This is a genomic window from Methylobacterium sp. J-092 (assembly GCF_022829325.1).
GTDB lineage: Bacteria > Pseudomonadota > Alphaproteobacteria > Rhizobiales > Beijerinckiaceae > Methylobacterium.
The window spans coordinates 1-43,002 of record NZ_JAKSXU010000154.1; the positions used below are offsets into that span (position 1 = coordinate 1).

The 43,002-nt window shown below is 72.3% G+C and carries 33 protein-coding genes; 13 read left to right on the forward strand and 20 right to left on the reverse strand.

The window, feature by feature from the left end; genetic code table 11:
* From MKK60_RS18795 to MKK60_RS18805, 3 genes are all read right to left on the reverse strand, one after another.
* Positions 1–3,276, reverse strand: a 3,276-nt coding sequence (locus MKK60_RS18795; protein WP_409567424.1) for a helicase-related protein, incomplete at its 3' end; no start/stop codon positions are given.
* Between the two features lie 139 nt (positions 3,277–3,415).
* Entirely contained in the window at positions 3,416–3,751 is a 336-nt protein-coding gene (locus tag MKK60_RS18800; RefSeq protein ID WP_243988148.1) for a hypothetical protein, read from the reverse strand.
* A gap of 2 nt (positions 3,752–3,753) precedes the next feature.
* Positions 3,754–4,632, reverse strand: coding sequence for a DUF3108 domain-containing protein (locus MKK60_RS18805; RefSeq protein ID WP_243988149.1), 879 nt, complete (start codon positions 4,630–4,632; stop codon positions 3,754–3,756).
* A 468-nt stretch (positions 4,633–5,100) separates the two neighbouring features.
* Here MKK60_RS18805 and rpmB point away from each other — a divergent pair, with 468 nt between their 5' ends.
* Together rpmB and MKK60_RS18815 are read left to right on the forward strand one after the other, a co-directional pair.
* Positions 5,101–5,412: a 50S ribosomal protein L28 gene (gene rpmB / locus MKK60_RS18810; protein WP_147728548.1), complete on the forward strand. Its 312-nt coding sequence runs from the start codon at positions 5,101–5,103 to the stop codon at positions 5,410–5,412.
* Between the two features lie 28 nt (positions 5,413–5,440).
* Positions 5,441–6,202, forward strand: a complete 762-nt coding sequence (locus MKK60_RS18815) for a TraX family protein (RefSeq protein ID WP_243988150.1) — start codon at positions 5,441–5,443, stop codon at positions 6,200–6,202.
* A gap of 4 nt (positions 6,203–6,206) precedes the next feature.
* Here MKK60_RS18815 and cobT read toward each other — a convergent pair whose 3' ends face one another.
* The 4 genes from cobT to MKK60_RS18835 form a co-directional block, all read right to left on the reverse strand.
* Positions 6,207–8,108, reverse strand: coding sequence for a cobaltochelatase subunit CobT (gene cobT, locus MKK60_RS18820; protein WP_243988151.1), 1,902 nt, complete (start codon positions 8,106–8,108; stop codon positions 6,207–6,209).
* A gap of 5 nt (positions 8,109–8,113) precedes the next feature.
* Positions 8,114–8,611, reverse strand: coding sequence for a DUF29 domain-containing protein (locus MKK60_RS18825; RefSeq protein WP_243933877.1), 498 nt, complete (start codon positions 8,609–8,611; stop codon positions 8,114–8,116).
* Positions 8,612–8,629: 18 nt separating this feature from the next.
* A complete protein-coding gene (gene cobS / locus MKK60_RS18830) occupies positions 8,630–9,613 on the reverse strand; it encodes a cobaltochelatase subunit CobS (RefSeq protein ID WP_243988152.1) in 984 nt (327 codons plus the stop codon).
* A gap of 262 nt (positions 9,614–9,875) precedes the next feature.
* The gene (locus MKK60_RS18835; protein ID WP_147860001.1) at positions 9,876–10,538 is read right to left on the reverse strand and encodes a J domain-containing protein; all 663 of its coding nucleotides are present in this window, start codon (positions 10,536–10,538) and stop codon (positions 9,876–9,878) included.
* Positions 10,539–10,668: 130 nt separating this feature from the next.
* Between MKK60_RS18835 and MKK60_RS18840 the strand changes: the two genes are divergently transcribed.
* Entirely contained in the window at positions 10,669–10,953 is a 285-nt protein-coding gene (locus tag MKK60_RS18840) for a BolA family protein (protein ID WP_147729557.1), read from the forward strand.
* Between the two features lie 18 nt (positions 10,954–10,971).
* Positions 10,972–11,391: an alternative ribosome rescue aminoacyl-tRNA hydrolase ArfB gene (gene arfB / locus MKK60_RS18845; protein ID WP_147729556.1), complete on the forward strand. Its 420-nt coding sequence runs from the start codon at positions 10,972–10,974 to the stop codon at positions 11,389–11,391.
* Between the two features lie 48 nt (positions 11,392–11,439).
* On the opposite strand, the gene MKK60_RS18850 is transcribed toward arfB, so the two are convergent.
* Positions 11,440–12,207: a YoaK family protein gene (locus MKK60_RS18850; RefSeq protein WP_147729555.1), complete on the reverse strand. Its 768-nt coding sequence runs from the start codon at positions 12,205–12,207 to the stop codon at positions 11,440–11,442.
* Between the two features lie 178 nt (positions 12,208–12,385).
* Entirely contained in the window at positions 12,386–13,333 is a 948-nt protein-coding gene (locus tag MKK60_RS18855; RefSeq protein WP_243951483.1) for a class I SAM-dependent DNA methyltransferase, read from the reverse strand.
* 77 nt (positions 13,334–13,410) lie between these two features.
* Here MKK60_RS18855 and MKK60_RS18860 point away from each other — a divergent pair, with 77 nt between their 5' ends.
* The 3 genes from MKK60_RS18860 to MKK60_RS18870 are packed head-to-tail and all read left to right on the forward strand — an operon-like array spanning position 13,411 to position 16,675.
* Positions 13,411–14,463: a ligase-associated DNA damage response exonuclease gene (locus MKK60_RS18860; protein WP_243988153.1), complete on the forward strand. Its 1,053-nt coding sequence runs from the start codon at positions 13,411–13,413 to the stop codon at positions 14,461–14,463.
* On the forward strand, positions 14,460–16,211 hold the full coding sequence (locus MKK60_RS18865) for a cisplatin damage response ATP-dependent DNA ligase (RefSeq protein WP_243988154.1): 1,752 nt from the start codon (positions 14,460–14,462) through the stop codon (positions 16,209–16,211). Before MKK60_RS18860 ends, MKK60_RS18865 begins: the two co-directional genes overlap by 4 nt.
* Positions 16,208–16,675 (forward strand): secondary thiamine-phosphate synthase enzyme YjbQ, encoded by a 468-nt coding sequence (locus MKK60_RS18870; protein WP_147843099.1) that lies wholly within the window; start codon positions 16,208–16,210, stop codon positions 16,673–16,675. The genes MKK60_RS18865 and MKK60_RS18870 overlap by 4 nt, the downstream gene beginning before the upstream one ends.
* 207 nt (positions 16,676–16,882) lie before the next feature.
* On the opposite strand, the gene MKK60_RS18875 is transcribed toward MKK60_RS18870, so the two are convergent.
* The 3 genes from MKK60_RS18875 to MKK60_RS18885 all read right to left on the reverse strand — a co-directional run bounded on the left by MKK60_RS18875 (position 16,883) and on the right by MKK60_RS18885 (position 23,257).
* Positions 16,883–18,418 carry an efflux transporter outer membrane subunit gene (locus MKK60_RS18875; RefSeq protein WP_147726416.1) on the reverse strand — a complete coding sequence of 512 codons (1,536 nt, stop codon included), beginning with the start codon at positions 18,416–18,418 and terminating at the stop codon, positions 16,883–16,885.
* Between the two features lie 320 nt (positions 18,419–18,738).
* Positions 18,739–21,885, reverse strand: coding sequence for an efflux RND transporter permease subunit (locus MKK60_RS18880; RefSeq protein WP_243988155.1), 3,147 nt, complete (start codon positions 21,883–21,885; stop codon positions 18,739–18,741).
* 34 nt (positions 21,886–21,919) lie between these two features.
* The gene (locus tag MKK60_RS18885; protein ID WP_243988156.1) at positions 21,920–23,257 is read right to left on the reverse strand and encodes an efflux RND transporter periplasmic adaptor subunit; all 1,338 of its coding nucleotides are present in this window, start codon (positions 23,255–23,257) and stop codon (positions 21,920–21,922) included.
* Between the two features lie 512 nt (positions 23,258–23,769).
* Between MKK60_RS18885 and MKK60_RS18890 the strand changes: the two genes are divergently transcribed.
* Complete coding sequence (locus tag MKK60_RS18890; RefSeq protein ID WP_243933412.1) at positions 23,770–24,771, forward strand: CobW family GTP-binding protein; 1,002 nt, start codon at positions 23,770–23,772, stop codon at positions 24,769–24,771.
* Between the two features lie 35 nt (positions 24,772–24,806).
* On the opposite strand, the gene MKK60_RS18895 is transcribed toward MKK60_RS18890, so the two are convergent.
* Entirely contained in the window at positions 24,807–25,106 is a 300-nt protein-coding gene (locus MKK60_RS18895; RefSeq protein ID WP_243988157.1) for a hypothetical protein, read from the reverse strand.
* Between the two features lie 166 nt (positions 25,107–25,272).
* On the opposite strand from MKK60_RS18895, the gene MKK60_RS18900 reads away from it, so the two are divergent.
* Complete coding sequence (locus MKK60_RS18900; RefSeq protein WP_243988158.1) at positions 25,273–26,631, forward strand: O-antigen ligase family protein; 1,359 nt, start codon at positions 25,273–25,275, stop codon at positions 26,629–26,631.
* A complete protein-coding gene (locus MKK60_RS18905) occupies positions 26,628–29,948 on the forward strand; it encodes a PAS domain-containing protein (RefSeq protein WP_243988159.1) in 3,321 nt (1,106 codons plus the stop codon). The genes MKK60_RS18900 and MKK60_RS18905 overlap by 4 nt, the downstream gene beginning before the upstream one ends.
* A gap of 48 nt (positions 29,949–29,996) precedes the next feature.
* Here the strand turns inward: MKK60_RS18905 and MKK60_RS18910 are convergent, their stop codons facing one another.
* The 4 genes from MKK60_RS18910 to maiA all read right to left on the reverse strand — a co-directional run bounded on the left by MKK60_RS18910 (position 29,997) and on the right by maiA (position 33,188).
* Positions 29,997–30,314 (reverse strand): hypothetical protein, encoded by a 318-nt coding sequence (locus tag MKK60_RS18910; RefSeq protein WP_243988160.1) that lies wholly within the window; start codon positions 30,312–30,314, stop codon positions 29,997–29,999.
* Complete coding sequence (locus MKK60_RS18915; RefSeq protein WP_147727659.1) at positions 30,311–30,625, reverse strand: EthD family reductase; 315 nt, start codon at positions 30,623–30,625, stop codon at positions 30,311–30,313. Before MKK60_RS18915 ends, MKK60_RS18910 begins: the two co-directional genes overlap by 4 nt.
* A gap of 373 nt (positions 30,626–30,998) precedes the next feature.
* Positions 30,999–32,330 carry an NAD(P)/FAD-dependent oxidoreductase gene (locus MKK60_RS18920; protein ID WP_147727658.1) on the reverse strand — a complete coding sequence of 444 codons (1,332 nt, stop codon included), beginning with the start codon at positions 32,328–32,330 and terminating at the stop codon, positions 30,999–31,001.
* Between the two features lie 210 nt (positions 32,331–32,540).
* The gene (gene maiA, locus MKK60_RS18925) at positions 32,541–33,188 is read right to left on the reverse strand and encodes a maleylacetoacetate isomerase (protein WP_147727662.1); all 648 of its coding nucleotides are present in this window, start codon (positions 33,186–33,188) and stop codon (positions 32,541–32,543) included.
* 187 nt (positions 33,189–33,375) lie between these two features.
* Here maiA and dgcN point away from each other — a divergent pair, with 187 nt between their 5' ends.
* The gene (gene dgcN, locus MKK60_RS18930) at positions 33,376–34,395 is read left to right on the forward strand and encodes an N-acetyltransferase DgcN (protein ID WP_147727657.1); all 1,020 of its coding nucleotides are present in this window, start codon (positions 33,376–33,378) and stop codon (positions 34,393–34,395) included.
* Positions 34,392–35,378 (forward strand): N-acetyl-D-Glu racemase DgcA, encoded by a 987-nt coding sequence (gene dgcA / locus MKK60_RS18935; protein ID WP_243988161.1) that lies wholly within the window; start codon positions 34,392–34,394, stop codon positions 35,376–35,378. The genes dgcN and dgcA overlap by 4 nt, the downstream gene beginning before the upstream one ends.
* A 229-nt stretch (positions 35,379–35,607) precedes the next feature.
* On the opposite strand, the gene MKK60_RS18940 is transcribed toward dgcA, so the two are convergent.
* Entirely contained in the window at positions 35,608–36,381 is a 774-nt protein-coding gene (locus MKK60_RS18940) for a class I SAM-dependent methyltransferase (RefSeq protein ID WP_243988162.1), read from the reverse strand.
* 11 nt (positions 36,382–36,392) lie between these two features.
* Positions 36,393–37,601 (reverse strand): MFS transporter, encoded by a 1,209-nt coding sequence (locus tag MKK60_RS18945; RefSeq protein ID WP_243988163.1) that lies wholly within the window; start codon positions 37,599–37,601, stop codon positions 36,393–36,395.
* 465 nt (positions 37,602–38,066) lie between these two features.
* Between MKK60_RS18945 and MKK60_RS18950 the strand changes: the two genes are divergently transcribed.
* Positions 38,067–41,504 (forward strand): autotransporter domain-containing protein, encoded by a 3,438-nt coding sequence (locus tag MKK60_RS18950; RefSeq protein ID WP_243988164.1) that lies wholly within the window; start codon positions 38,067–38,069, stop codon positions 41,502–41,504.
* 51 nt (positions 41,505–41,555) lie between these two features.
* Here the strand turns inward: MKK60_RS18950 and MKK60_RS18955 are convergent.
* The coding region (locus tag MKK60_RS18955) for an OmpA family protein (RefSeq protein WP_243988165.1) at positions 41,556–43,002 on the reverse strand (1,447 nt) is incomplete at its 5' end.

The following is a 43,002-nucleotide window of genomic DNA, read 5'->3' on the forward strand; positions in this document are numbered from 1 at the left end:
GGCCGCGACCTTGGCGCACGGCGGCGCGGGGTCCGTCCCCCGCTCGCGCGGCCGGGGCCGCGCCTCCGCCCTGGGGCCGCCCTGGCCCGGCTCGTCGCGCCGGTCGGGTCGGGCCCCGGGCTCGAAGCGCTCGCGGCGCGGGCCGTCGTGGCGGCGCGGACCCTCCGGGCCGCCGCCCTCGGGCCGGGGTCCGTCCGGCCGCGGCGGCCGGTCGCGGCCCTCGGCCGCATGGGGGCGCGGCCGGTCGCGACCGCCGTCCCGGCGCGGCTCGCCCTCGCGGCGCTCGCCCTGGGGCGCGCCCGGGGCGCCGTCGCGGCCGCGGCCGGCACCGCGCGGGCGGTTCGGGCGCGGGTTGGCCTGGCGCTGGTGACGCTGCAGCGTCCACACCTCGATGGTCGCCGGCTCCTCGGCGACGGTGTCGGCGAGAAGCTCGGACGCGGCCTCGGCGGGAATCGCGTCGGCCGCCGGCGCGACGGCACCCTCGCCGACCGTCGGGGCCTCGGCCGTAGCCGCCTCGGTCGCCGGCGCCTCGGCGGGCTCGGCCGCCGTCGCCTCGACGCCTGCCTCGTCCGTCGCCGGCTCGGCGACGGCGTCCTCGGCGGGCACTGCTTCCGCAACCGGCTCCTCGGCGGCAGGCGTCGCCTCGGGCTCGTGCGTTGCCTCGGGCGCGTCGCCGTGGACGGCCTCCGCATCCGGCGCGTTCGGCTCCGCCGGCTCCGAGACGGCCTCCGAGGTCGCCGCGTCGGCGGGCGCGTCCTCGGCGACTTCGGTCTCGGAGGTCGCCTCGGGCTTGGCTTCCGCGGCGGGGGCGGGCTGGACCGGCGTCGTCGACGCGGCGGGCAGCAGCGGCACCGTGATCGCGGGGCCGGGCCGGGTCTCGGCGGCGTAGCCCAGCGAGGTCAGGATCGAGGCGAAGTCCTCGCCCGAGCAGCCGACCAGCGAGGTCATGCCGACGGTGGCGACGAACCCGTCCTTGTCCGCGGTGCCGGGGGGCGGCGCGCCGGGCGTGGTGCCGGGGCGGTAGGCGACCGCGGGGCGGATCAGGTCGGCGAGCCGCTCGAGGATGTCCACGCGCACGGCGCGCCCGCCGCAGACGCGGAAGCCGGCGGCGCGATAGAGCCCCTTGGCGATCTCGGGATCGACCTTGATCGAGGTGCGGCCGGAGCCGGCGAGATGCCCGATCTCGTCGAGGCCGCGCTGCTCGAGGCCGCCGTTCTGCAGGGCCCAGAGCTGGGCGGCCAGCGTCCGCGGCGCCGGCTTGAGCAGGGCCGGCAGGAACAGGTGGTAGGCGCCGAAGCGGACGCCGTGCCGGCGCAGCGCGCCGCGGCCGTCCTGGTCGAGCGTGCGCATCTCCTGCGCCACGCGGGCGCGCTCCAGCACGCCGAGCGCCTCGACGACCTGGAAGCCGATGCCCTTGGCGAGGCCCGCGAGGTCGGCGGCGGTCTCGATCTCGATCAGCGGGCCGAGCAGGCGCGTCACGTGCGCCTTCAGCCAGGCGTCGAGGCGCGCCACCACCTTCTCGCGGGCGGGGCCGGCGAGCGCCTCGTCGGCAAGCAGGCGGATCTGGGGCGCGAAGATCTTGTCGCCGGGGGCGAGCTTGGCCACCGGCGCGCCGGTCCAGCGGATCACGCCGTCGTGGCTCAGCACCAGCGAGGCGTCGGCGGCTGCGGCGAAGCGCTCGGCGCGGGCCTCGATCTCGCCGGCGAGGCCCTTCTCGGCGGCGCTGCGGAGCGTCTTGGCCTCGTGGCCCTCGGCGCTGGCATCGGGCACGAACAGGAAGCCGTGGAGGTGGCCGACATGTTGACCCTCGACGGTCACGTCACCGTCGGGGGTAATCTGGGCTTCGAGCATCGTGTTCTCTCTCAGGCGCCGCATCAGGACGCTGGTGCGCCGATCGACGAAGCGGCTCGCGAGGCGTTCGTGCAGGGCGTCGGACAGCCTGTCCTCTACCCGACGCGTCTCGCCCTGCCAATGTTCCGGATCGCGAAGCCAATCGGGGCGGTTGGCGACGAAGGTCCAGGTGCGCCCGTGGGCGATCCGGCGCGACAGGGTCTCGATGTCGCCGTCGGTGCGGTCGATCATCGCCACCTGCTCGGCGAACCAGGTGTCGGGGATGCGACCGGCCATGCCCTTCATCAGGAAGCGGTAGAGCTCGGCCACGAGGTCGGCATGCACCTGCGGGTGGACCTTGCGGTAGTCCGGCACGCCGCAGACGTCCCACAGGCGGCGCACCGCGGACTGGCTCCGCGACAGGTCGCGGATGTCGTCCTCCTTCATCAGGATCTCGAGGGCCTGCTGGTCCTCGCCCATCGGCGCCCGCGTCAGGCCCTGCTCGCTCGGATGCACGTCGAGGCTCGCCTGCAGCGCCTCGAGGGAGCCGTAGTCGAGGTCCGGGTTGCGCCATTGCAGGATGCGCAAGGGGTCGAAATCGTGGTTCTCCAGCCGCTCGATCATCTCGGGCTCGAACGGGCGGCAGCGCCCGGTCGAGCCGAAGGTGCCGTCCGAGAGGTGGCGCCCGGCGCGGCCCGCGATCTGCCCGAGCTCGGCGGGCGTCAGCTTGCGGAAGCGGGTCCCGTCGTACTTCCAGGTGGCGGCGAAGGCGACGTGGTCGACGTCGAGGTTGAGGCCCATCCCGACGGCGTCGGTGGCGACGAGATAGTCGACGTCGCCGGACTGGTAGAGCTCGACCTGCGCGTTGCGGGTGCGCGGCGAGAGCGCGCCGAGCACCACGGCGGCGCCGCCGCGCTGGCGCCGGATCAGCTCGGCGATGGCGTAGACCTCCTCGGCCGAGAACGCGACGATCGCGGTGCGCCGCGGCATCCGCCCGAGCTTCTTCTCGCCGGCATAGGTCAGCGTCGACAGGCGCGGGCGCGTGGTGGTGTGGACGTTGGGGATCAGCGCCTGCACCAGAGGCAGGATCGTCGAGGAGCCGATCAGCAGGGTCTCCTCGCGGCCGCGCTGGTTCAGCAGGCGGTCGGTGAAGACGTGGCCGCGGTCCATGTCGGCGGAGAGCTGGATCTCGTCGATCGCCACGAAGGCGACGTCGAGGTCGCGCGGCATCGCCTCGATGGTGGAGATCCAGTAGCGCGGCCGGTCCGGCTTGATCTTCTCCTCGCCGGTGACCAGCGCGACCTTGTCGACGCCGACGCGGGCCACGACCCGCAGGTAGACCTCGCGGGCGAGCAGCCGCAGCGGCAGGCCGATCATCCCGGTGGGATGGGCCAGCATGCGCTCGATCGCCAGGTGCGTCTTGCCGGTGTTGGTCGGCCCCAGCACCGCCGTGACCCCGCGCGCGCGGGCCGAGGGCGGAAGGGAGCGGCGGTGCTGGAGGATCGGAGCAATCCCTTCGGCGCTGGGAGCCGCACGGCGCGGGACGCCGGGTGGCGACGGGCCCCGCCCCGGAAGGGCGAGATCGTCAGTCGGCCGACGGCCGGCGCCGGAACGAGCGCTCATATGGGGCGCTTCCGGGCGCTCCGCCAAGGCCGTAAGCCGATCCGTCGCGATCCGGGATGCCGTAGAGCTCGATCCGCGTCGGCGGCTGCCCGGTCTCGATGTCGGCGCAGAGCGTGTCCGGCACGGCGGTGAGCGGCCCGCGCCGCCGTCCGCGACCCTCCGTCACCTCGGCCGAGGAGTAGGCGTTTCCGCCGCAGGGGCTGGCACCGGCCTCCAGCGGCGCGGCCGCGGCCGGGCGCGGCCCGGATGCGGGCAGCGCGAAGGCCGCCAGGATCGTCGCGAGCGCGGCGCCGCGCATCCTCAGCGGCTCGCGAGGCTGCCGGTCGTGGCCGGCGCCTCGGCGGTGGCCGTGCCGCGCACCCAGCGGGTCGCCTCGATGATGTTGGTGCCCACCGTGGTGCGCACCGAGATGCGCATCGGCACCAGCATCCGCGTGCCCTCGACCGGCGCGAGCCAGACCGACATGTCGCGGTTCTCCTCCATGAAGCGCACCCCGGGCCGGTCCGGCCGGTGGCCGGCGACCGCCTGGTAGCGGGCGTTGCAGACCAGCACCGGGCCGGAATAGCCCGGCTTCTCCACCGCCCGGGTCTCGCCGTAGCTCAGGACCACGTTGAAGCGGGTCGCGCCGTCGAAGACCGGCAGCGTGCGGTTGCAATTGTCCGGGTTGGTCAGGTCGCCGGAGGCCTGGGCCGGCATCAGCAGGGCGCTGGCCGGGTCCATGATCCGGCGCTTGTTGGCGGGCGTCACCGGCACGCGGTCGTCCATGTCGACCAGCGGCGGCGTGACCTCGGACTGGGTGACGTTGCCGTGGGCGAGCGCCATGCGCACGGCGATCCCCGAATTGGCGGTCCGCGTCGCGATCGAGAAGGTGTTGGGCTGCGGCGCGGCGGCGATGATCCCGGCGGAGCGGGCCGAGCCCTGACCGCCGGTGATCGCGCCGACGAGACCGGTCAGCGTCGCCGAGACGTCGACGCGGTACTTCGCGTTCTCGAAGGTGCCGGCGAGCCGCGCGGTGCCGATCGACAGGCCGGCGAGCGCGATGCCGTAATCGACGGCGATGCTGGCGGGCGCGGCCTTGCGCTCCCGCGCCTCGGCCGGCGAGAGGGCGCCGGCGCCGAGGGCGGCGGCGAGAACGAGGCGCATCAGTGGGAAGGCGCTGCGGTGGGGGCGGGCGCTCATGGTCCGAATCGCATCCTCACGAGGTCGTCCGGGCACCGGCCCCGACGACGCGGAGCCCCGGGGCTGCCCAGGCGACGGTTATCCGAGCCGCATGGTTAACAGGCCGTTCCGCGCGCGCCCAGGGCTCCTGGCTGCCGGGCCGGCGGGTCGCCGCAGGGCCGAGGCGGCGTCGCCCGCGCAAGCCTTCCCGCCTCCGCGCTTGGACCCTCGGCCGTTCCGTGCTCATATCGACCGGGCGACGGCACGCGCCGCGACGCCGGCGGCGTCGTGCGCGTCCGCACGCGCCCCCAATCCGGGCGCCCGGTCGGGTTTTGCCTTGACGGTCCCGGGCCGTCTCGCCTATAGGCCGCCACTCAGACACGACTGCGCGAGACCTGGAACGACGTTCGGGTGGGGCCGCGCAGGCGGCGCATCCGGCCCGGGAGGGCGGGTCCGCATCGCCCAGGAACGAGACAGGATAGCGTTATCATGGCACGCCGCTGCGAACTCACCGGCAAGGCCGTTCAGGTCGGCCACCTCGTGAGCCATTCGAACCGCAAGACGAAGTGCCGGTTCCTGCCGAACCTCTGCAACGTCACGCTGACCTCGGACGCGCTGAACCGCCGCGTGCGCCTGCGCGTCACCGCGCACGCGCTCCGCTCGGTCGAGCACCGCGGCGGCCTCGACGCCTTCCTCGTGAAGGCGCACGAGGTCGAGCTGTCGCAGACGGCCAAGCTCCTCAAGCGCGAGATCCACAAGAAGCTCGGCGAGACCGCGGCTCCGGACGCCGTCGCTGCCTGAAGCGGTCGCCTCCGGGCGATGTGAGATCATGAACCGCCGCATGGACCCCCATGCCGGCGGTTTTTTCGTGCCCGCCGCGTCGTTCGCCGGCGCGCCCCTCGATGCGATCAAGGGGGCCGCCGCCGTGCTGATGGTCGGCGACCACGTCGACACCATCCTGCTCGACGGCCACGCCGTCGCCCTGTGGCGGCTCGGGCGGATCGCCTTCCCGCTGTTCTGCGTGGTGTCCGTGCTGCACATCCTGCGCGGCGCCGATCCCGGCCGCTACGGGCTGGCGCTGCTCGCCCTCGCGGTGCCGACGCAGGCGATCTACGCCGCCGCCTTCCCCTTCGGCACGACCGAGGGGTCGATCCTGTTCACCCTGGCGGCGGGCATCGCGTTTGCGACCGCGCTCGAGAGGGGACGCCCTCAGCTACGCCACGCGGCCCTGGCGCTCGGCCTCGCCGTGGTGTTCCTCGCCCCCGCGCTCGCCAAGACGGCGGTGGATTTCGGCCTGGCCGGCATCCTGCTGCCGGCGGCGATCCTTCTCGCGCTCCGCGAACCGCGCGCCTACGGCGCCTGGCTCGTCGCCGCGATCGTCGGGCTGAACTGGCACGGCTGGCACCCGCGGGGCGAGGCCGCGTCCCTCTCGGCTCTCGCCGACGCCGCGACGATCGGCGTCGGCGTCCCGCTGGTCCTGCTCGCCGCCCTCCGGCTACGCGGCCGACTGCGCTTCCTGCCGCCCTACGCGCTGCAGGCGTTCTACCCGGGGCACCTCGCCGTGCTGATCGCCCTGCGGGCGCTGGCCTGAGGCGTCAGCGGAGGCGTCCGCCGGCGGCGCGCATCGGGGCGCGGCCGCCGGCATCCTCCTCGAACAGCTCGGCGAGCTTTTCCGTCATCGCGCCGCCGAGCTCCTCGGCGTCGATGATCGTGACTGCGCGACGGTAGTAGCGGGTCACGTCGTGGCCGATGCCGATGGCCAGCAGCTCCACCGGCGAGCGCTGCTCGATCTCCTCGATCATCCAGCGCAGGTGGCGCTCGAGATAGTTGCCGGCGTTGACCGACAGCGTCGAGTCGTCGACCGGCGCGCCGTCCGAGATCACCATCATGATCTTGCGCTGCTCGGGCCGGGCCAGGATGCGCTTGTGCGCCCAGTCCAGCGCCTCGCCGTCGATGTTCTCCTTGAGCAGGCCCTCGCGCATCATCAGCCCGAGATTCTTGCGCGCCCGGCGCCAGGGCGCGTCGGCGCTCTTGTAGACGATGTGGCGCAGGTCGTTGAGGCGGCCCGGCGCGTTCGGCTTGCCGGCGGCGAGCCACGCCTCGCGCGACTGGCCGCCCTTCCAGGCGCGGGTGGTGAAGCCCAGGATCTCGACCTTCACGCCGCAGCGCTCGAGGGTGCGGGCCAGGATGTCGGCGCAGGTCGCGGCGACGGTGATCGGGCGCCCCCGCATCGAGCCGGAATTGTCGAGCAGCAGCGTCACCACGGTGTCGCGGAAGTTCGTGTCCTTCTCCTGCTTGAAGGACAGCGGCTGGAACGGGTCGATGACCACGCGCACCAGGCGCGCCGGGTCGATCTGGCCCTCTTCGAGGTCGAAGTCCCAGGCGCGGTTCTGCTGCGCCAGCAGCCGGCGCTGGAGGCGGTTGGCCAGCCGCCCGACCACGCCCTGGAGATGCGACAGCTGCTTGTCGAGGTAGCTGCGCAGCCGCGCCAGCTCCTCGGCGTCGCACAGGTCCTCGGCGTGGATCACCTCGTCGAACCTCGGATTGAACACCCGGTAGTCCGGCCCGCGCAGCTCGTTGGCGACCTTCGACGGCGGCCGCCAGGATTCGGAGGCCTCCTCGGATTCCGCGTCCTCGGATTCCTCGGGAAGCTCGCCGGACGGCGCGTCGGCCGCCTCCTGCGCGCCTTCCTCGATGTCGTCGGAGGCCTCCTCCGAGGTCTCGACCTCGGCGCGGTCGCCCTGGCTCTGCTCCTCGGCATCGCCCTCGCTCGGGGTCTGCTCGTCGTCCTGGGCCTCGTTCTCGTCGTCGTTCTCGTCGTCCTCGGGGTCGAACGGGGTCTCGTCGGCCATGTCGAGGGAGGAGAGCAGCTCGCGCACCGAGCGGCCGAACCCGCGCTGATCCTCGATCGAGCCGATCAGCCCGTCGAGGTTCGGGCCGGCCTTGTCCTCGATGTGCGCGCGCCACAGCTCGACGATGCGCTTGGCGGCCTCCGGCGGCTTCTGGCCGGTCAGGCGCTCGCGCACCATCAGCGCGACGGCATCCTCCATCGGCGCGTCGGCGCGGTCGGTGATGGTCTCGTACTTGCCGCCGCGGTGGTAGCGGTCCTCTAGCATCGCGGAGATGTTGGTGGCGACGCCCGACATCCGCCGCGAGCCGATCGCCTCGACGCGGGCCTGCTCGACCGCGTCGAACACCGCGCGCGCCGCGGAATTCTCGGGCGCGAGCCGGCGGTGGACGGCGATGTCGTGGCAGCCCAGGCGCAGGGCCATGGCGTCGGCGTTGCCGCGGAGCACCGCGACGTCCCCGACCGTGAGCTTGCGCGGCGGCTCGGGCAGGCGCGCCTTGTCGCCGGTCAGCGCCGGCCGGTCGGTGGCGTAGGTGACCTCGACCTCGGAGCGCTTGGCGATGGCGCGCAGGCACCCGGCGACCGAGCGCTTCAGGGGCTCGGCGACCGGCTCGCGGCGCTCGCCCGGCTTGCGGTTGGAGATGGACATGGGTGCTACCGGTCGGCGTCGAGTTCGAAGGGGCGGTTCAGGATGTCGTCCCAGGCGTAGGGATTGTCGGTGGGGAGGGTCTCGAGCGAGCGACGCATCTCGCGCGCAGCCCGAAGCCTGCCGGTCCGGAATCCGTCGGTGACCGCCTCCGCGATGCGCGACTTCAGGCCGGGGTTCTTGCGCAACTGCCTCTCGATCCGCAGGCGCTGCTCCGCGATGGTCAACGCCCAGCTCCTGCTCCGGCGTTCCGGCTGGAAGTCCCACTTCAGGGCATGGGCGAGCAGGACCTCGATCGCGCTCTCTAGCTTATCGTACTGCTCCGAACCCACGTCGCTCAGTTCCTCAGCGATGTTGTCGAGATCGAGAACCTCGACCCGGCCAGCGCGAAGGTGGGCCACTTGCTCCTGCACCCACGTGTAGAGGTCAGCTTCGTGGCGCGTACCCGCGCGCGGCGACGCGAAGCCGGCTGGCTCCGTCTCCGGGCCCGAAGCAACCTGCGCCATCGATTCCTCCATCGTCGATCAGCTCAGCGCGACGTTCATCGCGCTCTCGGGCAGCTCCTTGCCGAAGGCGCGCTGGTAGAACTCGGCGACCAGCGTCCGCTCCAGCTCGTCGCACTTGTTGAGGAAGGTGACCCGGAAGGCGAAGCCGATGTCGCGGAAGATGTCGGCGTTTTCGGCCCAGGTGATCACCGTGCGCGGGCTCATCACCGTCGAGAGGTCGCCGTTCATGAAGGCGTTGCGGGTCAGGTCGGCGACGCGGACCATGCGGCTGACGATGTCGCGGCCGGGGTCGCCCTTGTAGTGCAGCGCCTTCGACAGCACGATGTCGACCTCGCGGTCGTGCGGCAGGTAGTTCAGGGTGGTGACGATCGACCAGCGGTCCATCTGGCCCTGGTTGATCTGCTGGGTGCCGTGATAGAGGCCCGAGGTGTCGCCGAGGCCCACCGTGTTGGCGGTGGCGAACAGCCGGAAGGCCGGGTGCGGGCGGATGACCCGCTTCTGGTCGAGCAGCGTCAGGCGGCCGGAGAGCTCCAGCACGCGCTGGATCACGAACATCACGTCGGGCCGTCCGGCATCGTACTCGTCGAAGACCAGCGCGACGTTGTTCTGCAGCGCCCAGGGCAGGATCCCGTCCTGGAAGGCGGTGATCTGCTTGCCGTCCTGCAGCACGATCGCGTCCTTGCCGACGAGGTCGATGCGCGAGACGTGGCTGTCGAGGTTGATCCGCACGCAGGGCCAGTTCAGCCGGGCGGCGACCTGCTCGATATGGGTCGACTTGCCGGTGCCGTGATAGCCGGTGACCATGACGCGGCGGTTGCGCGCGAAGCCCGCCAGGATCGCCAGCGTCGTCTCGCGGTCGAAGATGTAGTCCACATCGAGATCCGGCACGTGCTCGCTGGTCTCGGAGAACGCGGGAACCTCGAGGTCGATGTCGATGCCGAAGGTGGCGCGGACGGAGACGGTGCGGTCGGGGAGCATGGCGGGCTTGTCGTCAGAGAGCATACGGAACCTCGTAGGGGCGGTCTTCCGAAGGGCATCGGATCGAAAGCCGCGCGGAACTTGTCTCGGGCCTCGCCTCGCCGGCCAGTCGCTGCCGGGATGCAGGCCCTTCCTTAAACGTCGTCGCGCCGGGGCGCCACAGACGGGCCGGATCGGGTGCAAGACCCCCATATAGGCCTGCAATCGAAAATTGCCGGTCGTCCGCGCGCGAAAGCCGCCGACGACGGCGCGACGGTCGACTTTGCATCGATCGTGCCGAGCCGCCTCAGCAGAGCCCGGCCGCGCGCAGCACGTCGTGCGCCCGGATGATGTCGCGCAGGCGCTCCTCGAACGAGCGGTCGCCGCCGTTGGCGTCGGGGTGGAAGCGCTTCACCAGGGACTTGTACTGCGCCTTGATCGCGGCGGTGTCGGCGCCTTCCTCGAGGCCGAGCACGTCGAGCGCCCGGCGCACGGTCGCCGAAAGCTTCGGGCGCGCGGGCTCGGCCGGGGCCTGCCGCCCGCGGGCGCCGCCGACGCCCTCGGCGCGCAGCACGCCGAGCGGGTCGACATAGGCCCAGTCGCGCGGCGGCGCGTCGGCCGCCTTGGCGCTCGCCGGGCGGTTGACGCCCATCGCCCAGGTCGGGCGGTGGCCGATGATCGCGTCCTTCTGGAAGGCCTGGACGGCGTCGTCGTTCATGCCGTCGAAATAGTTGTACGTGGCGTTGTAGGCCTTCACGTGGTCGATGCAGAAGTTCCAGTACTGCCCTTCGGCGCGGCGGCCCTTGGGCGCGCGGAACAGGCCCGCATGGGTGCAGCCCTCCGCCTCGCAGGTGCCGGCGGGCTTGCCGCTCGCGGTCTTCCCGCCGGCGGTCTTGCCGGCCGCGGTCTTCGGCTCGTCGCAGGTGCGCCGGATGCGGATGCTGTCGAACAGGGGCGAGTTGAGATCCATGACGGGGCGATTATGAGGGGGCGGACCCGAGACACAAGGGCGCCGGGCCTGATGACGCATGCGGGCGAACGGGCTTGACGGCCCGACCGCTTGGTGACGCGGCTGTTCGGGTGAGACGAGGGACGGGCGGATGACCGAGACAGCGACGCTGCGGGACTGGATCGAGGGTAAGCTGGCAGCGGAACTCGCGCCCGCGCGCCTCTCGGTGGTGGACGAATCCCACCTGCATGCCGGCCATTCCGGCGCGCGGCCGGGGGGCGAGACGCACTTTCGCATCGATGTGGTCTCGGCCGCCTTCGAGGGGAAGAGCCGCGTCGACCGTCACCGCGTCGTTAACGCGCTGATGGCCGAAGCGTTCGCGCGCGGCCTCCATGCGCTGGCCGTGAAGGCGCGCACCCCGGCGGAAGCCGGCTGAGCCGGAAGGGAGGGGGCCGTGGCCCTGGTCTGCACGCCCCAGATCGCCATCGACGAGGCGGAGCTGCACGAGACCTTCGTGCGGGCGTCGGGTCCCGGCGGCCAGAACGTCAACAAGCTCTCGACCGCGGTGCAGCTGCGCTTCGACGTGCGCCGCTCCGCTGCCCTCCCGGACGCGGTCGCGGTGCGGCTGATGCGGCTCGCCGGACGCCGGCTCACCGCCGACGGCGTCCTGGTGATCAGCGCCCAGCAGTTCCGCACGCAGGAGCGCAACCGCGCCGATGCCCGCGAGCGGCTGGCCAAGCTCGTCGCCGAAGCCGCGGTGCCCCCGGTGCCGCGCCGGGCCACGCGCCCGACCCTCGCCTCGAAGAAGCGCCGGCTCGAGGCCAAGACCCAGCGCGGCGCGACCAAGCGCCTGCGTGGGGCGCCGGTGGATTGAGCGTTTCTATCCTCCCCCCGCAGAGGGGGGGAGGGGAAGAGAGGGCGATCAGTGGATCGCGTCGATCGCCTTCGCGTCGGGGCTGGCGTCGGGGGCCGGCGAGGAGCCGGCGACCAGCGTGCTGCCGGGCTTGGCGATCGTCAGGATCACCGCGACCACGGCGAGCAGGGCGGCGAGCGCCGCCGGGAACAGGAAGGCGGTCTCGCCGTAGCGGATCTGCAGCAGGCCGCCGACGACCGCGCCGGAGGAGAGCCCGGCCCAGAGCGGCGCCTGGATCCAGAACGAGGACGCGACCGTCCCGAGGATCAGGTTGGCCATGCCGGTGCCGAAGCGGACCACCGCGCCGGTGACGTAGGTGAGCGCGATGCTGCGGCCGCCCTCGTCCTGAAGGATCGCGTTCTGCAGGCCGAGCGCCAGCACGATCGGGTAGGCGTGCAGCGGGAAGGCGAAGGTGCCCCAGGGCATCAGCAGGCCGAGCGCCAGCAGCGCGGCCTCGATCGTCAGCAGCACCGAGAGTCGCCAGCGGCCGACCCAGGCGGCGATCAGCGTCCCGAGGAAGGCGCCGAAGCAGAACACCAGGATCACCGTGACGACGCGGGCGGTGTTCTCCCAGTCGGCGTTGGCGACGGCGACGCCGAAGCGGGTGGTGTTGCCGGACATGAACGACATGAACAGCTGCGAGAACTCGAGGAAGCCGATCGAGTCCGTCGCGCCGGCCAGGAACGCGAGCACGATCGCGAGCGGGATGCGGGTCGCCGCGCTCGCCGGGAAGGCCTTGTCCGGCGGATCGCCGGGAGCGGTCTTCTCGTTCACCATGGAATGCCTCGCAAGCGTCGTGGGTCGCGCCCGCGCCCCCGCAGGAAGGCGCAGATCGTTGAACGGGTCTTGGCGGAATCGCCGGCTATAAAGGGTCGAGCACGGCCAAGGTTCAACCTGCTCATCACGGCGGCGTGTTTTTCCTCACGTTGCTGTGCGGCGCAGGGATTAAACTGCGTCACGTCTCGGGTTTGACTGCGATCACCGTTCGGCCGGGAACGTCGTGGCCGCGCTCGCGCCGGACCGCCGCCGGGCGGAGCGCGAGGTCGGCGAGGCCGGCCTGGGCCGCGGCCTTCGCGATGCAGGCGTCGGCGTGGGCGTAGCGCCCGTCCGGCCCGAGCACGACGCCGGCGCCGTCGTGCGACTGCACCGTGAAGGCGACGCGCCCGCCCGGGCGCAGCACCCGCGCGATCCCGGCGAGAACGCCCTCGAGCGCGCCGACGTAGATGAAGACGTCGGCCGCGACGCAGAGGTCGGCGGAGGCCGCCGGCGCATCCGCTAGGAACCCGTCGATCCCCGCCTCGACGAGACGGGCATAGATGCCCTTCCGCCGGGCAAGCGCCAGCATCGCCGGCGCGAGGTCGACGCCGGTGAGCCGTTCGACGCGGGGGCCGAGCGCGGCGCCCATCAGGCCGGTGCCGCAGCCGAGATCGATCGCGTCGCGGTATCGCCGGGGGCCGTCCGCATCGAGTGCCGCGCAGAGCAGCGCCGGGCCGCAATAGCCCAGGCCCTCCACGAGGTGGCGCTCGAAGCGTCCGGCATAGCCGTCGAACAGCGCGCGCAGATAGGCCGGCGACAGGACCGGCAGCGCCGCGTCGCCACCGAGGCGCGCGAGGTGGACGAGCATGCCGAGCGTGTCCTCGGGGTCGAGGTCGCGGGCGGTCTCGTAGGCGCGCAACGCCGCCTGGAACAGGCCCGGCTCGGCGGTGCCGGCCGCGGCCCCGGCGGCGTAGCGCGCCTCGCGGGCCCGCCCGAGCAGGACCCAGGCGGCGGCGAAGCGCGGGGCGCGCTCGAGCGCCTGCTCCGCCATCTCGGCGGCGCCGACGCAATCGCCCTCGGCCAGGCACGCCTCGGCATAGGCGAAGCGGCGGTCGGCCAGCAGGTCGCCGGAGCCGGTCTGGGACATGGTGGGGATCGATCCGGGTCTCGTCGGGACGACGCCCTATATCACCCCCGATCCCATCCACCGTCACCACGGGACCGATGACGCTTCGCGCCGGCGACCTTCTCACCCTCACCCGCGAGGGGCTGTACTGCCCGCTCGGGCGCTTCCACGTCGACCCGACCTGGCCGGTCGAGCGGGCGCTGATCAGCCACGGCCATGCCGACCACGCCCGGGCCGGCCACGACAGCGTGCTGGCCACCGGCGAGACCCTGCGCATCATGGCGGTGCGCTACGGCGAGGACTTCTGCCGTGCGCGCCAGGAGGCGGCGCTCGGCGCGCCGATCCGCATCGGCGACGTGACGGTGCGGTTCGCCCCCGCCGGCCACGTGCTCGGCTCGGCGCAGATCGCGATCGAGGCCGGGGGCGTGCGCGTCGTGGTGTCGGGCGACTACAAGCGCGCGCGCGACCCGACCTGCCTGCCGTTCGAGGTGGTGCCGTGCGACGTGTTCATCACCGAGGCGACCTTCGGCCTGCCGGTGTTCCGCATGCCCGACACCGCGGCGGAGGTGCGCAAGCTCCTCGATTCCGTGGCGCTGTTCCCCGAGCGCGCCCACATCGTCGGCGCCTACGCGCTCGGCAAGGCGCAGCGGGTGATGATGCTGCTGCGCGAGGCCGGCTACGACCGGCCGATCCACCTGCACGGGGCGATGGAGAAGCTGACCGAGCTGTACAAGCGCGAGGGCTTCGCGCTCGGCGAGACCCCCAAGGTGGCGGCGGCCGACCGGGCGAGCCTGAAGGGGGCCATCGTGCTGTGCCCGCCCTCGTCGATCCAGGACGTGTGGTCGCGAAAATTCCCCGATCCCGTCACGAGCTTCGCCTCGGGCTGGATGCGAGTGCGGGCCCGCGCCCGCCAGAAGGGCGTCGAGCTGCCGCTGGTGATCTCCGACCACGCCGACTGGCCGGATCTCTGCCGCACCATCCGCGAGACGGGGGCCGGCGAGGTCTGGGTGACGCACGGGCAGGAGGACGCGCTGGTGCACTGGTGCGGAAGCCAAGGGATCAAGGCCAAGCCGCTGCACATGCTGGGCTACGGCGACGACGGCGAGGCCGAGCCGGCCGCCGGGGACGCAGCCGAAGAGGCCGCCGCGTGAACGAGTTCGCCGAGCTCCTCGACCGCCTGGCCTACGAGCCGCGCCGCAACGCCAAGCTGCGGCTGCTGCAGGATTACTTCGCCCGCACGCCCGACCCGGAGCGCGGCTACGCGCTCGCGGCGATGACCGGCACCCTGAGCTTTCGCGAGGCCAAGCCCGCGCTGATCCGCGGCCTCGTCGAGGCCCGGATCGACCCGGTGCTGTTCCGGCTCTCGCACAACTACGTCGGCGACCTCGCCGAGACGACCGCGCTGATCTGGCCGGGGCCCGCCGCGGACGCGGCGCCAGCCCCCTCTCCCGAGCGGGAGGGGGGGCCGGTCGGCGCGCCCGGCCCCGGCCACAACAACCCGCCCCCGCACGTGCCGACGCTCGCCGAGGTGGTCGAGACCCTGTCCACCATCCGCAAGGCCGACCTGCCCGGCCACCTGGCGACCTGGCTCGACGCGCTGGACGAGACCGGGCGCTGGGCGCTCCTGAAGCTCGTGACCGGGAACCTGCGCGTCGGCGTCTCGGCCCGGCTCGCCAAGACCGCGGTCGGCGCGCTCGGCGGCCACGAGGCGGACGCGGTCGAGGAGGTCTGGCACGGGCTCAAGGCGCCCTTCGAGACCCTGTTCGCCTGGGCGGAGGGGCGCGGCCCGCGGCCCGAGACCCTGAACCCGGCCCCGTTCCGGCCGCCGATGCTGTCGCACCCGATCGAGGAGGAGACCGACTTCGACAAGCTCGCCCCGGCCGACTTCTCCGGCGAGTGGAAGTGGGACGGCATCCGCGTTCAGCTCGTCGGCGGGCGCGACGCGGCGGGCGGGCAGGTGGCGCGGATCTACTCGCGCACCGGCGAGGACATCTCCGGCGCCTTTCCCGACCTCGCCGAGGCCGTCACCTTCACCGGCACGCTGGACGGCGAGCTGCTGATCCTGCGCGAGGGCCGCGTGCAGAGCTTCAACGTCCTGCAGCAGCGCCTCAACCGCAAGGCGGTGACGGGCAAGCTGATGGAGGAGTTCCCGGCCCATGTGCGCGCCTACGACCTGCTGACCGCCGACGGCGAAGACCTGCGGGCCCTCGGCTTCGTGGAGCGGCGCGCCCGGCTGGAGGCGTTCGTGGCGACGCTCGACCACGCCCGCATCGACGTGTCGCCGCTGGTGCCGTTCGCGACCTGGGACGATCTCGCGGCGGCGCGGGCCGACCCGGCCGCGGTCGGGGCGGGCGACGACGCCGACGCGATCGAGGGCGTGATGCTCAAGCGCCGCGACAGCCCGTACCTGCCCGGCCGCCCCAAGGGCCCGTGGTGGAAGTGGAAGCGCGAGCCGCATCTGGTCGACGCGGTGATGATGTACGCCCAGCGCGGGCACGGGAAGCGCTCGTCGTTCTACTCCGACTACACGTTCGGGGTGTGGCGGGACGGCGCGGGCGGCCCCGAGCTGGTGCCGGTGGGCAAGGCCTATCACGGCTTCACCGACGCCGAGCTGGCCAAGCTCGACCGCTACGTCCGCAACCACACGGTCAAGCGCTTCGGCCCGGTGCGCGAGGTCGGCTACGGGATGGAGGGCGGATTGGTGCTGGAGATCGCCTTCGAGGGCGTGCAACGCTCGACCCGGCACAAGTCGGGCGTCGCGATGCGATTCCCCCGCGTCAGCCGCATCCGCTGGGACAAGCCGGCGGCCGAGGCCGACCGGATCGATCTTCTGGAACGCATCCTGTCGCGGGGCGAGCGCGAGACGATGCCGGGCACGACCCTGGAGACGACGGAATGAAGCGCGGCACGGTGGGACCCGTCGAGACCCTGTTTTCGGGCGAGATCCGGCGGCAGGCCGGCGCGCGGCTGACGATCGCGACGCCGGGTCCGGGCTTCACCGAGTTCACGGACGCGGTTGCCGCCTTCGTGCGCGGCAGCGGCGTCCGCGACGGCGTCGCCACGGTGTTCTGCCGGCACACCTCGGCCTCGCTGACCATCCAGGAGAACGCCGACCCCGACGTGCAGGCCGACCTGATGACGGCGCTGGACGGTCTCGCCCCGCGCCACGTCGCCTACGTCCACGGCGCGGAAGGGCCGGACGACATGCCCGCCCACATCCGCACGATGGTCACCGATTCCGCGCTGACGATTCCCGTTCTGGACGGCCGCCTCGCCCTCGGCACCTGGCAGGGCGTGTACCTGATCGAGCACCGCGACCGGCCGCACCGCCGAGAGATCGTCCTGGTGGTGGCGGGGGCTTGAGGGCGGATCGCCCCGCGCGTCCGTCTGTTCGTGCGGGGATGACCGTGCCCGCTCCGTCATTCCGGGCTCTGCTTCGCAGTCCCGGAATGACGGCGTGGGTGTGATGCCGATCGCAAGCGGCTCCGGCGATGACGGCACCATGCCGATATCGCCCCTGCCACCTCGCGCGTCCGCCAAGCTCCGGATCGGCGGCTGCGCCGAGGCCGCCTAGAGAAACTTCAGCGGGTCGGTCTCGGGCGGGGGCGGGGCGACGTCGGCGCGGTTCCACCAGCCGCCGCCGAGCGCCTGGAACAGGGCCGCGGTGTCGGCGTACTGCGTCGCGCGCGCGCCGGCCGAGGTGACGAGCGCCGAGAGGTAGCCCTGCTGGGCGATCAGCACCTGGGTCGAGTTCACGGCGCCGGCCGAGAATTGCTTGCGGATCAGCTCGAGGCTCTGGCCGGTGGCCTTCTCGGCGGCCGAGGCGGCGGCGACCGCGCCGGCGTCCGCCTGCAGCGCGCGCAGCGCGTCGGCCACGTTCTGGAACGCGGCGATCACCACGGCGCGATACTGGGCCTGGGCCTGGGTCAGCGTCTCCTCGGAGGCGCGCTGGCGGCGGTAGAGCGTGCCGGCGTCGAAGATCGGCGCGGTGGCTTGGCCGAGGATGGTGAAGAACCCGGCGCCCGGGTTGGCGATCTGCGCGAGCCGCACCGCGCTCGAGCCGCCGGCGCCGGTGATCGCGAATTGCGGCAGGCGGTTCGCCACCGCGACGCCGATGCCGGCGCTGGCCTGCTGCACCAGGGCCTCGGCGGCCTTCACGTCCGGCCGCTGCTGCACCAGGCGCGAGGGCAGGCTCACCGGCACCTTCGTCGGCAGGCGCAGGGCCGCGAGGGTGAAGGTCTCGGCCACCTCCTCGCTCGGGAGCCGGCCGGCGAGCGCGGTCAGGAGGTTGCGCTGCTGCGCCAGCTGCTTCTCCAGCGGCGGCAGCAGCTGCTGCGACAGCGACAGGGCCGCCTGCTGCTGGATCACGTCGGCGCCGGCGATCTGCCCCAGCGAGAGCTGCTTGTTGTAGAGGGTCAGCACCTCGGTCTGCGCCTGGATCACCCGCTTGGTCGCATCGATCTGCGCCCGCAGTGCCGCTTCCTGGATCGCGGCGGCGACGACGTTGGCGGTGAGGCTGAGATAGGCCGCCTCGAGCTGGAAGCGCTGGTTCTCGGCGGTGGCTTCCAGGCCCTCAATGGTGCGGCGGTTGAGCCCGAACACGTCGGGATTGAAGGCCACCGTCACCTGCGGGGTGTAGAGGCTGTAGAGGTAGTTGTTCTGGTTCTGCAGCGGCGATTGCAGGTCGAGCCCCGGCGCCTTGGCGCCGAGCGCCTGCGGGTTGGCCGAGAGCGAGGGATAGAGCGTGCCCTTCTGGGCCAGCACGTTCTGCTGCGCGATGCGCAGGGAGGCCTGCGCCGCCTCCAGGTTCGGGTTGTTGGCCAGCGCCTCCTCGACCAGGCGGTTCAGCGCCTTCGAGCGGAACAGCGTCCACCACTGGCCGGGGATGTCGGCGCCCGAGACGAAGCTCTGGTCGGCCGAGCCGCCCTGCCGGGTGGCGACCTTGTCGGCCGCGCTCGGGTTCGCCAGCGGCTCGCGGGTGTAGCGCGCGACCGGCGGGTCCTCGGGCGCGACGTAGTTCGGGCCGACCGCGCAGCCCGACAGGGCCAGGCTCGCGGCGAGGGCCACGGCCCGTGCGGACCGGCGGTTGAGGGCCGTCTCGATCATGACGCTTCCGACGCGGGACGCGCGCGCGACGGCGCCATCCTCCGCCCGGTAGAGCGCCGCGGGGGCGGCGCAAGTCAATGCGGCGGGCGGCGTCGCCGGCGGGGAGGCCGAGCGTTGTGGTGCCGGCGCCACGGCTGCGAGGACGAGCGCGCTTTGCCCTCCCCCCTCCGCGGGGGAGGGTGGCCCGCGAAGCGGGTCGGGAGAGGGGAGCGACCTCTCCGGACATGGCGCTCTCCTCTCCCGACCCTCGCTGACGCGAGGCCCACCCGCCCCCGCAGAGGGGGGAGGGAAGGGGCGCGGCAACGTCCTGATCAAAACCATCACGCCGCCGCCCTGTGCACGGCCGGGGTCGCGAGCGGGTTCGGCCGGCGGCGCGAGAACAGCGAGATCAGCACCGGCACCACCACCAGGATCAGGTTCGGCGCGAGCAGGATGCCGCCGACGACGACGAGCGCCAGGGGCTTCTGCACCTGCGAGCCGATGCCGGTGGAGACCGCCGCGGGCAGCAGGCCGACGCAGGCGGCGACGCAGGTCATCATCACCGGCCGCATCCGCACGATCGAGGCGTGCCAGACGGCCTCCTTGCGCTGCCAGCCCTCCTCCATCAGCTGGTTGTAGTAGGCGAGCAGGATCACGCCCTCCATCGTCGAGATGCCGAACAGGGCGATGAAGCCGATCGCCGCCGAGATCGAGAACGGGGTGCCGGTGAGCGCCAGCGCGAAGATGCCGCCGATCATCGCCATCGGGATCACCGACAGGCCGAGCAGCATGTCGGCGACCGAGTTGAAGTTGATGAACAGCAGCAGCGCGATCAGCACCAGGGTGATCGGCACCACGAGGCTGAGGCGGGTGACCGCGTCCTGCAGGTTGGTGAACTGGCCGACCCATTCGAGGTGGTAGCCGGCCGGCAGCGTCACCTCGTCGGCGACGCGCCGCTGCGCCTCCAGCACGGTGCCGCCGAGGTCGCGCCCGCGCACCGAGAACTTGACCGGGATGTAGCGCTCCTGGTCCTCGCGGTAGATGAACGAGGCGCCCGAGACGAGGTCGACGTCGGCGATCTCGGAGAGCGGCACCTGCACCACGCCGCCGTTCGGGTTGGCTGCGCCGATGGTGATGTTGCGGATGGTGGCCAGCGAGGAGCGGTACTCGCGGGCGAGCCGCACCCGCATCGGAAAATGCCGGTCGGAGCCGTACTCGTAGAGGTCGCCCGCGGTCTGGCCGCCGATCGCGGCGGCGATCGTGGTGTTCACGTCGCCGATCGAGAGGCCGTAACGGGCGGCCTTGTGGCGGTCGACGTCGATGCGCACCGTCGGCTGGCCCAGCGAGGCGAAGACCGAGAGATCGGTGACGCCGGGCACGGTGGCGAGCACCGCCTTCACGTCGTTGGCCGCCTTGGTGATCGCGGCGAGGTCGGTGCCGTAGACCTTGACCGAGTTCTCGCCCTTCACGCCCGAGGCCGCCTCCTGGACGTTGTCCTCGATGTACTGGGAGAAGTTGAACTCGATGCCGGGGAACTCGGCGTCGAGGCGCTTCGACAGGCCGGCGATGAGCTGCTCCTTGTCGAGCCCCTTACGCCATTCGTCGATGGGCTTGAGCGGGGCCAGGATCTCGACGTTGAAGAAGCCGGTGGCGTCGGTGCCGTCGCTCGGCCGTCCCTGGTGCGAGATCACGGTGACGACCTCCGGCACCTCGGTGAAGATCTTGCGCAGCCGCTCGACGTAGGCGTTGCCGGCCTCCAGCGAGATCGAGGCCGGCATCGTGCCGCGCACGTAGAGGTTGCCCTCCTCGAGCTTGGGCAGGAACTCGAGGCCGAGGTTCCGCGCGGCCAGCCCCGAGACCAGCAGGATCGCCACCGTCACGGCGATCGACAGGATGCGGTTGCGCAGGCCGAAGCCGAGGATGATCTCGTGGCCGAAGCGCAGCACCTTCACGATCAGGGTGTCGCGCTCCTCCACGTGCTTCGGCAGGATGACGGCCGAGAGCGCGGGCGAGACCGTGAAGGTCGCGAGCAGGCCGCCGACCAGCGCGTAGGCGTAGGTCTTGGCCATCGGCCCGAAGATGTGGCCCTCGACGCCCGACATCGTGAACAGCGGCAGGAAGCCGACGATGATGATCGTTGCCGAGAAGAAGATCGCCCGGTTCACCTCCGAGCCGGCGATGGCGATGGTGCCGAGCCGCCCGGTGAGGCCCCCCGGCGCGGGCTGCCCTTCCGTGTGGTGCGGCTCGGCCAGGTGCCGGAACACGTTCTCGACCATGATCACGGTGGCGTCGACGATCAGCCCGAAATCGATCGCGCCGAGCGAGAGGAGGTTCGCCGAATCGCCGCGCACCACCAGGATCAGGATCGCGAAGCCGAGCGCGAAGGGGATCGTCGCCGCCACGATGATCGCGCTGCGCAGCGACCCGAGAAAGAGCCACTGCACCACGAAGACCAGCACCACGCCGAAGACGAGGTTGTGCATCACCGTGTGCGTGGTGGTGTGGATCAACCCGGAGCGGTCGTAGATCCGCTCGATCTTCACGTCCGGCGGCAGGATCGTCGAGGCGTTGATCTTCTCGATCTCGGCCTCGACCCGCCGGAGCGTCGGCAGGCTCTGGCCGCCGCGGCTCATCAGGACGATGCCCTCGACGATGTCGCTCGAGCCGTCGTGCCCGACGATGCCGAGCCGCGGCGCGTTGGAGACGCGCACGTCGGCGACGTCCCGCACCAGCACGGGCGTGCCGTTGACCTGGGTCAGCATGGTGTCGCGGATGTCGTCCATGTCGCGGATCAGGCCGACGCCGCGGACCACGGCCGACTGCTCGCCGACGTTCAGCGTCTGGCCGCCGACGTTGATCGAGGAGTTGTTCAGGGCCGAGACGAGCTGCACCAGGGTCATGCCCTGGGCCTGGAGGCGGTTGAGGTCGACCGCGATCTCGTACTCCTTGGCCTTGCCGCCGAAGGCGGTCACGTCGACGACGCCGGGGATCGCCTTGAAGCGGCGCTGCAGCACCCAGTCCTGCAGGGTCTTCATCTCCGCGGAGGAGAAGCCCTTCGGCCCGACGAGCTTGTACCGCATGATCTCGCCCACCGGGCTCGTCGGCGAGATCTGCGGCGTGGCGCCGTTCGGCAGGGGCGGGGCCTGCGACAGGCGGTTGAGTACCCGCTGCAGGGCCTCCTCGTAGGTGAACTCGTAGTTGAACTGCACCTTCACGTCGGACAGGCCGAACAGCGAGATCGTGCGCACCACCTGCGCGTTGGGGATGCCGGCGAGCGCCACCTCCAGCGGAATGGTGATGTAGCGCTCGATCTCGTCGGCCGACTGGCCGGGATTCTGGGTGATCACGTCGACGAGCGGCGGGACCGGATCGGGATAGGCCTCGATGTTGAGCTGGGTGTAGCTGGCGTAGCCGAGCGCCAGCATCACCAGGAAGCCGAGGCAGACCAGCACGCGCTGGCGCAGCGAGAAGACGATCAGGCTGTTCATCGCGTCGGGTGCCCTTCCGGCGGTTCCGGTCCGGTCAGGACGCCTTGTCGCCCGACGCGGCGCGGTCGATGAACAGCGCGCCGCGGGTGACGACCTCCTCGCCGGCGGCGAGCCCCTCGACGACCTGGACGTTGTCGCCGTTGACCAGGCCGAGGCTGACGCCGCGCGCCGCGATCGCGCCGTCGGGCCGGGCGACCCAGACGTGGGCGCTCGCGCCCTCGTAGACGACCGCGGCGAGCGGCACGGCCGGCGAGGGCTGGGGCTTGCCCGTGATGATGGTGAAGGTGGCGAACATCTCCGGGCGCAGCGACCGGTCCGGGTTGTCGACCTCGCTGCGCACGGCGAGGCGCCGCGTCGCCGGATCGAGGCTCGACGACATGTAGTTCACCCGCGCCTTGAACACCCGCGTGCCGAAGCCCGCGACCCGCGCCTCGACCTCCTGGCCGATGCGGATCTTCGGGATCTCGCTCTCGCGCACGTTGGCGATCAGCCACACCGTGGACAGGTCGCCGATCACGAAGGCCGGGTCGCTCGAGGTGGTGAGGTACTGGCCGATGCCGACCTTGCGCTGCACGATGGTGCCGGCGATCGGCGCCTGGATCTGCGTCTCGGCGCTCATCGTGCCGTTCTTCTCGTAGGCGGCGATCTCCGCGTCGGTCTTGCCGAGGAGCTTGAGGCGGTTGCGCACCGCGTCGAGGGAGGCCTGCGCGGTCTTCAGGTCGCTCTGGGCGGCGATCACGTCGTTCTGGGCCGACTGGTAGTCCTTGAGCGCCACCGCCTTGGCCGCGAACAGCTCCTGCTGGCGGGCGGCGATGGTCTGGTCGAGCTTGAGCAGCGCCTGCTGCTTCTGGATGGTGTTGAGCGCGCTCTGGTAGTCGTTCTGGGCCTGGACCATGTCCGTGGCCTCGATGACGAGGAGCACGTCGCCGGCCTTCACGTCGTCGCCCGCGCGCTTGAGCACCTTCGTGACGCGGCCGGAATAGGGCGAGGCCACCGGCACGTTGTCGTCGTCGTTCAGCGCGATGCGCCCTTCGGCCGAGCCTTCCGGGCGGAAGGTCATCGTCGCCACCGGATGGATCTCGAAGGTGGTGCGCTGCTCCGGCGTCGGCCGGAAGATCCGCTCGGCCGAGGAGGGCGGGGCGTCGGCCTCGCCGGTGTCCTCGCCCTTCGTGCCGCCGAGCATCCCGCGCGCGTAGGTCGTCACCGTCTCGAGGAACCCGTGCACCGGCTGCGGGAACACCGCGACCACGGCGACGGCGGCGACCACCAGCGACAGCACGACCGCGATCGGCAGCAGTCCCTGGCGGCGCGGGCCGTGCGCCCGGGCCGCCGGCGCGTCGGTGTCGGGATCGAGTGGCGTGCGGGCGTCCATCGCGCTGTCGTCTTTGGGTCGAGGGAGGTGCTTGATGGTTGTGGGCCGGTGCGGAGCGGTCGAACGCGGGAACCCGTCCCGATGCATCGAACCGATCGATGGTGCTTTTCTAAGGCAGGCCCGGGACGGGCGGCTCCCCGAGGCGCCGATATCCCGCGCATCCGGGCGGCACAATGGCCCGGTGGTGCGGAAGCGCGGACGGGAGGCGATCGAGGCGGGTCGAGGCGATCACGTTCGGGATATCGGGCTCGCGGGATATCGGGCTCGTGCGTGCGGTCGCCCGCGCGGTCCGCGGCGAGGCCGCGACCGGAAACGGCACCGCTTGGTCATGGCCATGGGTCGTGGCAGGTCTTCACGACGGTCTCGCGACGAAGCCGCATGCCGGCCGCGGGAGGCGGGGCGGCGTCCGCTCGGGTGCTTCCATCCGCGGTCCGATGATACGATATGACATGTCATCGGCGGCCCGGCGCGAGCGCGGGCGCCCACCGCATCACCCGTCGGAAGAGTCGCCCATGTCCGGATCGCAGAGCCCCGCCAACGCCGAGTCGGTCACCTCCGAGAAGATCCCGGTCACCGTGCTGACCGGCTACCTCGGCGCCGGCAAGACCACGCTGCTCAACCGCATCCTCACCGAGAACCACGGCAAGCGCTACGCCGTGATCGTCAACGAGTTCGGCGAGATCGGCATCGACAACGACCTCGTCGTCGGCGCCGACGAGGAGGTGTTCGAGATGAACAACGGCTGCGTCTGCTGCACCGTGCGCGGCGACCTGATCCGCATCATGGACGGGCTGGTGAAGCGCCGGGGCAAGTTCGACGCGATCATCGTCGAGACCACAGGGCTCGCCGACCCGGCCCCCGTCGCCCAGACCTTCTTCGTCGACCAGGACGTCGGCGACGCCGCCCGCCTCGACGCCGTGGTGACGGTCGCCGATGCCAAGTGGCTGTCCGAGCGCCTGAAGGACGCGCCCGAGGCCCGCAACCAGGTCGCCTTCGCCGACGTGATCCTGCTCAATAAGGCCGACCTGGTCTCGGAGGCGGACATGGCCCGCGTCGAGGGCGAGATCCGCGCGATCAACCCCTACGCCAAGCTCCACCGCACCACGAACTGCGACGTGCCGATCGACGCGGTGCTCGGCCGCAACGCCTTCGACCTCGGCCGCATCCTCGATCTCGAGCCCGACTTCCTCGAGGAGGGGCACCACCATCACCACGACGGCGACATGCAGTCGTTCTCGGCCCGCATCGACGGCCCGGTCGACCCGGAGAAGTTCATGCCGTGGATCTCGAACCTCACCACGATCCAGGGCCCGGACATCCTGCGCTGCAAGGGCATCGTCGCGTTCCCCGACGAGCCGCGCCGCTTCGTCTTCCAGGGCGTGCACATGATCCTCGACGGCGACCTGCAGGCCGAATGGAAGGCCGGCGAGGACCGCTCGTCGCGCGTCGTGTTCATCGGCCGCAAGCTCGACGCCGAGGCGATCAAGGGCGGGTTCCTGGACTGCGCGGCCTGAGGCTTATGCGAAGCGGATCATGGTCGACGCGGGCGTCATGATCCGATCAGCTTGACGAAGGCGGCACCGGCGAAGAAGAAGGCCGCGCCGGCCGCCATGCCGGAGAGCGCGATCTGCCAGGGTGCGAGCATCCTGTCGCGCTCGAGTTTCCGCGCCTCGTGCTCGAGCTTCCTGGCTTCGTGCTCGAACTTCTTCGCTTCGAGCTCGAGCTTCATCGATTCGGCCATGAGCTTCTTCTGCTCGGCCACGAACTTCTCGCTTTCCTCGCGTTGCCGACGGATACGGCCGATCAGTTCTTCCAGATCCGGGGGAAGCGGTGTTGCGGTGTCGGCCATCGGGCTTGGTCCTCGACGTCGCGATGATCGAGGCACGATAGGCGTTCGCTCCCGACCGGTCGAGCGCGCCGCAGGCGCCCGTCAGCCGAATATCAACCTTTCCGTCCCATGAAGGACCCGTCGTCGTGCGGGCCCGCGTTCCAGGCTCGCGGAGCCTGCGTGAGCCATGGCCAGCACCGCCGTTCCGGGCTTCGTCCTGCCGCAGGTCGGCCGGGTCCCGCTGATCCGGGTCGTCCACGGCTTCGCCGGCGCGCTCCTCGCGGCGTTTGTGTTCTTCGCCTGCTTCGCCTTCTCCGAGACCTCGCCCTACGACGTGATCGCGATCCCGACGATCCTGCTCTGGGCCTGCCTCGGCATCCGGCTGCACCGTGGGGCGGTGCCGCTGGTGCTGCTGCTGCTGCTCTATCTCGGTGCGATCGTCGTCGGCCTGATCCCGTTTCTCGACGAGGACTTCCCGGTCACCTGGACGATCCAGCTGATCTACCTCTCGGTGACGGGCGTCTTCTTCGTGATGTTCTTCTCCGACGACACCCAGGCCCGCATGGAGCTGGCGCTCAAGGCCTACACGGCGAGCTGCGTGTTCTCGGCCACGCTCGGCATCGTCGGCTACCTGCAATGGCTCGGGATCGAGGACCTGTTCTACAAGTACGACCGCGCCTCGGGCACCTTCCAGGATCCGAACGTGTTCGGCTCGTTCCTGACGCTCGGCGCGCTCTACCTGATGCACGGCCTGATCACGGCGACCGCCCGGCGCCCGGTGCTCGCGCTCGCGGGCCTGCTGATCATCCTGGTCGGGATCTTCCTGTCGTTCTCGCGCGGCTCGTGGGGCGGCACCGTCGTCGCCACGCTGCTGATGGTCGGCTCGGTCTACGCCTCCTGCGGGTCGGCGCGGCTGCGGCGGCGCATCGTGCTCCTCAGCCTCGCGACCCTGGCGCTCGGCGCCGTCGCGATGGCGGCCCTGCTCTCCGTCGACAGCGTCCAGAAGATGTTCGCCACCCGCGCCGCGGTGAGCCAGGACTACGACGAGGGCGAGACCGGCCGCTTCGGCAACCAGCTCCGCGGCATGGAGATGCTGCTCGAGCGCCCGCTCGGCCTCGGGCCGATGCACTGGCGCCTGACCTTCGGGCTGGAGCCGCACAATTCCTACATCGGCAGCTTCGCCAACGGCGGCTGGCTCGGCGGCGCGGTCTTCCTCGCCCTCGTCGCGGCGACGGGGTTCGTCGGCTTCCGCCTGCTCGCCCGGCCCTCGCCGTTCCGCGCGCACGCGCAGATCGTCTGGCCGGCGCTGCTGATGTTCTTCCTTCAGGCGCTGCAGATCGATATCGAGAAGTGGCGCCACGTCTACATGATGCTCGGCATGGTATGGGCGCTGGAGGCGGCGCGCCGGCGCTGGGCCGCGCGGGACGGGCGCCGCGCGCCCGCCTCGGCGCCGCGCGAGGGCGATCGGCCCGGTCGGGTCCGGAATCGGGATGATGCGATGGGCCGGCGCCTCGGGGAGATGCCGGCGGGGGACGCGCGAACGTGAGCAGCACAGAGGCGCTTCAGGCCAGGGACGACGAAACGACGGCGGACGAGGCGGCGCGCGAGGCGAAGCGCGTCGCGGCGCTGCTGGCGCTCGGGATCCTGGATACGCCGCCGGAGGATCATTTCGAGGCGGTGTGCCGCACGGCCTGCCGCCTGTTCGGCGTCGAGACCGCCTTCGTCGGGTTCATCGACGCCGACCGGCAATGGCTGAAGACGCCGTGCGCGCTGGTGCCGGGCGAGCTGCCGCGGCAGGAGAGCTTCTGCACCTACACGATCCAGACGGACGCGGTGCACGTCATCCCGGACGCGCGGCTCGACCCGCGCTTCTCCGGCAGCCCGCTCGTCGACGGCACGGCGGGGGCAACCCGGTTCTATGCCGGCACGCCCCTGAGCCTCGCCCCCGGGATCCGCGTCGGCACCCTCTGCCTCGTCGACTCGCGGCTGCGCGACTTCTCGGCCGAGGACGGCGTCGCGCTGCAGGACCTCGCCGAGATCGTCGTCGCGCATCTGCGCCTCTCGGAATCGAACGCGGCGCTCGGGCGCGAGATGGCCCTGCGCAGCGCGCACGAGGCGCAGCTGGAGTGCCAGGCGGCCGAGATCGCCGAGCGCTCCGCGGCGCAGGCCAGCGCCAACCACCTGCTGACCATGGCCGAGCAGCTCGCCAGCATCGGCAACTGGCGCGTCCCGCTGCCGGCGGGTCAGCCGATCTGGTCGTTGGGGCTCTACGAGATCGCCGGGCTCGACCCCGCCACCGCGCCGCCGCACCTCTCGACCTTCGCCGAGATCTATCACGCCGACGACCGGGAGCGGCTGATCGCCGTCGTCGGCGACGCGATCGCGCGGGCCGAGAACTTCGCCTTCGACGCCCGCATCCTGCGGCCGGACGGCACCGAGCGCGACGTGGTGGTGCGCGGCACCTGCGAGACCGACGCCGCGGGCACGGTCACCGGCCTGTTCGGCGTGATGATCGACATCACCGCGCGCCGGCGGGCCGAGGCCGACGTCCACCGCAGCGAGAGCCGCTATCGCGGGCTGGCCGACACCCTGCCGCTGCTGGTCTGGGCGATGCGGCCGGGCGACGGCGAGATCACCTACGCGAACCCCCAGTTCCACGCGTATTACGGGCCGATCGGCACCGGCCGCGCCGCGCGGGTCGCCTGCAACCATCCCGACGACGCGCCCGCCATGGCGACGGCGTGGCGGGCGGCGCAGGCCGGCGAGACCGCCTATTCCGGGGAATGGCGCCTGCGCCGCGCCGACGGCACCTATCGCTGGCACAAGCTGACGATGACGCCGGTTTACCTGATGGCCGACGGCACCGTCATCGAGTGGCTCGGCACGGCGCTCGACATCGACGAGATCGTCACCGCCCGGATGGCGGAGCACGACGCCCGCGGCCTGCTGCGGATCGCCCTGGAGGCGGCCGAGGCCGGGACCTGGGATTGGGACATGCAGACCGGGGTGAGCCTGCTCTCGCCCGAGAGCCTGCGCATCTACGGGCTGCCCGAGGACGGCGAGCCGCGCGGCATCACCACCGCCGCGTGGACGGCCCTGGTCGATCCCGAGCAGGTCGGCGAGGTCTGGGACGCGATCCGGCACGCGATCGACACCCGCACCACCTACGCCGCCGAGTTCCGGGTCGGCGAGCGCTGGGTCTACGCCCGCGGCCGGCCGCTGTTCGGGGCCGACGACCGCCCGTACCGGATGGTCGGCCTCCACATCGACATCACCGAGCGCAAGTCGGCGGAGGTGGCCTTGCGCTCGATCACCGCCGAGGCCCAGGCCGCGCGTGCCGAGGCCGAGCGCGCGAGCGAGGCCAAGAGCGACTTCCTCGCGGCGATGAGCCACGAGATCCGCACGCCCCTGAACGGCATCCTCGGCTACGCCGACATGCTGCTCGACGAGACCCACCTGCGGGCGGAGGACCGTCACCGGCTCGAGCTGATCCAGGGCTCGGGCGCCGCGCTGCTCACCGTCGTCAACGACATCCTCGACTTCTCGAAGATCGAGGCCGGGCAGCTGACCCTCGACCCGGTCTCGTTCCCGCTGGTCTCGGTGATCGACAACACCGTCTCGATCGTCCGCGGCGGCGCGCTGAAGAGCAACCTGCGGATCGAGACCCGGATCGACCTGGATCTGCCCGCCTTCGTCCTCGGCGACGCAAGCCGGCTGCGCCAGGTGCTGCTGAACCTGCTGAACAACGCGGTGAAGTTCACCCCCGTCGGCTCGGTGACCCTCGTGGTCCGGCGCGAGCGCTCGGGGGCGCGCGGCCACGACCTGCGCTTCGAGGTCACCGACACCGGCATCGGGATCAATTCGGCGCAGCAGGACCGGCTGTTCAAGCGCTTCAGCCAGGTCGACGGCTCGATCAGCCGGCGCTTCGGCGGCACCGGCCTCGGCCTGGTGATCTGCCGCCACCTGCTCTCGTTGATGGGCGGCGAGATCGGCGTTAGCAGCCGCGAGGGCGTCGGCTCGACCTTCTGGTTCACCCTCACGCTGCCGCCGGGCGAGGAGACCGGCGTCGCGGCGGCAACGTCCGCGGCTCCGGCCACGGACCCCGCCGGACGCGCCGTGCGGCTGCTTCTCGCCGAGGACGTGCCGCTCAACCAGGAGCTCGCCTGCGCGGTGCTCGAGGCGCAGGGCTACGTGGTGGACGTGGTCGAGGACGGCGCCGAGGCGATCGTCGCGGTCGAGGCGGCGGTGAAGCAGGGCCGGGGCTACGACCTCGTGCTGATGGACGTGCAGATGCCGGTGATGGACGGCCTGACCGCGACGCGCCACATCCGCGCGCTGGCGTCGCCGGCCCGCGAGATCCCGATCGTGGCGATGACCGCCAACGTGCTTCCGAAGCAGATCGAGGACCTGCGCGCGGCCGGGATGGACGACCATGTCGGCAAGCCGTTCCGGCGCGCCGACCTCTACGCCACCATCGCGCGTTGGACCGGGCCGCAGCGCGAGGCCCGCCCGGCCGCCCCGATCCCGGCGCCGGACGGCGCGAACGCGGTGCTCGATCCGGCGGTGTTCGACGCCCTCAAGGACGGCTTCGGGCCGGAGCGCGTGGCGACGCTGCTCGACCTGATGGGCAGCGAGCTGCGCGACCGCTTCCGCACCGACGAGGACGACCGGGTCCAGGTCGCCCACGACGCGCACGCGCTGGTCTCGGCCGCCGGCATGCTGGGCTTCACCCGGCTGTCGCGCCTGTGCCGCGAGATCGAGGCCGCCGCCCACGGCGACGGCGACCTGCGCCCGCTCATCCACCGGCTCGGGATCCAGCGGGCCGAGGTGCTGGGCACGATCCACAAGCTCAAGGCGGCCTGACGCCCGTTTCCCTCCCCCTCACAGGTGGGGGGGACCGGCGACGGGCCCCTACGCCTCCGGCGCGGTCGCGTCGTCCTCGGGCTCCGGGTCGGCCGTCCAGGCGGTGGCGAAGGCGGCGAGGTGCTGCGCCTTCGCGAACGCCATCACGGTGACCTCGCGCTCGGCCGGCATGGCGCCGGGATAGGGGGCGAGCAGGATGGTCTTGCGCACGAGGCGGGCGCCGGGCGCGTTCTCGGCGATCCAGGCCTCGGCCTCGGGCACCAGCGCCTCGGCGGTGGCGAGCGCCCGCGAATCCGGGCGCAGCACGATCACGCGGGTGCCGAGGCCGGGGTCGGCGGCCTGGACCGCCTGGACGATGTCGATCACGCGGTCGCCTCGGGCAATTCGTTGATCTGCACCGCGGCCTGGGCGTCGGTGAACTTGGGGATGTCGCCGAAGATCTCGGGGCCGTGCTCGGCCGCGGCCTTCGTGAAGGCGTCGGCCGATTCGAAGGTCAGCAGCGCCATCACCTGGAACGGGGCCGGCTTGCCGTCCGGCGTGCCGACGCCGCGCACGATCTTGGCCTCGTGCAGGCCCAGGGGCGACCAGCGCTCGCGCACCAGCGGCATGTGGTGGCCGAGATAGTAGTCCATGTCGAACCGGGGACCGGCCGGATACATCACGCTGACGAGGATCATGGCTGTCGAACACTCCCTGGCGGCGCGTCTGCCGCGCGCCGCCGGCACGGAACCACCGAATGCCTGTCAGCGCAACGGAGGCGCTCGCGACGCCTCTTTTCTATTCCCTCCGCAAGGGCCGAGGGTTTCACACGTTTCCTGAGCGGCCCGGATCGCCCACCCCGTCTTTCCAGGGCGCCGAAGGCGAACCCGGAATCCAGAGCCGCCGACGGCGCTTGAGCCTGCCATCTCGGCGGCTCGGGATCCATGGCTCCGCTGCGCAGCCCCGGGATGACGGGATTGAGGCGGGTCTCCGCCAGACCACACCCGGGGGTGGGGATACGGTATCCATGCGGAGCGGGCCGCCCTGCACGCCGACCGGCGATGATCGCGATCAGTGCAGCTTCACCCGCGCCTCGGTGCGGCGGGTGAGCGCGCGGGCGGCGGCGTCGAGGGCGGTCTTCACCGTGCCGTGCAGGGCCTGCTCGTGCATCTTGTACAGCGAGCGGTACATCATCCGCGCGAACAGCCCGGCGATGAACATGTTCTTGCCGCGGATGAACCCCATCAGGCTGCCGACCGTCGAGTATTCGCCGAGCGAGACGAGCGAGCCGAAGTCGCGGTACTTGAACGGCTTCAGCGGCCGCCCGGCGATGCGGGCGGGGATCTGCTTGATCAGGTAGGTCGCCTGCTGGTGCGCCGCCTGGGCGCGGGGCGGCACCGGCCGGTCGGAGCCGGCCTCGACGAGGTAGGCGCAGTCGCCGACCGCGAAGATGTCGGGATCGTGGGTGGTCTGCAGCGTCGGCGTCACCACGAGCTGGTTGGTGCGGGTGGTCTCCAGGCCGCCGAGGCCCTGCAGGAACGGCGGCGCCTTCACGCCGGCCGCCCAGACCACGAGCTCGGACGGGATGAACGCGCCGTCGGCCAGCGCCACGCCGTCGGCGCGCACCTCCGTGACCCGCGCCTGGACGCGGACCTCGACGCCGATCTTGGCGAGCAGCGCCATCACCTCGGACGAGAGCCGCGGCGGCACCGCCGGCAGGATGCGGTCGGCCGCCTCGACCAGGGTGATCTTCAGGTCCTTGGCCGGATCGATCCGGTCCATGCCGGTGGAGACCACGTCGCGGACGGTGCGGTGCAGCTCGGCCGCGAGCTCGGTGCCGGTCGCGCCGGCGCCGATCACCGTGACGTGGAGCTGCCCCGGCCGCACCGGGCCGACCTGGGTGTGGGCGCGCAGCATCGCGTTCACCAGCCGCTGGTGGAAGCGCACCGCCTGGTCCTGGGTGTCGAGCGCGATGGCGTGCTCCTTCACCCCGGGCGTGCCGAAATCGTTGGTGGTGGAGCCCACCGCCATCACCAGGGTGTCGTAGCCGACCGAGCGCACCGGCGTGATCTCGCGGCCTTCCGCATCGTGGCTGGCGGCGAGCTGGATCGTGCGCGCCGTCCGGTCGAGCCCGGTCATCTCGCCGATGCGGTAGCGGAAATGGTGCTGGTGGGCATGGTGGAGGTAATCGACCGCGTGGTGGCCGACGTCGAGGCTGCCGGCGGCGACCTCGTGCAGCAGCGGCTTCCAGATGTGGGTGCGCGCCCGGTCGACCAGGGTGACGTGGACGTCCTTGCCGCGCCCGAGCTTGTCCCCGAGCTTGGTCGCCAGCTGAAGGCCCGCCGCGCCGCCGCCGACCACGACGATGCGGTGCAGGCCCTGTTCGTTCTCGCCCGGTACCATGCCTGTCTCGTTGCTCCTCGGTGCGGCCGTCGCCGCCTCATCGCCGGTGGTGCCCCCGTGCACAGGCACCACCCGTGCCGCCGTTCCGGGCGGGGCCATCTCGGAACGGTTCTAGACCATACCGGGATGGCCGTAATCCGGCGGGCGCCGTCAAAATTTTTTGGCCATGCCTCAAGCCTATCGCTCAAGCATCGGCCGCGAGCGGCGGCCTCACGCGGCCGGCGCGCCGGGCTGGCGCTTGGGATGCGCCTCGGCGAAGGCCGGCAGCGCCAGGCACGCCTCGGCGATGCGCGCCACGGTGGGGTAGGGCGCGGTCTCCACCCCGAAGATGCCCGTGCCGACCCACAGGCTGACGAGGCAGAGGTCGGCGTGGCTCACCGCGTCGCCCTGGCTGAACCGGCCGGTGCCGGGCTCCGTGGAGAGCCGGGTCTCCAGCGTCTTCAGGCCGCTCTCGAAGGCGTGGCGGACGAAGCCCATCATGCGCTCCCTGGGGAGATCGTAGGCCTCCATCAGGTAGGTGCGCACCCGCGGCACGTAGAGCGGGTGGGTGTCGCAGGCCACGAGCTGCGCCAGCGAGCGGGCGCGCGCCCGCTCCCGCGGATCGGCCGGCAGCAGCTTCACGCCGCCCTTGGTCTCCTCCAGGTAGTCGAGGATCGCGAGCGACTGGGTCAGCGGCGGCCCGTCGCCGTCGAACAGGGCGGGCACTGCGCCCTGCGGGTTGATCGCGCGGAATTCCGGCGCGTGCTGGTCGCCGGCATCGAGGTCGATGAAGGTCTCCTCGTAGGCGATCCCCTTCAGCTTCAGCGCGATCCGCACCCGGAAGGCGGCGGCCGAGCGCCAGTTGCCGTACATCCTGATCATGCCACATGGCCCTTCATCGGTTTCGGCGGGGACCACACCGCACAACCGGGCGGGCCGCAAGGGCGAAGCGTCGGCGAAGCGCGGTCTGGCCGTGATCGTGCATTGCCCCGCGGACGCGATCCCGCGATAGGGACGAGACCGCGACGACGCGCGCGACACGGCGCGCGACAAGGGATGACGGCCGATGCAGATCGAGACGCCCTATCTGATGTTCCTCGGCGACGTGCCGGACCGGCTCGCCGCCAAGACCGCCTACGGCATCGTCGACTGGCGCCCGGACTGGTGCATCGGCCAGATCCGCCTGCCGGGCTGCGCGGCCGACCTCGGCATCCCCGACCTGACCCTCGACGAGGCGCTGGCCAAGGGCTGCCGCACGATGGTGATCGGCGTCGCCAATGCCGGCGGCGTTCTGCCGGAGCACTGGGTCGCCGAGATCGTCGCCGCGCTGGAGGCCGGGTTCGACATCGCGAGCGGCCTGCACGCGCGCCTCGGCGCGGTGCCGGCCATCGCCGAGGCGGCGGCGCGCCGCGGCCGGGCGCTGCACGACGTGCGCCACACCGACGAGACCTTCGCCACCGGCAAGGGCACCAAGCGCCCGGGCCGCCGCCTGCTCGCGGTCGGGACCGATTGCTCGGTCGGAAAGAAGTACACGGTGCTGGCGCTGGAGAAGGGGATGCGCGCGCGCGGCATGGACGCGGATTTCCGCGCCACCGGCCAGACCGGGGTGTTCATCTCCGGCCGGGGCGTCGCGATCGACGCGGTGGTGGCCGACTTCATCTCCGGCGCGGTGGAGTGGATCGCGCCCGCGGCCGACCCGAAGCACTGGGACCTGATCGAGGGCCAGGGCTCGCTCTACCACCCGTCGTTTGCCGGCGTCAGCCTCGGGCTGCTGCACGGGGCGCAGGCGGACGCCTTCGTGGTCTGCCACGAGCCGAGCCGCACGACGATGCGCGGTGTCCAGCACCCGCTGCCCTCGATCCGCCAGGTGATCGACCTGACGATCCAGCTCGGCAGCCTGACCAACCCCGGCATCAGGCCCACCGGCATCGCCGTGAACACCCAGGCCCTCGAGGAGGATCCCGCCCGCGCGCTGCTCGAGAAGCTCGGCGCGGAATACGGCCTGCCCGCCACCGACCCGGTGCGCTTCGGCGTCGAGGGCCTCGTCGACCGGCTGATCGCCGAGTTCCCGGAGACCGCGCCGTGAGGCGGCTCGCGGTCGCCGTCGAGCGCTTCCCGATCGCCGGCGCCTTCACGATCAGCCGCGGCAGCCGCACGGAAGCCGTGGTCGTCACCGCGCAGATCGCCGACGCCGAGCGGGCGGTCGCCGGCTGGGGCGAGTGCGTGCCCTATCCGCGCTACGGCGAGAGCGTCGAGAGCGTGGCCGCGGCGATCGAGGCGCAAGGCGACGCGATCGCCGCCGGCCTCGGCCGCGCCGAGCTGCTGGAGCGGATGAAGCCCGGTGCGGCGCGCAACGCGCTCGACTGCGCGCTGTTCGATTTCGAGGCCAAGGCGTCCGGCCGCCCGGCCTGGGAGATCGCCGGGCTCGCGGCGCCGTCGCCGGCCACCACCGCCTACACCCTGAGCCTCGGCACACCCGAGAGCATGGAGGCGGCCGCGCGCGACGCGTCGGCCCGCCCGCTGCTCAAGGTGAAGCTCGGTGGCGCGGGCGACCCCGCGCGCATCGCCGCGGTGCGCCGCGGCGCGCCCGACAGCCGGCTCATCGTCGACGCCAACGAGGCGTGGGGGCCGGAGACGCTCGAGGCCAACCTCGCGGCCTGCCTCGCCGCCGGCGTGACGCTGATCGAGCAGCCGCTGCCGGCCGACGACGACGGGCTTCTGAGCCGGATCGAGCGCCCGATCCCGATCTGCGCCGACGAGAGCCTGCACGACCGCGCCGGGCTCGATCATCTGGCCGGCCGCTACGACGCGATCAACATCAAGCTCGACAAGACCGGCGGCCTCACCGAGGCGATCATGCTCGCCCACGAGGCCCGCGCCCGCGGCCTCTCGCTGATGATCGGCTGCATGGTCGGCACCTCGCTCGCCATGGCCCCGGCGATGCTGCTCGCCCACCACGCCGACACGATCGACCTCGACGGCCCGCTGCTCCTCGCCCGCGACCGCACGCCGGGCCTGCTGTTCGAGGGCAGCACGATCCACCCGCCGGAGCGGGACCTTTGGGGGTGAGGCGCGGCCGCTTTTCCCTTCCCCGCAAAAGAGGGGAGGGAGGGGCGCGCTGGTCGGGCACCGCGATGGTCATGACATCGGGCGCGCTCATTCCGGGGCTGCGAAGCGGAGCCCGGAAACCAGAGCCGCAAGTGGTGCCTCGGTTCGCGCGCACGGCGGTTCTGGATTCCGGGCTCGCCCGCGGCGCCCCGGAATGACGGGTTGGCCCATCCCGGCGCCTACGACGCACCTAGGCCGCCACCGCCTCGATCAGCACCGTGTCGAGCCAGAAGTTTCCGTCCGGCGCGAGGCCGAAATGGTGGGCGACCTCGTCGGGGGCGGTGGCCTGGAGGGCGCGGATCGCGGTGACCAGCGGCTCGGGCGTGCGCATCCGGGCGATCCAGGTGGCGAAGTCCATGCGCAGGCGGCCGTGGGTGATCCTGTCGACGGTGAATCCCGCCTCGGCGAGCATCGCCAGCCACTCGGGCACCGAATAGTCGCGCACGTGCGAGGGATCGCGCAGCAGCTCGACCGCCTGGAGATGGGTGTCGAGGAGGGCGTCGTCCGGGGCGACGATGTCGGCGACGAGCGCCGGCGCGCCGGGCTTGGCCACGCGCCGCGCTTCGGCGAGGCCGGCCCGCACGTCGCGCCAGTGATGCGCGCTGAAGCGGGTCGCGACCGCGTCGAAGGCCGCGTCGGGAAACGGCAGCGCCGCGGCCGAGCCGGCCTCGGTCGCGATGTTGGGCAAGCCGCGCCGGCCCGCTTCCGCCGCCACCGCGGCGAGCATGTCGGGCGAGAGGTCGAGCGCGGTGACCGTGCCGGCATGCGGCGCCATCGCGAAGGCGACGTGGCCGCCGCCGCAGCCGAGATCGAGGGCGCGGGCCGGGCGCACCGTTCGCATGCGCTCGGCGATGCGGTCGAGGTCGGCGCCGGCGGCGTGGACCGCGCTCGCGACGTAGGACGCGGCCTGCGCGCCGAACCGGTCGGCGACGTGGGTCTCGTGGCGGCGCGTGGGGGCGCTCATGGGATCCTCCCTCAGGGCGCCGGCACCAGCGGCGCGAGGCGCGAGAGCCGGAGCGCGACGGCGAGCGCCAGCCCGTAGAGCAGGCCGACGAACGCCACCACGCCGGTCCAGCCGGAATGGGCGAAGAACCAGCCGCCCATCGTGCCGAGCACCGACGAGCCGAGATAGTACAGCGACAGGTACACCGCCGAGGCCTGGGCGCGATCGCGCAGGGCGCGGCGGCCGATCCAGCTGCTCGCCACCGAATGGGCGCCGAAGAAGCCGATGGTGACGACGACGATGCCGAGCACGACGAGCCACAGGCTCTGCGACAGGGTCATCAGGATGCCGGCGATCGCCACGGTGATCGCCAGCCACAGCACCTTGCGCCGCCCGAGCCGGCTCGCGACCTCGCCGGTGAGCGTCGAGCTCATCGTGCCGAACAGGTAGACGACGAAGATCGCGCCGATCGCGGTCTGGCTCAGCGAGAACGGCGGGTCGAGCAAGCGGAAGCCGATGTAGTTGTAGACGCATACGAAGCCGCCCATCAGCAGGAAGGCTTCCGCGAACAGCCACGGCAGGCCGGGATCGCGGAAGTGCTGGCCGAAGGTGCCGGGCACCTCGCGCCAGCGCATCGGGTGGGCGACGAAGCTGCGCGAGGGCGGCAGCGCCCACCAGAACGCGAAGGCCGCGACCAGCGCCAGCACGCCGATGGTGCCGATCCCGAGCCGCCACGAGGCGTGGTCGGCGATGATGCCGGCGATCAGCCGCCCGCACATCCCGCCGACCGCGTTGCCGCCGACGAGCAGGCCCATCGACAGGCCGATCGAGCGCCCGTCCATCTCCTCGCCGAGATAGGCCATCGCCACCGCCGGCAACCCGCTCGCGGCGAGGCCGGTCAGCGCGCGCAGCACCAGGAACCCGTGCCAGCTCGGCACCAGCGCGGCGACGATCGTGAGGAGGGCGGAGGCGAAGAGCGAGGTCAGCATCACCGGCTTGCGGCCGAGCACCTCGGAGATCGGGCTGACGAAGAGCAGCGCCACCGCCAGCACCCCGCAGGGCAGCGACAGGGCGAGGCTGCTCTCGGCCGGCGACACGCCGAAATCGTCGGCATAGACCGGCAGCAGCGGCTGCACGCCGTAGAGCACCGCGAAGGTGGAGAACCCGGCCGCCGCCAGCGCCAGCGCCGTGCGGCGGAAGACCGGCGTGCCCGATCGGATCAGCTCGACGCCGTCGCTCATGCGTTCCTGGTTCCGGCTCCGGTGGCGGCGTCGGTGTTGGGCCGCGTCCCGGGCCGGCGTCAACAGCCGGAGGCACAGGGCGGTTCGATTCCGATGCTTTCCACGGCCGCCCGGCCGACGCACGGATCCCGGAGCCCGCCGCGGCGGCACCGGCGCCGGCCGCGCGACCAGCGTATCGGCCAAGACGATCGCCCGCGGCGAACCCGAAGGCCGGGTATTCGCGGCCGGATGGAAGGGCCGTCACAAGACGTACACGGCCGCTCGATAAGCGTGGCCGCAAGCCCAGAGCGACGAAACGGGCGCTCGCACCGGCACCCGCATCCGCATCACCCGGCGAAACCTGACGGCTCGGGTGCAGAATACGTCATCGATACAACTGGAACGCGCGTTCTACTGGGCCAGCGGCGCAGGGGGCGCGATCGCCCGGTCGTCCGTTTCGACCCCCGCCGCTTGAATGGACCCTCCATGCGCGTTCCGCTCAAGGCCGCCCTCCTCGGCGCGACCGTCCTCCTGCCGGCCCGTGCGGACGCGCAGGCGCTTCCGGCAGGGCCGGCGCCGGGCTTTCCCAACAGCACGTCCGTGAGCCCGGGCACCGTCCTCGACCGCCTGTTCGACAGCTACGGGCGGCTCCTGACGGGCGACCCCGCGGTGCTGACGCAGAACTATCAGACCGTCGCGACGATGACGCAGGCGCGCACCGCCGACCAGACGCTTGCGGCGGTGCGCGACGACCGGACCGCGCAGCCCTACAGCGTGCTCAACGGCCTCGGGCCGCTGACCGGCCTGTATCTCACGGGCGCCGGCGCCTCGTTCGGCGGGACGACGCCCACGCGTCTAACGCCCACCACCTACGCCGCGCCGACGCTGTCCGAATACGCGGCCGACATCGGCCTGGGCACCGGTGCCAGCGCGGGGACGACCACCTTCGGCAACGGAACCGCGACGCCGCTCGCCGCGGCGGTGAGCTTCATCAACAACGTGGTCCGGGCGAACGGCTCGACCGAGCCGGCCAAGCGGATCTTCGAGCGCTACCAGGGCGCGACGCCGGCCGTCGACCTGCTGGACCCCCGCTACGGCAACTACAACGCGATCACGAACCGGACCGCGCTGAGGGCATCCGACACCGCGAGCCTCGTCGTCCCGGCCTACCTGTCGAGCTTCCCCGTCCCCGTCGTCTACGGCACCACGGCGGCCTGGGTCCGCGGCTTCACCGTGACCCGGGCGATGATCGACGCCAACGGCGGAAGACCGCTCACCGCGCCGAACGTCGGCAGTTTCGATGCACCGGGCACCTTCACCCCGGCCACCTTCGGCGTCGGCGACTACGTGCCGGGCGTCGGCACCGCGCCGCGGTCCTACCGCGTCTCGACCTCCGTCAGCGTGCCCACCCTGCTCCAGCCGATCATCAACGGCACCAACCCCTACGCGGACGGCGCCTTTCCGAGCGGCCATACCAATTCCGGCACGCTCCAGGCGCTCGGCGTCGGCTTCCTGGTGCCGCAGCAGTTCCAGGAACTGCTCGCCCGCGCCGCCGACCTCGGCAACGACCGCATCCTCGCCGGCATGCACTCGCCCCTCGACGTGATGGGCGGCCGCATGGAGGCCACCGCGATCGCCGCCACGAACATCTACGCCGCGCTCTACGACGCGAGCGGCAACCGGCTCGATTGGACCAACCCCGCCAACGCCGCGGCCTACGCGGTCTACGAAGCCTACCAGCAGACCCAATCCTACCTCGCGGCCTCCTGCGGGGCCGCGAGCGTGGGCGCCTGCGTGGCGGCTGCGTCGAGCGCCGCCGACCCCTTCGGCGACGCCGCGCAGAACAGGGCGAACTACCGCGCGCGGATGACCTACGGCTTCCAGCCGACGGGCCCGCAGGCCATGATGACCGCCGCGGAGGTCCCGGTCCAGGCGCAGGTCCTGCTCCTCACCCGCTTCCCCTACCTGACCGACGCCCAGCGGACGGACGTGCTGGCCAGCACCGGCCTGCCGTCCGGCTACCCGCTTCTCGACGGGAACACCTACGGCGGCTGGGGACGGATCAACCTCTACGCTGCCAACGACGGCTACGGCGCCTTCGCCAGCACCGTCTCCGTAACCATGGACGCGTCGCAGGGCGGCTACGGCACGAGCGACAGCTGGAACAACGACATCTCCGGCCCCGGCGGCCTGATCAAGAACGGCAGCGGCGCCCTGCGGCTGTCCGGCAACGACACCTATGCCGGCCCGACCCTCGTCAACGGCGGCACCCTGACCGTGGACGGCTCGCTCGTCTCGACGGTCACCGTCGCGGGCGGCCGGCTCGACGGCTCGGGCACGGTGGGGGGCCTCGCCGTGCTGCCGGGCGGCACGGTGGCGCCCGGCCATTCGATCGGCACCCTGACGGTCGCGGGCAGCGCCGCCTTCGCGGCGGGCTCGGCCTATCAGGTCGAGGCCGACGCCGCCGGCCGGTCCGACCGCCTCGCGGTGGCCGGCACCGTCACGCTCGCGGGCGGAACGGTGCAGGTGCTGGCCCAAGCCGGCACCTACGGCCCGCGCACCCGCTACGCGATCCTCGACGCGGCCGGGGGCGTGTCGGGGCGGTTTTCCGGCGCTACGTCGAACTTCGCCTTCCTGACGCCGACGCTCCGCTACGAGCCGACCGCGGTCGATCTGACCCTGACCCGCAACGACGTGGCGTTCTCCGCCATCGCCACGACCCGCAACGCGGCGGCGGTCGCCGACGCGATCCAGGCGGGCGGCCCGGGCGCCGGCGCCTACGCCGCGACCGTCGGGCTGACGACGCCGGAGGCGCAGGGGGCGTTCCGGGCGCTTGCCGGCGACGTCCACGCCTCGGCGGTGTCCGGGTCCTACCAAACCGCGTTCTTCGTCCGCGAGGCGATCCTCGACCGGCTGCGCTGGGGCGTCACCCCCGGTTCGGCGGACGGGCCGAGCTTCGGCGACCTGCCGGCGCGCTATTCCGCCGACCTGCCGGAAAGCCGGCCGCCGGTCGCCTCCGTGCCGATGCGGATCCTCGACCCGACCGTGGTCGGCGTCTGGGGCCAGGGCTTCGGCGCCTTCGGCGGCGCCGGCGGCGGCAACGCCTTCGGCCTCGACCGGACGCTGGCGGGCTTCGCCGCCGGCCTCGACCTGCGCCTGCCGAGCGGGTTCAGGCTCGGGCTCGTCGGCGGCTACGCCGAGAGCGCCCTCGACACCGCCGGCCGCCGCGAATCGGCCGGCGTCACCGGCGGCTTCGGCGGCGTCTACGGCGGCTACGAGCTCGGCCCGGTCTCGGTGCGGCTCGGCGCGGTCTACGCCGACGAATCCCTGCGCACCCGCCGCACCGTCGTCGTTCCGGGCGTGTCCGACACGCCGTCCGGCCGCTACGGCGGCAGCACGGTGCAGGGCTTCGGCGAGATCGGCTACCGGTTCCTCGTCGGAGCGCCCGCGCCGGCCGTGCCGGTGGACGCGGAACTGGGCGTGCCGGTGCGATCGGCCCCGACCTACGTCGAGCCCTTCGTCGGTGGCGCCTATGTCGGCATCCACCGCGACCGCTTCGCGGAGACCGGCGGCGTCGCCGCCCTGACCGGGTCCGCCCGCGACTACGACCTCGGTGCCCTGACGGCGGGCCTGCGCGGGCAGGCGGCGTTCGACCTCGGCCTCGGCCTGCCGCTCTCGGCGCACGCGCTCCTCGGCTACCGCCGGGCGTACGGCGACGTGGTGCCGAAAGCGCTGCTCGCCTTCGGTGCGGGCCCGAGCTTCCTCTCGGCGGGCGTCCCGATCGATCGGGACGCGGTGGTGGCGGAGGTCGGCCTCGACCTGCGCCTGGCTTCCGGCGTGACCTTCGGCGCGGCCTATACCGGCCAGACCGGCGCGCGGGCGCAGGACCACGCGGTAAAGGGCAACCTCACCTGCTGGTTCTGATCCGGCCTGTCGACGGATGCCGGCCCGGGGCGGGCCGGCATCACACCCATCCTATCGCGGCGGGGGAGCCGCCGGGGGCGCCCCGCTCTGCTGCAGCAGCGGGGTGATGCGGCGGACCGTGACCCGGCGGTTCTCGCGCGAGGCGTTCTGCGTGTTCACCTTCAGGTACTGCTCGCCGTAGCCCTGCGTGGTCAGGTTCTCGGGCGGCACCTGGAAGTTCTGGGTCAGCACCGTCGCGACCGACTGCGCCCGCCGATCCGACAGCGACAGGTTGTCGACGTCGGCGCCGACCGCGTCGGTGTAGCCCTCGATCAGGAACACCTCCTGCGGGTTGGCGCGGATCGCCTGGTTGATCGCCGCCGCGATCGTCGAGAGCCGGGCGGCCTGGTCGGGCGTGACCGTGAACGAGGCGGTGTCGAAGGTGATCGTGTCGATGTCGACGCTGCGCATCCGGGCGCGCAGCTGCGGGCTGTAGCGGACCTGATCCAGCGTGTAGCGCCGGTCGACCGCCACCACCGGCGGGGCCGACAGGGCCTCGTAGACCGCGCGCTCGTCGGCCGCGCCGTAATCCACCACGTAGCGCTCGCGCGGGATGCGGATGTCGGGCGGCGGCAGGTCGACCACGTCCTCGTAGATCGGGCGCGGGGCGCCGCCGTAGCTGTTGTCGATCAGCACGACCTCGCGGCCGTCGCGGAAGCGGCGGTAGCGGCGCAGCATCCGGCCGTCGTCGTCCACCACCGTTACGATCTGCTCGCCGCCGGGACGGTCGAGATAGGTGTAGGTGTCCGGCCCGCGCCGCTCGCTGCGGTAGCCGCCGCCGCCGATATCGCGGAAGCGCTCGTTCTCGTCGTGGCGGATGAAGTAGTTGTTCTGATCGCGCACGATGATGCGGCCGGGCTCGCGGATGTAGGTCCGCCCGTCCTCGTTGAACTCGCGGCGGTCGCGACGCACGCGGTCGTAGTCGCGCACGTCCTCGTCGTCGGTGCTGAAGCCGCCGGGGATGTAGCCGGGACGGCCGGGACGGTTGAAGCCGTCGCGGTCGCGGTCGCCGACGCGGCCCGTCGGCACGCCGCGCGGATCGTAGCCCGGCTGCGTGTCGGAGCCGCGCAGTCCCGGCTGGCCGGGATTGCCCTGGCCCGGGCCGAACGGGCCGGCGCCCTGCGGCGGGACCGGCCGTCCGGGCACACCGGGGCCGGCGTTCGGGGCGGCATTGGGCGGGGCGGCATTGGGTGGGGTGGCATTGCGATTGCCATTCGGGCCGCCGGGGCGGCCCGGCCCGCCGGCGGCGCCGGGGGGCTCGACGGCATCGGGACGCTGGACCGGACGGCCCGGAACGCCGGGGCGCGCGTTCGGCGCCACCGCCCCGGGCTGCGCCGGCGGCGCGCCCGGCACCGTCGCGGGCGGCGTGCCGGGCGGGGTGGCGCGATCCTGCGGGCCGCCTTCGCCCGGGCGTGCGCCGGGCGGCTGCACCGGCCGGCCGGGAACGCCGGGCGCCGCG

Bases quoted from the DNA above. Each gene is read 5' to 3' on its own strand.
- MKK60_RS18800 (WP_243988148.1), bottom strand. From the start codon at position 3,751: ATGCGCGGCGCCGCGCTCGCGACGATCCTGGCGGCCTTCGCGCTGCCC.
- MKK60_RS18805 (WP_243988149.1), bottom strand. From the start codon at position 4,632: ATGAGCGCCCGCCCCCACCGCAGCGCCTTCCCACTGATGCGCCTCGTT.
- rpmB (WP_147728548.1), top strand. From the start codon at position 5,101: ATGGCACGCCGCTGCGAACTCACCGGCAAGGCCGTTCAGGTCGGCCAC.
- MKK60_RS18815 (WP_243988150.1), top strand. From the start codon at position 5,441: ATGAACCGCCGCATGGACCCCCATGCCGGCGGTTTTTTCGTGCCCGCC.
- cobT (WP_243988151.1), bottom strand. From the start codon at position 8,108: ATGTCCATCTCCAACCGCAAGCCGGGCGAGCGCCGCGAGCCGGTCGCC.
- MKK60_RS18825 (WP_243933877.1), bottom strand. From the start codon at position 8,611: ATGGCGCAGGTTGCTTCGGGCCCGGAGACGGAGCCAGCCGGCTTCGCG.
- cobS (WP_243988152.1), bottom strand. From the start codon at position 9,613: ATGCTCTCTGACGACAAGCCCGCCATGCTCCCCGACCGCACCGTCTCC.
- MKK60_RS18835 (WP_147860001.1), bottom strand. From the start codon at position 10,538: ATGGATCTCAACTCGCCCCTGTTCGACAGCATCCGCATCCGGCGCACC.
- MKK60_RS18840 (WP_147729557.1), top strand. From the start codon at position 10,669: ATGACCGAGACAGCGACGCTGCGGGACTGGATCGAGGGTAAGCTGGCA.
- MKK60_RS18850 (WP_147729555.1), bottom strand. From the start codon at position 12,207: ATGGTGAACGAGAAGACCGCTCCCGGCGATCCGCCGGACAAGGCCTTC.
- MKK60_RS18855 (WP_243951483.1), bottom strand. From the start codon at position 13,333: ATGTCCCAGACCGGCTCCGGCGACCTGCTGGCCGACCGCCGCTTCGCC.
- MKK60_RS18860 (WP_243988153.1), top strand. From the start codon at position 13,411: ATGACGCTTCGCGCCGGCGACCTTCTCACCCTCACCCGCGAGGGGCTG.
- MKK60_RS18870 (WP_147843099.1), top strand. From the start codon at position 16,208: ATGAAGCGCGGCACGGTGGGACCCGTCGAGACCCTGTTTTCGGGCGAG.
- MKK60_RS18875 (WP_147726416.1), bottom strand. From the start codon at position 18,418: ATGATCGAGACGGCCCTCAACCGCCGGTCCGCACGGGCCGTGGCCCTC.
- MKK60_RS18880 (WP_243988155.1), bottom strand. From the start codon at position 21,885: ATGAACAGCCTGATCGTCTTCTCGCTGCGCCAGCGCGTGCTGGTCTGC.
- MKK60_RS18885 (WP_243988156.1), bottom strand. From the start codon at position 23,257: ATGGACGCCCGCACGCCACTCGATCCCGACACCGACGCGCCGGCGGCC.
- MKK60_RS18890 (WP_243933412.1), top strand. From the start codon at position 23,770: ATGTCCGGATCGCAGAGCCCCGCCAACGCCGAGTCGGTCACCTCCGAG.
- MKK60_RS18895 (WP_243988157.1), bottom strand. From the start codon at position 25,106: ATGGCCGACACCGCAACACCGCTTCCCCCGGATCTGGAAGAACTGATC.
- MKK60_RS18900 (WP_243988158.1), top strand. From the start codon at position 25,273: ATGGCCAGCACCGCCGTTCCGGGCTTCGTCCTGCCGCAGGTCGGCCGG.
- MKK60_RS18915 (WP_147727659.1), bottom strand. From the start codon at position 30,625: ATGATCCTCGTCAGCGTGATGTATCCGGCCGGTCCCCGGTTCGACATG.
- MKK60_RS18920 (WP_147727658.1), bottom strand. From the start codon at position 32,330: ATGGTACCGGGCGAGAACGAACAGGGCCTGCACCGCATCGTCGTGGTC.
- dgcN (WP_147727657.1), top strand. From the start codon at position 33,376: ATGCAGATCGAGACGCCCTATCTGATGTTCCTCGGCGACGTGCCGGAC.
- MKK60_RS18940 (WP_243988162.1), bottom strand. From the start codon at position 36,381: ATGAGCGCCCCCACGCGCCGCCACGAGACCCACGTCGCCGACCGGTTC.
- MKK60_RS18945 (WP_243988163.1), bottom strand. From the start codon at position 37,601: ATGAGCGACGGCGTCGAGCTGATCCGATCGGGCACGCCGGTCTTCCGC.
- MKK60_RS18950 (WP_243988164.1), top strand. From the start codon at position 38,067: ATGCGCGTTCCGCTCAAGGCCGCCCTCCTCGGCGCGACCGTCCTCCTG.